56 protein-coding genes (2 of these 56 cut by a window edge) are annotated in these 57671 nt (G+C 48.8%); 23 read left to right on the top strand and 33 right to left on the bottom strand.

Annotated elements, in window-relative coordinates; genetic code table 11:
* The 3 genes in view from DBK98_RS20095 to DBK98_RS20085 are tightly spaced (at most 18 nt apart) and all read left to right on the top strand, a layout consistent with a single transcriptional unit that may run on beyond the window.
* Positions 1 to 341, top strand: partial view of a glycine betaine/L-proline ABC transporter ATP-binding protein gene (locus DBK98_RS20095; RefSeq protein WP_005807723.1) — the 3' end only. Its footprint begins 886 nt before the window's first position; 341 of the gene's 1227 nt are visible here — the last part of the coding sequence; the start codon falls outside the window, past its left edge; the stop codon is at positions 339 to 341.
* On the top strand, positions 338 to 1162 hold the full coding sequence (locus DBK98_RS20090) for a proline/glycine betaine ABC transporter permease (RefSeq protein ID WP_005780712.1): 825 nt from the start codon (positions 338 to 340) through the stop codon (positions 1160 to 1162). The genes DBK98_RS20095 and DBK98_RS20090 overlap by 4 nt, the downstream gene beginning before the upstream one ends.
* An 18-nt stretch (positions 1163 to 1180) precedes the next feature.
* The gene (locus tag DBK98_RS20085) at positions 1181 to 2038 is read left to right on the top strand and encodes a glycine betaine ABC transporter substrate-binding protein (protein WP_032535692.1); all 858 of its coding nucleotides are present in this window, start codon (positions 1181 to 1183) and stop codon (positions 2036 to 2038) included.
* A gap of 41 nt (positions 2039 to 2079) precedes the next feature.
* Here DBK98_RS20085 and DBK98_RS20080 read toward each other — a convergent pair whose 3' ends face one another.
* From DBK98_RS20080 to DBK98_RS20055, 6 genes are all read right to left on the bottom strand, one after another.
* The gene (locus tag DBK98_RS20080; RefSeq protein ID WP_032535693.1) at positions 2080 to 2583 is read right to left on the bottom strand and encodes an acetyltransferase; all 504 of its coding nucleotides are present in this window, start codon (positions 2581 to 2583) and stop codon (positions 2080 to 2082) included.
* A gap of 201 nt (positions 2584 to 2784) precedes the next feature.
* Positions 2785 to 6339, bottom strand: coding sequence for a pyruvate:ferredoxin (flavodoxin) oxidoreductase (gene nifJ / locus DBK98_RS20075; RefSeq protein ID WP_005807720.1), 3555 nt, complete (start codon positions 6337 to 6339; stop codon positions 2785 to 2787).
* Positions 6340 to 6375: 36 nt separating this feature from the next.
* A complete protein-coding gene (locus tag DBK98_RS20070) occupies positions 6376 to 6948 on the bottom strand; it encodes a DUF4870 domain-containing protein (protein WP_005807719.1) in 573 nt (190 codons plus the stop codon).
* A gap of 13 nt (positions 6949 to 6961) precedes the next feature.
* Complete coding sequence (locus tag DBK98_RS20065; RefSeq protein WP_005807718.1) at positions 6962 to 7489, bottom strand: DUF4870 domain-containing protein; 528 nt, start codon at positions 7487 to 7489, stop codon at positions 6962 to 6964.
* Between the two features lie 14 nt (positions 7490 to 7503).
* Positions 7504 to 8082 (bottom strand): DUF4870 domain-containing protein, encoded by a 579-nt coding sequence (locus DBK98_RS20060; RefSeq protein ID WP_032535695.1) that lies wholly within the window; start codon positions 8080 to 8082, stop codon positions 7504 to 7506.
* An 18-nt stretch (positions 8083 to 8100) separates the two neighbouring features.
* The gene (locus DBK98_RS20055) at positions 8101 to 9279 is read right to left on the bottom strand and encodes an ATP-binding protein (RefSeq protein ID WP_005780701.1); all 1179 of its coding nucleotides are present in this window, start codon (positions 9277 to 9279) and stop codon (positions 8101 to 8103) included.
* A gap of 769 nt (positions 9280 to 10048) precedes the next feature.
* Between DBK98_RS20055 and DBK98_RS20050 the strand changes: the two genes are divergently transcribed.
* A complete protein-coding gene (locus DBK98_RS20050) occupies positions 10049 to 11230 on the top strand; it encodes a hypothetical protein (protein WP_032535696.1) in 1182 nt (393 codons plus the stop codon).
* A gap of 8 nt (positions 11231 to 11238) precedes the next feature.
* Here DBK98_RS20050 and DBK98_RS20045 read toward each other — a convergent pair whose 3' ends face one another.
* Together DBK98_RS20045 and DBK98_RS20040 are read right to left on the bottom strand one after the other, a co-directional pair.
* Positions 11239 to 13509 (bottom strand): ATP-binding protein, encoded by a 2271-nt coding sequence (locus tag DBK98_RS20045; protein ID WP_032535697.1) that lies wholly within the window; start codon positions 13507 to 13509, stop codon positions 11239 to 11241.
* A gap of 82 nt (positions 13510 to 13591) precedes the next feature.
* Complete coding sequence (locus tag DBK98_RS20040; RefSeq protein WP_032535698.1) at positions 13592 to 15109, bottom strand: glycoside hydrolase family 10 protein; 1518 nt, start codon at positions 15107 to 15109, stop codon at positions 13592 to 13594.
* A 250-nt stretch (positions 15110 to 15359) separates the two neighbouring features.
* Here DBK98_RS20040 and DBK98_RS20035 point away from each other — a divergent pair, with 250 nt between their 5' ends.
* Genes DBK98_RS20035 through DBK98_RS20025 form a run of 3 tightly spaced genes read left to right on the top strand, consistent with a single transcriptional unit; the run spans position 15360 to position 17533 of the window.
* Positions 15360 to 16805 (top strand): carbon starvation protein A, encoded by a 1446-nt coding sequence (locus tag DBK98_RS20035; protein ID WP_032535699.1) that lies wholly within the window; start codon positions 15360 to 15362, stop codon positions 16803 to 16805.
* A gap of 7 nt (positions 16806 to 16812) precedes the next feature.
* Entirely contained in the window at positions 16813 to 17043 is a 231-nt protein-coding gene (locus tag DBK98_RS20030) for a hypothetical protein (RefSeq protein ID WP_005807712.1), read from the top strand.
* A 7-nt stretch (positions 17044 to 17050) separates the two neighbouring features.
* Positions 17051 to 17533, top strand: coding sequence for an outer membrane beta-barrel protein (locus DBK98_RS20025; RefSeq protein ID WP_005807711.1), 483 nt, complete (start codon positions 17051 to 17053; stop codon positions 17531 to 17533).
* A gap of 167 nt (positions 17534 to 17700) precedes the next feature.
* On the opposite strand, the gene uvrA is transcribed toward DBK98_RS20025, so the two are convergent.
* A complete protein-coding gene (gene uvrA / locus DBK98_RS20020) occupies positions 17701 to 20478 on the bottom strand; it encodes an excinuclease ABC subunit UvrA (RefSeq protein ID WP_032535701.1) in 2778 nt (925 codons plus the stop codon).
* Positions 20479 to 20647: 169 nt separating this feature from the next.
* On the opposite strand from uvrA, the gene DBK98_RS20015 reads away from it, so the two are divergent.
* Positions 20648 to 22156, top strand: a complete 1509-nt coding sequence (locus tag DBK98_RS20015) for a glycoside hydrolase family 10 protein (RefSeq protein ID WP_005807709.1) — start codon at positions 20648 to 20650, stop codon at positions 22154 to 22156.
* Between the two features lie 143 nt (positions 22157 to 22299).
* Here DBK98_RS20015 and DBK98_RS20010 read toward each other — a convergent pair whose 3' ends face one another.
* From DBK98_RS20010 to DBK98_RS19985, 6 genes are all read right to left on the bottom strand, one after another.
* Positions 22300 to 22848 carry a chromate transporter gene (locus DBK98_RS20010; RefSeq protein WP_005780686.1) on the bottom strand — a complete coding sequence of 183 codons (549 nt, stop codon included), beginning with the start codon at positions 22846 to 22848 and terminating at the stop codon, positions 22300 to 22302.
* Between the two features lie 25 nt (positions 22849 to 22873).
* Positions 22874 to 23416 carry a chromate transporter gene (locus DBK98_RS20005; RefSeq protein ID WP_032535702.1) on the bottom strand — a complete coding sequence of 181 codons (543 nt, stop codon included), beginning with the start codon at positions 23414 to 23416 and terminating at the stop codon, positions 22874 to 22876.
* Between the two features lie 29 nt (positions 23417 to 23445).
* Complete coding sequence (locus tag DBK98_RS20000) at positions 23446 to 27441, bottom strand: two-component regulator propeller domain-containing protein (RefSeq protein WP_033572581.1); 3996 nt, start codon at positions 27439 to 27441, stop codon at positions 23446 to 23448.
* Positions 27442 to 27613: 172 nt separating this feature from the next.
* A complete protein-coding gene (gene purL / locus DBK98_RS19995; RefSeq protein ID WP_032535705.1) occupies positions 27614 to 31318 on the bottom strand; it encodes a phosphoribosylformylglycinamidine synthase in 3705 nt (1234 codons plus the stop codon).
* Positions 31319 to 31556: 238 nt separating this feature from the next.
* Entirely contained in the window at positions 31557 to 32873 is a 1317-nt protein-coding gene (locus tag DBK98_RS19990) for an LruC domain-containing protein (protein ID WP_239650955.1), read from the bottom strand.
* A 274-nt stretch (positions 32874 to 33147) separates the two neighbouring features.
* Positions 33148 to 34437: an LruC domain-containing protein gene (locus tag DBK98_RS19985; protein ID WP_032535707.1), complete on the bottom strand. Its 1290-nt coding sequence runs from the start codon at positions 34435 to 34437 to the stop codon at positions 33148 to 33150.
* A gap of 567 nt (positions 34438 to 35004) precedes the next feature.
* Between DBK98_RS19985 and DBK98_RS19980 the strand changes: the two genes are divergently transcribed.
* The 11 genes from DBK98_RS19980 (at position 35005) to DBK98_RS19930 (ending at position 39913) form a co-directional block, all read left to right on the top strand.
* Positions 35005 to 35415 (top strand): hypothetical protein, encoded by a 411-nt coding sequence (locus DBK98_RS19980; protein ID WP_032588465.1) that lies wholly within the window; start codon positions 35005 to 35007, stop codon positions 35413 to 35415.
* Between the two features lie 62 nt (positions 35416 to 35477).
* Positions 35478 to 35813, top strand: coding sequence for a hypothetical protein (locus DBK98_RS19975; RefSeq protein WP_004310306.1), 336 nt, complete (start codon positions 35478 to 35480; stop codon positions 35811 to 35813).
* Between the two features lie 7 nt (positions 35814 to 35820).
* Positions 35821 to 36036 (top strand): hypothetical protein, encoded by a 216-nt coding sequence (locus tag DBK98_RS19970; protein ID WP_005643957.1) that lies wholly within the window; start codon positions 35821 to 35823, stop codon positions 36034 to 36036.
* A gap of 11 nt (positions 36037 to 36047) precedes the next feature.
* Positions 36048 to 36269 (top strand): hypothetical protein, encoded by a 222-nt coding sequence (locus DBK98_RS19965; RefSeq protein ID WP_008019901.1) that lies wholly within the window; start codon positions 36048 to 36050, stop codon positions 36267 to 36269.
* A 23-nt stretch (positions 36270 to 36292) separates the two neighbouring features.
* The gene (locus DBK98_RS19960) at positions 36293 to 36712 is read left to right on the top strand and encodes a PcfK-like family protein (protein ID WP_004310304.1); all 420 of its coding nucleotides are present in this window, start codon (positions 36293 to 36295) and stop codon (positions 36710 to 36712) included.
* Complete coding sequence (locus tag DBK98_RS19955) at positions 36709 to 37974, top strand: PcfJ domain-containing protein (protein ID WP_008645912.1); 1266 nt, start codon at positions 36709 to 36711, stop codon at positions 37972 to 37974. Before DBK98_RS19960 ends, DBK98_RS19955 begins: the two co-directional genes overlap by 4 nt.
* Before the next feature lie 24 nt (positions 37975 to 37998).
* Positions 37999 to 38256 carry a hypothetical protein gene (locus DBK98_RS19950; protein WP_008645913.1) on the top strand — a complete coding sequence of 86 codons (258 nt, stop codon included), beginning with the start codon at positions 37999 to 38001 and terminating at the stop codon, positions 38254 to 38256.
* A 19-nt stretch (positions 38257 to 38275) separates the two neighbouring features.
* Positions 38276 to 38506: a DUF3873 domain-containing protein gene (locus tag DBK98_RS19945; RefSeq protein ID WP_008645914.1), complete on the top strand. Its 231-nt coding sequence runs from the start codon at positions 38276 to 38278 to the stop codon at positions 38504 to 38506.
* A complete protein-coding gene (locus DBK98_RS19940; RefSeq protein WP_032567514.1) occupies positions 38446 to 38751 on the top strand; it encodes a hypothetical protein in 306 nt (101 codons plus the stop codon). The genes DBK98_RS19945 and DBK98_RS19940 overlap by 61 nt, the downstream gene beginning before the upstream one ends.
* 53 nt (positions 38752 to 38804) lie before the next feature.
* Complete coding sequence (locus DBK98_RS19935; RefSeq protein WP_008645916.1) at positions 38805 to 39113, top strand: hypothetical protein; 309 nt, start codon at positions 38805 to 38807, stop codon at positions 39111 to 39113.
* A 164-nt stretch (positions 39114 to 39277) separates the two neighbouring features.
* Positions 39278 to 39913, top strand: coding sequence for a hypothetical protein (locus tag DBK98_RS19930; protein WP_008645925.1), 636 nt, complete (start codon positions 39278 to 39280; stop codon positions 39911 to 39913).
* 72 nt (positions 39914 to 39985) lie between these two features.
* Here DBK98_RS19930 and DBK98_RS19925 read toward each other — a convergent pair whose 3' ends face one another.
* The 18 genes from DBK98_RS19925 to DBK98_RS19840 form a co-directional block, all read right to left on the bottom strand.
* The gene (locus DBK98_RS19925; RefSeq protein ID WP_008645928.1) at positions 39986 to 40513 is read right to left on the bottom strand and encodes a glycoside hydrolase family protein; all 528 of its coding nucleotides are present in this window, start codon (positions 40511 to 40513) and stop codon (positions 39986 to 39988) included.
* The gene (locus tag DBK98_RS19920) at positions 40510 to 41016 is read right to left on the bottom strand and encodes a DUF3872 domain-containing protein (protein ID WP_008645930.1); all 507 of its coding nucleotides are present in this window, start codon (positions 41014 to 41016) and stop codon (positions 40510 to 40512) included. Before DBK98_RS19920 ends, DBK98_RS19925 begins: the two co-directional genes overlap by 4 nt.
* An 18-nt stretch (positions 41017 to 41034) precedes the next feature.
* Positions 41035 to 41907 (bottom strand): toprim domain-containing protein, encoded by an 873-nt coding sequence (locus DBK98_RS19915; RefSeq protein ID WP_008645933.1) that lies wholly within the window; start codon positions 41905 to 41907, stop codon positions 41035 to 41037.
* A gap of 7 nt (positions 41908 to 41914) precedes the next feature.
* A complete protein-coding gene (locus tag DBK98_RS19910) occupies positions 41915 to 42490 on the bottom strand; it encodes a conjugal transfer protein TraO (protein WP_008645934.1) in 576 nt (191 codons plus the stop codon).
* A gap of 2 nt (positions 42491 to 42492) precedes the next feature.
* On the bottom strand, positions 42493 to 43479 hold the full coding sequence (gene traN / locus DBK98_RS19905; protein ID WP_008645936.1) for a conjugative transposon protein TraN: 987 nt from the start codon (positions 43477 to 43479) through the stop codon (positions 42493 to 42495).
* A gap of 54 nt (positions 43480 to 43533) precedes the next feature.
* Entirely contained in the window at positions 43534 to 44958 is a 1425-nt protein-coding gene (gene traM, locus DBK98_RS19900) for a conjugative transposon protein TraM (protein ID WP_128900028.1), read from the bottom strand.
* Entirely contained in the window at positions 44939 to 45247 is a 309-nt protein-coding gene (locus DBK98_RS19895; RefSeq protein WP_032567516.1) for a TraL conjugative transposon family protein, read from the bottom strand. Before DBK98_RS19895 ends, traM begins: the two co-directional genes overlap by 20 nt.
* 5 nt (positions 45248 to 45252) lie before the next feature.
* Positions 45253 to 45876 (bottom strand): conjugative transposon protein TraK, encoded by a 624-nt coding sequence (gene traK / locus DBK98_RS19890; RefSeq protein ID WP_128900027.1) that lies wholly within the window; start codon positions 45874 to 45876, stop codon positions 45253 to 45255.
* Positions 45877 to 45907: 31 nt separating this feature from the next.
* Complete coding sequence (gene traJ, locus DBK98_RS19885) at positions 45908 to 46912, bottom strand: conjugative transposon protein TraJ (protein WP_005643924.1); 1005 nt, start codon at positions 46910 to 46912, stop codon at positions 45908 to 45910.
* 3 nt (positions 46913 to 46915) lie between these two features.
* Positions 46916 to 47545 (bottom strand): DUF4141 domain-containing protein, encoded by a 630-nt coding sequence (locus DBK98_RS19880; RefSeq protein ID WP_004308927.1) that lies wholly within the window; start codon positions 47543 to 47545, stop codon positions 46916 to 46918.
* A gap of 30 nt (positions 47546 to 47575) precedes the next feature.
* Complete coding sequence (locus DBK98_RS19875) at positions 47576 to 47959, bottom strand: DUF3876 domain-containing protein (RefSeq protein WP_008645944.1); 384 nt, start codon at positions 47957 to 47959, stop codon at positions 47576 to 47578.
* A 44-nt stretch (positions 47960 to 48003) separates the two neighbouring features.
* A complete protein-coding gene (locus DBK98_RS19870) occupies positions 48004 to 50508 on the bottom strand; it encodes a TraG family conjugative transposon ATPase (RefSeq protein ID WP_032567519.1) in 2505 nt (834 codons plus the stop codon).
* On the bottom strand, positions 50505 to 50837 hold the full coding sequence (locus DBK98_RS19865) for a DUF4133 domain-containing protein (RefSeq protein WP_007749041.1): 333 nt from the start codon (positions 50835 to 50837) through the stop codon (positions 50505 to 50507). The genes DBK98_RS19870 and DBK98_RS19865 overlap by 4 nt, the downstream gene beginning before the upstream one ends.
* Before the next feature lie 10 nt (positions 50838 to 50847).
* Complete coding sequence (locus DBK98_RS19860; RefSeq protein WP_008645856.1) at positions 50848 to 51159, bottom strand: DUF4134 domain-containing protein; 312 nt, start codon at positions 51157 to 51159, stop codon at positions 50848 to 50850.
* 201 nt (positions 51160 to 51360) lie between these two features.
* A complete protein-coding gene (locus tag DBK98_RS19855) occupies positions 51361 to 52101 on the bottom strand; it encodes a conjugal transfer protein TraD (RefSeq protein WP_128900026.1) in 741 nt (246 codons plus the stop codon).
* Positions 52098 to 52460, bottom strand: a complete 363-nt coding sequence (locus DBK98_RS19850; protein ID WP_008781208.1) for a DUF3408 domain-containing protein — start codon at positions 52458 to 52460, stop codon at positions 52098 to 52100. The genes DBK98_RS19855 and DBK98_RS19850 overlap by 4 nt, the downstream gene beginning before the upstream one ends.
* A gap of 24 nt (positions 52461 to 52484) precedes the next feature.
* The gene (locus DBK98_RS19845) at positions 52485 to 52934 is read right to left on the bottom strand and encodes a DUF3408 domain-containing protein (protein WP_008646091.1); all 450 of its coding nucleotides are present in this window, start codon (positions 52932 to 52934) and stop codon (positions 52485 to 52487) included.
* Positions 52935 to 52939: 5 nt separating this feature from the next.
* Entirely contained in the window at positions 52940 to 53695 is a 756-nt protein-coding gene (locus DBK98_RS19840; protein ID WP_008646093.1) for a ParA family protein, read from the bottom strand.
* A 232-nt stretch (positions 53696 to 53927) separates the two neighbouring features.
* On the opposite strand from DBK98_RS19840, the gene DBK98_RS23415 reads away from it, so the two are divergent.
* From DBK98_RS23415 to mobC, 4 genes are all read left to right on the top strand, one after another.
* Positions 53928 to 54107 carry a hypothetical protein gene (locus tag DBK98_RS23415; RefSeq protein ID WP_080728637.1) on the top strand — a complete coding sequence of 60 codons (180 nt, stop codon included), beginning with the start codon at positions 53928 to 53930 and terminating at the stop codon, positions 54105 to 54107.
* 270 nt (positions 54108 to 54377) lie between these two features.
* Entirely contained in the window at positions 54378 to 54803 is a 426-nt protein-coding gene (gene mobA / locus DBK98_RS19830) for a conjugal transfer protein MobA (RefSeq protein ID WP_005944180.1), read from the top strand.
* The gene (mobB, locus tag DBK98_RS19825; protein ID WP_128900025.1) at positions 54782 to 56032 is read left to right on the top strand and encodes a conjugal transfer protein MobB; all 1251 of its coding nucleotides are present in this window, start codon (positions 54782 to 54784) and stop codon (positions 56030 to 56032) included. The genes mobA and mobB overlap by 22 nt, the downstream gene beginning before the upstream one ends.
* Before the next feature lie 32 nt (positions 56033 to 56064).
* On the top strand, positions 56065 to 57671 hold the 5' portion of the coding sequence (mobC, locus tag DBK98_RS19820) for a conjugal transfer protein MobC (RefSeq protein WP_128900024.1). It continues 403 nt past the right edge of the window; 1607 of the gene's 2010 nt are visible here — the first part of the coding sequence; it begins with the start codon at positions 56065 to 56067; the stop codon falls past the right edge of the window.

Here is a 57671-nt window from a genome sequence, read left to right as displayed (position 1 = left end):
TGATCCGTAAAATGTTCGAACATAATCTGACCGTGTTACCTGTGGTAGATGCAAACAATGTGTTGGTGGGAGAGGTGCGTTTGAAGGATTTGCTCCGGTTGCGTAAAGAGCAGGTGAAGTCAATCGAGTCGGTCGTTCGCGAAGAAGTGCATTCGGTGCTGGGAGATACGATATTGGAAGACATCCTGCCGCTGATGACCAAAACCAATTCTCCTATCTGGGTGGTGAACGAAGGCCGTGAATTTCAGGGAGTCGTCCCCTTGTCATCGCTCATTTTCGAAGTGACCGGAAAGAACAAACAGGAAATCAATGAAATCATTCAAAATGCAATAGAATTATGATCAACATAGGACAATATATTGAAGAACTCATCAACTGGATGATGATACACTTCTCCGCTTTTTTCGATGCGCTGAATCTGGGCATCGGCAGTTTTATCAATGGGTTTCAGCATATCTTGTTTGGTATCCCCTTTTATCTGACCATTGCTGCAATGGTGTTGCTGGCATGGATGAAAGCCGGGCGCGGGGTGGCGGTTTTCACCCTTTTAGGGTTGCTGCTTATCTACGGTATGGGCTTTTGGGAGGCCACCATGCAGACATTGGCACTGGTGCTGTCATCTACCTGTCTCGCCCTTATCGTGGGGGTGCCCATCGGGGTGTGGACGGCAAACAGTAACCGTGCGGAGAAAGTGATACACCCCATACTGGACCTGATGCAGACCATGCCTGCCTTTGTCTACCTGATACCTGCCGTCCTGTTTTTCGGGCTGGGGGTGGTGCCGGGAGTGTTTGCCACCATCATCTTTGCAATGCCTCCGGTGATTCGGCTGACGGGACTTGGCATTCGCCAGGTACCGAAGAACGTGGTAGAGGCTTCGCGTTCGTTCGGGGCCACCCGGTGGCAGCTGCTTTATAAAGTGCAGTTGCCTCTGGCCTTGCCCACTATCCTGACCGGAGTGAACCAGACGATTATGATGTCTCTTTCCATGGTTGTCATTGCAGCTATGATTGCGGCAGGCGGCTTGGGTGAAATCGTTCTGAAGGGTATTACCCAGATGAAAATCGGTTTGGGCTTTGAAGGAGGTATAGCGGTTGTGATACTGGCAATTATTTTGGACCGGATTACCCAAGGGATGGTTCGTCGTAAGAACAAAAAATAGAAAGGAGAAAGAATCGATATGCGGAAATATAGGATAATAGGAAGTTTGTTGTTGTTACTGGCCGTGATGTGTACGGCCTGTAACCCGGATACCGGGAAAAAGAAGATAAGCATCGCCTATGCCAACTGGCTGGAGGGCATTGCCATGAGTCATCTGGCCAAAGTGGTGCTGGAAGAGCAGGGGTATGAGGTAGAACTGCTCAATGCGGATGTGGCCCCCATCTTTGCGTCGGTTTCGCGTCGGAAAGCGGATGTGTTTATGGATGCCTGGCTGCCTGTGACGATGAAAGACTACATGGATCAGTATGGCGATCAGATCGAGTTTATCGGTGAGGTATATGACAGTGCAAGGGTCGGGCTGGTAGTGCCTCAGTACGTCAGTATCGACTCAATCGGAGAACTTGCTTCCCATAAAGGGCAATTCTCTTCCGAGATTGTCGGGATCGATGCCGGAGCGGGCATTATGAAAACTACGGATAAGGCTATTGCGGACTATGGGCTCGATGGATATAAGTTGCTTACTTCCAGTAGCTCTACCATGTTGGCTTCCTTGCAGAAAGCCATGGATAAAGAATCGTGGATCGTCATCACCGGATGGACACCGCATTGGATGTTCGATCGCTATCCCCTGAAGTTCCTGCATGACCCGAAAGGTACTTATGGGAATGTGGAATCTATCTATGTCGTCGGATGGAAAGGATTTACGGAGAAAGATCCTTTTGCGGCAAAGTTTTTCAGCAATATTAAATTCACTACAGAAGAGATCAGTTCGTTGATGAAAGCATTGAAAGATGCACGGATGGACGAAGAAGACCTTGTCCGAAAATGGCGTGACGAACACCGGGAACTGATAGAAAGCTGGATTCCTGAATCATAAGCGGTATATGTGTGTCCGGGAATCCAACTTCTGAGTTCTGTCTATCGGGTAACGGAGGTGCGTTGGTAGGCAAGCCGTTCCGTACCGTTCTTCACATAAATGATGCCACAATAGGTGAAACCGTTCTTTAAGAGAATGTTTTGGAGAACTTTATTGTCACGGTGAGTGTCTACACGCAGGTTCGGACAGTGGGACGAACACCATTCCAGGCATAAGTCCATCAATCCCTTTACCCGTCCGCCGGATGCGATGCGATGGATTACCCCGTAAGGGGCATCGTTGAGCCAAGCGCCGTCTTTGATTACCCTGTAGTTGGGATCTTCTCCCTGGATGAAAGCAAAGCAACCTTCCAACTCCCCGTTTTCATTTACAAATACATAACTGTCCCCGTTTTCGATGTCCTGCCGGATGTCGTCGGAAGCGGGGTATCCGTTGATCCACTGGTTGGCATTGCCATTGGCAGCCATAAAGCGGCGGGCACGTTCGTAGAATGGCATCACTTGGTCGAGTTCTTCAAGTCGGGTTGGTCGTATGGTTATGTTCATAATTATTCCGTTTGGGGGTCACCACAGATTACACGGATTAACACAGATTGATAATTTATCTCGTCAATATATCGAATTAAGAGTTCTGTGTTAATCTGTGTAATCTGTGGTGAAACCTATTCATTTCTATTTGGCAAAAAAGGGGAAAAGAACCTATTTTAGTCCCTTCCCCCTTTGAGAGTTATATTATCCGATCAAAGATCATTCAGCAACACCCCAAGCCTGGTTGGCCAGACGCTTGTAGTTGTTGTAACGCCACTTAGCGTTGTCCTCGGCAGCCTGGAACAGTTCTTCTGCTTCTGCAGGATACTGTTTCATAACCGATGCGTAACGAACTTCGCCTTTCAGGAAGCCTTTGAAGTCATCCCAGTTCGGTTCTTTGCTATCCAGCGTGAACGGATTCTTGCCTTCAGCCTCCAGAGCCGGGTTGTAACGCCACAAGTGCCAGTAACCGCACTTAACAGCCTTGTCTTCTTCTTCCTGGCTCTTACCCATACCGGCTTTCAGACCGTGGTTGATACACGGAGCGTAAGCGATGATGAGTGACGGTCCGGGATATGCTTCAGCTTCGCGGATAGCTTTCAGAGTCTGAGCCTGGTCAGCACCCATAGCGATCTGTGCAACATATACATAACCGTATGTAGTAGCCATCAGACCGAGGTCTTTCTTACGTACGCGTTTACCGGAAGCGGCAAATTTAGCGATGGCGCCCACCGGAGTGGCTTTAGAAGACTGACCACCTGTGTTAGAGTAAACCTCTGTATCCAGAACCAGAATGTTAACGTCCTTACCCGAAGCGATAACGTGGTCGAGACCACCGTAACCGATATCGTAAGAAGCACCGTCACCACCGATGATCCACTGGCTGCGTTTAACCAAGTATTGAGTCAGACCTTTCAGCTCTTTGCTGATCGGGCAACCTGCCGCAATACCTTGTTCGATGATTGCTTCGATCTGCGGAGCCAGTTCTTTGGTCTTGTCTGCATCGTACATGTTTTCAATCCATGCTTTCAATACTTCCTTAGCTTCAGCCGGAGCATTGTCGGCTGCCAGGATTTCGTTGAATAACTTCACGATACGTGCACGCATCTTTTCGTTAGCCAGTTCCATCCCCAAACCAAATTCGCAGAAGTCTTCGAACAGTGAGTTAGCCCAAGCCGGACCGTGTCCTTTTGCGTTTGTTGTATATGGAGTTGAAGGTACTGAACCTGAGTAGATAGAAGAACATCCGGTAGCGTTGGCAACCATTTCGCGATCACCGTACAACTGAGAAATCAGTTTCACATACGGAGTTTCACCGCAACCTGAGCAAGCTCCCGAGAATTCGAACAATGGAGTAGCGAACTGAGAGTTCTTCACGTTAGCCTTGATGTCTACCAAGTGTTGTTTGCTCTTCACGTTGTCTGCACAGTAAGTCCAGTTATCAGCCTGAGCCAACTGGCTTTCAAGGTGTTTCATAGTCAGAGCCTTGCCACCCTTCTTCGGGTTGCCTGGACAGATGTCGGCACAGTTACCGCAACCCAGACAGTCGAGAACGTCAACCTGGATACGGAATGTCATGCCGTCGAATGCTTTGCCTACAGCTTTCAGTTGTTCGAAGCTTGCACCTTTCTGCTCTTCTGCGTCGAGTACAAACGGACGGATAGAAGCGTGAGGACAAACGTAAGCACACTTGTTACACTGGATACAGTTTTCTGCGTTCCATTCCGGTACGAAAGCAGCTACACCGCGTTTTTCGTATTTCGAAGTACCCTGATACCAGGTTCCGTCTTCGATACCCTTGAATGCAGATACAGGCAGCAGGTCTCCGTCCTGAGCGTTGATCGGACGAACCACTTCGTTGATGAATGCCGGGTCGTTGTTTTCAACTTTAGCATCATCCGGCAGGTTAGCCCAAGCCGGGTCAACAGCCAAAGTCTTGTATTCGCCACCGCGGTCAACAGCTGCGTAGTTCTTGTTCACAACGTCTTCACCCTTCTTACCGTAAGATTTCACGATGAATTTCTTCATCTGTTCTACAGCCTGGTCTACGGGGATCACGCCTGTGATACGGAAGAAAGCAGACTGGAGGATGGTGTTGGTGCGGTTGCCCAAACCGATTTCCTGTGCAATCTGGGTTGCGTTGATATAATATACAGAGATGTTGTTCTGTGCAAAGTATTTCTTCACTTTGTTAGGCAGGTTCTTTGCCAGTTCTTCGCCTTCCCAGATGGTGTTCAGCAAGAACGAACCGTTCTTACGTAAACCACGGGTTACGTCATACATATGCAGGTAAGCCTGCACGTGGCAAGCCACAAAGTTCGGAGTGTTTACCAGATAAGTAGAACGGATAGGGTCGTCACCGAAGCGCAGGTGAGAGCAAGTGAAACCTCCTGACTTCTTAGAGTCATAAGAGAAGTAGGCCTGACAGTGTTTATCAGTGTTGTCACCGATAATCTTCACTGAGTTTTTGTTGGCACCTACCGTACCGTCAGCACCCAAACCGTAGAATTTAGCTTCGAACATGCTGTCGCCGCCCAAAGCGATTTCTGCTTCCTGAGGAAGAGATGTGAAAGTTACGTCGTCTACGATACCGATAGTAAAGTGGTTTTTCGGCATCGGCATAGCCAGATTCTTGAATACGGCGATGATCTGGGCAGGAGTAGTGTCTTTAGAACCCAGACCGTAACGACCACCTACGATAACCGGAGCATTTTCTGTGCCATAGAAGCAGTCTTTAACATCCAGATACAGAGGTTCGCCGTTAGCACCCGGTTCTTTTGTACGATCGAGTACTGCGATTGTTTTGGCAGTCTTAGGTACGGCAGCCATGAAATGTTTGGCAGAGAACGGACGGTACAGGTGAACTGCAACCAAACCTACTTTCTCGCCCTGGCTGGTCAGGTAGTCGATAGCTTCGCGGGCAGCTTCGGTTACAGAACCCATGGCGATGATTACGCGTTCTGCATCTTCGGCTCCGTAGTAGTCGAACAAACCGTATTTGCGTCCTGTGATCTTGGAAATCTCGTTCATGTATTCCTCAACGATGGCAGGAACAGCGTCATAGTAGTTGTTGCATGATTCGCGGTGCTGGAAGAAGTGGTCAGGGTTTTCGGCCATACCACGGGCAACCGGATTCATCGGGTTCAGCGCACGGGCACGGAATTCAGCAAGAGCTTCCTGGTCAACCAGCGGAGCGAGGTCCTCGTTTTCCAGCATTTCGATCTTCTGGATTTCGTGTGAAGTACGGAAACCGTCGAAGAAGTTCATGAAAGGAACGCGGGCTTTGATTGTGGCAAGGTGTGCAACACCGGCCAAGTCCATCACTTCCTGTACAGAGCCTTCAGCCAACATGGCGAAACCTGTCTGGCGTGCAGACATTACGTCCTGATGGTCACCGAAGATACACAGTGCGTGAGAAGCCAGTGTACGGGCCGATACGTGGAATACGCAAGGCAGGAACTCACCGGCAATCTTATACATGTTCGGGATCATCAAAAGAAGACCCTGAGAAGCAGTGTAAGTAGTAGTCAGTGCACCGGCCTGAAGAGAACCGTGAACAGCACCTGCCGCACCACCTTCAGATTGCATTTCCTGTACCAATACTGTTTCGCCGAAGATGTTCTTACGTCCTGCGGCAGCCCATTCGTCTACGTATTCAGCCATCGTAGAAGAAGGAGTGATGGGGTAAATGGCAGCTACTTCTGAAAACATATACGAGATATGTGCAGCAGCCTGATTACCATCACATGTGATGAATTTCTTCTGTTTAGTCATAACTAAAAATAATATTTAAGTAAGTAATTTATTTGTTTATTTCAAAAACGGTATGGAAAGCGGATACTTCCATGTATGTTTATTCCATCCTTTGATTCCCCCGATGATGGGGAACAAAATGGACAGTGCGAACATTATACAACCAATTATAATCAAAATTCCCCCGATAGCAATTGAGGGACTTTCAAAGAACTTCTCAAAATACATAGGATAGAGATTGACATCATATCCTTCCGCTGTCATGGTATATTCTCTGATGAAGTTCATATTAGCATTCATGTTGAATCGCATACAGATATTGAACACTATGAAATACAGAATGCCACTGATGTACCAGTTCAGTATGTATTTTCCCTGTCTGTTAATTTTGGCTGATATGCTTTTGGCATTCATCCAAAAAAGAACTGGAGCGAGCCATCCAATCAAAGGAACCAGTATCAGGAAATTCATCAGTACCAGACACCAATGCTCTTCTACCCCAAGAGGAAGGGATAGCCTGGACGGGGCTTTTTCTCCGTCAGAAAACTTCAGCTTTTCGCGGTCGATCCCTACGGTCAGTGTATCCGATTGGCGTATCTGGTTTAATTCTTCTAATTTCTTGTTGTCCATATCCGGTATGGTTTTAGTTGTCAGAAACTGAGCTTTTCAAAAACGGTATGGAAAGCGGATACTTCCATGTTTTTCCGTTCAGTCCTTTGATGCCTCCGATGATGGGGAACACAAAAAAAACAGCTGATAAAAGGATAATAGGTAATGCCCTTAGCGTAAAGAAAGAACCGCTTAACAGTCCTAAAGGGGAACTCAACGAGCCGATAAGGGCTCCAAAAAGGTTTCCCGCAAGGGTAATTCCTACTATTATCATGTAAATGGCCCAACTGATCAGCCAGTTGATGATGTATCTTCCTTGTATGGCGATGGCTTCCGATTTATCTCTGCCGATGATCCATGCGACGATAGAAACAATCCATCCCCATGTCGGTATCAGGAGCAGAAGGTTTATCAACCCCAGATAGCTGCTGTCCGAAATGCCAAATGTATCTTTACGGGATTCACCATTCAGTATCTTTTGTTTTTCCTGTTCAAACTCCTCGTCGGTCAATGCGCCTGATTGGCGCAACCGGTTTAATTCTTCCAATTTCTTGTAATCCATAATCTGTCCTTGTTTTAGTTGCCAGAAGCTGAGACTTTCAAAAACGGTATGGAAAGCGGATACTTCCATGTTTTTCCGTTCAGCCCTTTGATGCCTCCGATGATAGGGAACAGCAGACACAGGAAACAGCCTACTCCGAGTATCAGGAGAAGCAGAATTCCGACTCCTCCGCCGAATATGCCCAAGAGGACCGCCAATGGAGAACTCTGGTCGTTTTCATAATTCATATCGCTTATGGATACTATGCCGCTGAACATGAATATGATGAAGAGTACCGTCAGCACGATGCCGTACAGAAACCAACTGATGTACCAGTTCAGGATGTATTTACCTTGGCGGTTGACGGGTGCGGAACTTTCTTTGCCCATGATCCAAAGCACAATGGGGGCAATCCAGCCTACATACGGTATGAACATGGCGAAGTTCATCAGTGCCAGATAAGTATTTTCTGTCAGTCCCATGGGGAGTACGGTTGTGGGTTTACCCGCATCTTCTTCATCCAATATCTTTTTCTTTTCTTTTTCAAATTCTTCATCGTTCAACGCTCCGCTGTCGTGGAGGCGTTTCAGTTGTTCAAGCTTTTCGTAATCCATAATGATTGAGATTAGATGTTAATATAAAAAACCGAACATCCAGAGAGGTATCTGGTTGCCACGGCCAATTTCAGCCTTATGCAAAGCATACGTCACTCCGGGGTTGTTCTTGATCTTCGCCCCTTCGCAGCATATCTTGAAAGGCATCACTTCGTCTACCATGAACGAGGTGTTTTTGTCACCTTTGTGCACTTTATGGTCTTTCCACATCGTGTTTACAAAGAAAGTGTCCAGCACATCTTGTTCTTCCACCTTTACAGGGTAGATGGAATACATCAGATTGGGGTTGTGCAGCATAATCTTCGATGGTTTCTTGGGGAATTCTTCCCCTTTGGGATAGACCAGGTTGATCAGTCGTGCGTCGGCCAGATATTTGATGTAATTCATCACCGTGGCGCGTGATGTTTGTATGTCGCTTGCCAATTGGCTTACGTTTGGGGCCTTCGGCCCGTCTACAGCCAACAAATATAATAATTTTTTTATCTTTGAGAGATATTTTAGCTCGATTTGTTTAATAAGCAGGATATCTACTTCTACCATCATGTTCATGGTTTTGAGCAGATTCTCCGAGAAATTGCGTTTCTCAAGGAAGAAGGGGTAGAAACCGTGGTGGAGGTAGTCTTGAAAATAATCCAAGGGGCGGACCTTTGAAAGTACTCCCTTGGCTATCTGTTCGTGGCTGCTTAATATCTCTTCGAGTGTATAATGGCGGAATTTCATGCCTGTTTGCAGGTTCAGAAATTCGCGGAACGAAAAGCCCCGGAGGTTGTAGCTCTTCACAATGTCGCGCAACTCCAGATTCTCTTCTTTGAGGCGCATGACGGATGAACCGGTAAATACAATTTTCAGATTGGGGAAACGGTCGTAGCACATACGCAATTCGCGGCTCCAGTCGGGATGCTTGAATACTTGGTCGATCAGCAATACCTTTCCGCCCCGTTTCTGGAATTCATTGGCGAAGTCGACGATACTGTGTCCGGAGAAATAGAAATTGTTCATGTTGATAAAGAGGCATGAACGGTCGGTTCCGAATTTCTCTTTGGCGTATTGAAGCAGGAAAGTGGTTTTTCCCACGCCACGTGTTCCTTTGATACCAATCAGTCGGTCACTCCAGTTTATTTCGTCCATCAAGTCGCGGCGGACCGGGGCATTGGTGTGCTCAACAAGGTAGGCATGTGTGCGGTAGAATGTTTCCATCTCTTTTCTTGGGTTTTTCGGGGGGCAAATATAAGCCTTTTTTTAGAAATTGCAAAGTAGAGATAGCAAAATTGTAGTTTCGTTTAGCAAGTTTATCTTTTGCTTCATTTTGTCAAAACGGTATTCCTGATAGGTGGTAGAGGCGTTATTTCGGGTCAACGGCAAGCTGCTTCTGAAAAAACGCAGCCAGTTCAATCGGGCAATTATGCTTTTGCTTGTCTACTTCAGTGTTTGCTTGCAAATATAAATATAGTTTTTCATTTTCGGTAGTTTATGCCGGTATTTCTTTGAAAAAGGGTTTCTTTTGTTAGTTTGAAATGTTTCGTCGGGAGAGAGGAAATAGAGTTGGGGAAGGGGAGAAGAGCCTTTGTTGATGGGCTGTCAATCGTCACTCCGGGAGATGTGAAGGCTTTGCTTCGGAGAAGTGAAGTCTTTTCCCGGGGGAAGTGAAGTCTTTGCCCGGCGGAAAGTGACGGTTTGCCCCGCAGAAAATGACTTGTTTCTCGGTTTTATATGCGTTTTTGTGCATATATTTGCAGGAAATTTCCCGGTTTTAATGTTAGTTGCTTCTTGGAGAACAAAGGGTTTGTAAGTGAAAAACCGGAAATGGCAACAAAAGGACAGGGGACGATACGTTTAAGGAATTAAATGATAGTTTCTATCCCCGGGTATGGATGTATCTTAGGGTGAAAAAACACGTAACTGTTTGTTGCTGTCACTCTTACAAGTCTCTGCATCCGGATGAATTCTGTTTAATTAATTGATGCTAATGTCGAATCTGCTTTACTTGTTTAATCCCGATCAGGATCTGGCTCTTGCCAGTGGCGAAGTCAATTATATGCCGCCTGCCTCCGCCCGCCGGATGGCGGAAGAGTTGGCGTTGCTCCCCGTATGGTTTACGGACGGGCCGTGCGGTGTGCTTGCTCCGTCTGCCTATAATCAGTCTTTTCTGGAAGAGATGCTCGACTTATTTCCGCTTCCCGCATCTTTGAGAACCCAGGCCGAAGATTTTTCGGAAGTACGTTCGGTGGTTCCCTGGGGATGGAATCCGGCACTCCGGAAACGTCTGCTTTCATTGGGAGTACCTGATGCTGCGGTACCTTCGGTGGAGGATATAGGGCGGTTGCGCAATCTGTCCCATCGTTTGCAAGCCGTGAAGTTGTTGTCCGGTCTGCAAGTGGATGAAGCGTTTTGTGGAGAGTCTTGTTACCTAACCGCTTTGTCCGATTGCCGAGCATTTGTAGAGAGTCTGGAACGCTGTCTGCTCAAAGCCCCCTTGTCCGGAAGCGGTAAAGGGCTGAACTGGTGCAAGGGAGTGTTCACTCCTCTGATAGAGCGTTGGTGTGCCCGGGTTATAGAGCAGCAGGGAGGAGTTGTCGGTGAACCTGTATATAATAAGGTAGAAGATTTTGCCATGGAGTTTTATTCGGACGGAAAGGGGCGGATTACTTTTGCCGGATACTCTTTGTTCCGTACCAACGCTGGTGGAGCTTACGAAGGAAACCGGTTGCTGTCCGATGTGGAGATTGAACGAAGATTGTCGGCTTATGTGCCTGTGGCGGCTTTACGTCGGCTTCGGGAAGAGCTGCAAAGACGATTGTCCGTCTCTTTAGGAACGGAGTATGCCGGTTATCTGGGAGTAGATATGATGATTTGCCGGTGCGGGGCTCTTCCGGCGTTTCGCATCCATCCTTGTGTGGAAATCAATTTGCGCATGAATATGGGGCTTGTGTCCCGCCTGATATACGACCGTTATGTACAATCCGGGGCTTCGGGGGTGTTTCGTGTCTCTTATTATCCATCCGACGGGCAGGCATTGCAGGAACACAATGCGATGAAGGCCGGGCACCCGCTGCATACGGAAGAAGGCAGGGTGGTGAAGGGGTATCTGCCATTGGTCCCCGTCCTGAAGACGAGCCGTTACCGGGCATATATCCTTGTGGAGGACTGAGACGGAGTTTATAAGGATTGCTTTTTGCAGGAAAAGAAAATGGAGAAGCGGCTTCCCACACCTGCTGTCGACTGTAATGACAGTCTTCCCTGAAGTTTTTCTACTATAACTTTGCAGATGGAGAGTCCCAGTCCTGTTCCTTGCGCGAATTCGTTCTGTTTGTAGAAGCGGTTGAATATCATTTTCTGTTCGGACTGCGGAATGCCTATTCCGCTATCTTCAACATAAATTTCAACTTCTTCATTCTGCGAAAGGTACTTCCAACCCAGTTTTATATAGCCTTCCTGAGTGAATTTTACAGCATTGTTTAAGAGGTTGGTGATAACCTGAATCAATCGATCTTTGTCAAGATGCACGATAATGTCTTCGCCACTTTCTTCCAGTATGAAATTGATATTTTGAGAAATTAGAACCTTATGGGTCTGGTAAGTATCGTTGATAAGAGTAGCCAGCGGATAATCGTCGTATTTGAATGACATGTAGCCGGATTCAATCCGGGATATTTCCAATATATCATTGACAAGTTTCAGCAGCAGTTCGTTGTTGCGGTGGATGGTTTCCACATACAGGTCTTTTTCTTCTTGCGAGATGTCTGTATCATCAGGAGAAGCAAGCAGGGTGGAAAATCCGACGATAGCGTTTAATGGTGTACGTATTTCATGGCTCATGTTGGCCAGGAAAGACTCTTTGAGCTCTGCTTTCTCCGCCATCTTACGTGCTTCTATCAGTTCTTGTTCCCGTTTTTTATAATCTTCTATGTTCAATAAAAGTCCCGTGGTCTTCTGCCCTCCCAAAGCGCTTTCCATGGTACTGCATCGAAGTTCCCACCATTGATACCCCTTCCCGTTGAAATCACATTTCAGCTTTATGAAGTGTTTGCTGCTGATGGCGTTCTTTGCCAAAAGGAATTGTGCTGCGGACAGATATTCGGCATCTACAAAAGAGAGGAACTCCTGAATCGTCAATGGGCGGGGAGTTATGTCTAAGTTTTTCCAGAATGCATTTTCAAATACCATCATGTTGTTTTTTAACCGCCACGCATAAGTGTCGCTTCCTTCCACTGCCAGTGCCAATGATTCTTTTTCATCTTCCAATTCATAGAGGATGGAACGCTTCTTTTGGGTTTCACGCCAATACAAGTAGGTGATGCCTGACAGTAGGCCGAGAATAAAAAAGATACTACCCAATAAACCGGACCACCAAAGGACGGGATGCAAGGCTTTAAAGGGAATATTGATGATGGTATATTCATTGGGGATGTCTGCAATGGTCATACCCTCTTTTTGCATGACATTCCAGTCGATAAAATATCCTTTGGAGCTTTCTTGGATAGACATGTCAGTGATGTTTTTCCCTCTAAGGATCTGCACTGCTGCATGGACAGATTCTTGTGCCTGAATGTGGCTCGGAGTCATGTATCCGCCCAGAAAATTATATCCGCAGTCAAAAAGCTCATTGATGGCTGTAAAGCGCATCTGGGTAGAAAAAGATGCCATCGTGAGCGTCGTATAGTCTAATTTGGTTTGTAGATAAGGCATTTTGCTGTATTTACCGATAGCCCATAAAAAGTCTGCACCGTTTGTTGGGTCTTCAGTTTGTTCCTCGGATATTTTGCGTGCAGATAGGGCGGTAAATACTATGTTACCTTTGTGAGTTTCTTTCCATGATGCCTGTTTGTCCAGATGCCAGTCTAAGTTGGATATGATATCAGTTGACTCTAATTGACAGTTGATGTGGTTTCTGATTTTCCGGTCTAAAAAAGTATAATCCAATATCGTGTAAATATTAGTTATACCGGTTAGCCTTTTTATCATTTTCAGGTTTTTGCTAAAATCTATCTTGTCTTCAAATCCGGTCACATTATCATACTGCTTTATCAGTTCCCAATTGGGATAGTTGACTCCGGAAAACACGATGGGTATTTCTTTTAATATGGGATTGTGGCTTTTCAGTAACGAATAAGTGGCTTGATCATCATTCACAAGAATGATTTCGGGTTTCCATTTGGCAATAGAATCCATGAAAAGGTTGATTCGTTTTATTTCTTGTGGTTCGTTATAGCGTTCACAATTTAGATAAAAGAAAGAGAGTTTCACCGGTATACGGGCTTTTGAGAACTCCTTTTTTATCAGTTTATTGTATTCTGCGTATCCTTGATAATCGTTTTCATAAGAGTGGATTACCAATATCCGTCGTTCTTCTTCGAAAGAGCATGCTGTGAGTAAAAATATGGTGATATAGCAACTTATAAATAATAGGATGAACCGCATACTTTTAATTCAATGTTTTGATGGTTTGTTTGTTTGATTCGTTGTTTGTTTTGCAAAGATAGTGTATTAAATTGTATCATTAAAAAAAATGTCATTTTTCTCCTTGTGTCGCCTCACTTTCATTCCCGCAGCGGTCCACTGCCGTGACGGCAAAATACTTCCGGGCCATCCACGGACGGATGGGAGCATAGGTGTAGTGCGTGTCCCGCAGGTTTTGTACGAGAATGTTTTCCGGGTTCGTAATGTCCACCGGATAGGTGTCCGAGGCGTAAATTATGTACATCGGTGCATTCTGCCTGTCATTATCTGTGGCAGCTTTCCAGCTGAGCCGGGTATATCCGTCGCCGGTGGAAACTACACTTAGCTCCGACGGTGCGGTAGGAGCCGCGTTGTCGATCCACGGCATGGGCGGTTGCAGTGCCGGATATTGATAGAACTGCTCCCGGAGGATGTCGTATACTTCCTGGGTATTGTCCATCAGGTACTTTACCCGATAATGCGCTTCGCCTGCCAAGTGGTTGGCGCGGATGAAATGTATCTGGCGTTCCACTTCTTCGGAGGTCCAGTTACCCTCGTCGGGATGAAGGAAGTAGATTCCCAGTCCGGGCACGATGTGGCGTCCGTTGCTTTGCTCCTGCCAGTCGAGCGCAAAGGGGTAGAAGCCGTTGCCGCGGAAATACATCATCGGGTAGATCTGGTCTTGAATGCCCTCGCCCAGCCATCCCTGAGGATCTTGGTAGACGGTGAAAAAAGCATTCCAGCCTTTGGAGGAGTATCGTGACGTGTCGCGGTATTTCCCTACCGGACAGGTGCTCACCTTCACCCAGGGCTTCATGGCTTTCACTCCGTTATAGATGTAACGCACAATGTCCGTCAGGTTGTCACGGCGCCATTGTGCCAGCGAACGTCCTTTACCGTAGCGGCGGAAGTCGTAACTGTCCGGGAAGCGGGGCGCGTTTTCGGGATAGCGGAGGTAGTCGAAGTGAACTCCGTCCACGTCGTAGCGGCTGACCACTTCACGTACCAACTTCATCAGATACTCTTTGGTGGCGGGATGTCCGGGGTTGAGGAAATATTCGTTTTTATAAGGCACGCAGATGTCCCGCTGGCGTTTGGTTACCGATTGTTTGCCGAGTGAGGCTACGTGTCTCTTGCCTCCAAGTGGGATGGTCACCATCCAGGCATGACACTCCATACCCCGTTTGTGGCACTCTTCGATGGCGAAGGCCAAAGGGTCGTATCCGGGACCGCCGCCGACCTTGCCGGTCAGTATGGAGTTAAAAGGTTCAATGTCCGAACGGTAGAGTACATCTCCACGGGTACGTGTCTGGAAAAGGACTGTATTGAAGTTGGCTTCTTTCAGGCGGTCGAGGATGTCGATCAGCTCCTCCTTCTGCCGCCGGATGCCTGCGGGAGTGGTTGCTTTGGTGCGTGGCCAGTCCAGTCCGTAGACGGCAGTGATCCAGGCAGCCCGTACCTCGTGTTTCGGGGAGGCCTGCGCATGGAGCGGAAGTAAGGAGAGGAGAAAAAGAAAGAGGAGGGATGTTCCTCTTCCGGCTCTCTTTTTCACTGAGAAAGAGTCGTTATGGCTTTTATAGATGGTGTTCATAAATATAATGGTTTTGATGTTCACCACAGAATTCTAAACTGGGGCTGTCAAAACTCACCACAGAGGACACAGAGTAACACAGAGACGATTTTAAGTTGTTGATTATTAGTGAAAACTCTGTGATACTCTGTGCTACTCCGTGGTGAAAGAGTTCCGACACAACTTCCGCAAAGTTAGCAAAACCCTTTGTAAAGTTGTGTAGTTTCCACAGATTATGTTACATTTGCGCTGATTAACAATTCAACACGCCATGATTACATTTACAATTTGCCTGCTGGCATTGGTTGCAGGTTACTTCATTTACGGACGATTGGTGGAGCGTGTCTTTGGCCCCGACGACCGAAAGACCCCGGCACTGACACATGCCGACGGAGTGGATTATATCCCTCTCCCCACCTGGAAGATTTTTATGATTCAATTTCTGAATATAGCCGGTCTCGGCCCCATCTTCGGAGCTATTATGGGCGCAAAGTTCGGTACGGCTTCTTACCTGTGGATTGTGCTGGGAAGCATCTTTGCCGGTGCCACGCACGACTACTTTGCCGGTATGCTTTCACTTCGCAACGGGGGTGAGAGCTTACCCGAAATTGTCGGCCGCTACCTGGGGCTGACCACCAAGCAGGTGATGCGCGGTTTCACCGTCATCCTGATGATTCTGGTAGGTGCCGTCTTTGTGGCAGGTCCGGCCGGACTGCTGGCAAAGCTCACTCCCGACAGCCTCGATACCACCTTCTGGATCATTGTCGTATTCATCTATTATATTCTCGCCACATTGCTGCCGGTCGATAAAATCATCGGAAAGATATATCCCCTGTTTGCCGTAGCTTTGCTGTTTATGGCAGTGGGCATCCTTGTGATGCTCTATGTCCATCATCCGGCGCTCCCCGAGTTGTGGGACGGATTGCAGAATACCCATCTGGATGCAGCCGCATTGCCTATCTTTCCAATCATGTTTGTCAGTATCGCCTGTGGGGCCATCTCCGGATTTCATGCCACACAAAGCCCGTTGATGGCCCGTTGCATGACTTCCGAGCGTCATGGCCGTCCCGTATTCTACGGTGCCATGATTACCGAGGGAATCGTCGCCTTGATCTGGGCCGCTGCCGCCACTTATTTTTATCGTGAGCATGGTATGGAGGAAAACAACGCTTCTGTCATTGTGGATGCCATCACGAAAGGGTGGCTCGGCGCAGTGGGTGGCGTACTTGCCATTCTGGGGGTGATTGCTGCTCCTATTACGTCGGGCGACACCGCATTTCGTTCGGCACGTCTGATTGTTGCCGATTTCCTGAAACTGGAACAAAAAAGCATTCGCCGCCGTTTGTATATTTGTGTCCCGATGTTTGTTGCCGCCATCGGGCTGCTGCTTTATAGTTTGCGTGATAAGGACGGATTCGACATGATCTGGCGCTACTTTGCCTGGGCCAACCAGACCTTGTCGGTATTTACCCTCTGGGCCATTACGGTCTATCTGGCGTGTGCCCGTAAGATGTATGGATTGACGCTGGTTCCGGCCCTGTTCATGACAGCTGTCTGCTCCACTTATATTTGCATTGCTCCCGAAGGATTGGGATTGTCACACGCCGTTTCGTATGCGATAGGAGGTATTTGCACGCTGGGGGCGGCCGTTTGGTTTGCTGTTTGGAAAAATAGATTTAACTCGAATCAGGAGTTAAAGAAGTTATTACATAATTAACACTCGTATGAAAAAAGTAAAGAAATCAACCTGGGTTACTGTCGCCCTACTGATCTACGTGTCTGTGACAGCAGCTTATCTGCTGCCTCGCAATAATGAAGTAAGCGATACAGAGAAGTATCTCACCCTGGCTGCTTCGTATGTCATTGTTCTCGTTCTTTGGCTGGTGCTGAGGAAAAAGGAACAGATGCAGCAACGCCGCCGGGAGGAAGAACATATGAACAACCTGAAAAAATAGAAATGTTATGAAGAAATTAATGTGGATGGTATGTCTGCTTGTTGTTTCAGTGACGGCACAGGCACAGTTTGAGAAAGGAAAGTGGATTGTGAATCCTTCGGTGACGGGGCTGGGACTCTCTTACAGCAAGTCGGAGAAAACACAGTTCGGATTGCAGGCGCAAGGCGGAGCCTTTCTGGTGGACAATGTGGCGTTGATGGTTACAGCCGGTGCCAACTGGAGCAAACCTGAGGATAAATACACGCTGGGTGTCGGAGGAAGATATTACTTTGATAAGTGTGGCATTTATTTAGGTGCCGGATTGAAGATGAACCGCTATAACTGGAAGGTGGGAGACACCACCGACTTTGCGCTTGGTGCAGAGGCCGGTTATGCTTTTTTCCTGACACGGACAGTGACCATAGAGCCGGCTGTTTACTATGATTTGAGTTTTAAAGACAGCGATTGGTCGAAGTTCGGACTGAAAGTCGGCTTCGGCTTCTACTTCTGATTTTTCCTTTAAAAGGAACTCACCACAGAGGGCACAGAGTAACACAGGGTGAATTTTAAGTCATTGATTATCCATATTGATAATCTGCGTATTCTGTGGTGGAAAGACTTTTGACAGCCCCTTTGTGGTGAGTTCCCGATAAAATTGATTGAGAACCCTTGCTTGTTTTACAAGTGGTTCAGCTTCTCCTGCAGGAATTGTCCCGTATAACTTGTCGCACAGGCAGCCACCTCTTCCGGTGTCCCGACTGCCACAATATTACCGCCTTTGTCTCCGCCCTCCGGTCCGAGGTCTATCACGTAATCGGCACATTTTATGACATCCATGTTGTGCTCGATGATCACGATGGAGTGTCCGCGACGGATCAGCGCATCAAATGCGTCGAGTAGCTTGCGTATATCGTGGAAGTGCAGTCCGGTGGTCGGTTCGTCGAAGATGAACAAAGTCGGATCCGCTTTCTCCTGACTCAGGTAATAAGCCAGTTTCACGCGTTGGTTCTCTCCTCCCGAGAGGGTGGACGATGATTGTCCCAGCTTGATATATCCCAAACCGACATCCTGCAGGGGGATCAGCTTCTTTACGATCTTCTTTTGCCCGTGTTCCGTGAAGAACTCGATGGCTTGGTTGACCGTCATCTCCAGTACGTCATAAATGTTTTTATCCTGGAACTTCACTTCCAGCGTATCGGCTTTGAAGCGTTTGCCGTGGCACGATTCACACTCCAGCACCAAGTCGGCCATGAACTGCATCTCCACTGTGATGGTTCCGTCGCCTTTGCACTCTTCGCAGCGTCCGCCCTCGTTGTTAAAGCTGAAATAGCCTGCCGTATAGCCCATCTGCTTGGCCAGTGGCTGATCTGCCCAGAGCTTACGGATTTCGTCGTATGCTTTGATGTAGGTTACCGGGTTCGAACGGGAGGACTTACCGATGGGGTTCTGATCGACAAACTCCACGTTGCGCAGGTTGCGCAGGTCGCCTCCGATGGATGCAAACTCACCCGGGCGTTCAGTGCATTCGTCCAGTTCACGCTTCAGCGCCCGGTAGAAGATGTCACGTACCAGTGTGCTCTTTCCCGATCCGCTGACTCCTGTTACGACGGTCATCACATTGAGCGGGAAGCGTACGTCTACTCCTTTCAGGTTGTTTTCGCGGGCACCTTTTATCTTGATATAGTTGTTCCACGGGCGGCGGTGTTCCGGTACGGGAATGTTTTCCTCGCCCAGCAGGTATTTCACAGTGTAACTGTTGCTGCCTTTCTGCAAATCTTTCATATCCCCCTGGTAGACTACCTGTCCGCCCAGCCGGCCGGCATTCGGGCCGATGTCGATGATGTAGTCCGCTGCACGTATGATCTCTTCGTCATGTTCCACCACCACTACCGTATTGCCCAACTGTTGGAGTTGGCGGAGTACGTGGATCAGGCGGTCCGTATCCCGGCTGTGAAGCCCGATACTGGGTTCGTCGAGGATGTAGAGACTGCCCACCAGACTGCTTCCCAGCGAAGTGGCCAGGTTGATGCGCTGGCTTTCGCCGCCCGAGAGCGAATTACTGAGCCGGTTCAGGGTGAGATACCCCAATCCCACATCGATCAGGAAACGGATGCGGCTGTTGATCTCTGTCAGGATGCGGCGTGCCACGGCTTGGTCGTGTTCGTTCAGTTCAAGCGAATCGAAGAACTTCTGCAATTCGGTGATGGGCAGGTCCACCAGTTCCGAGATGTTTTTTCCACCTACGCGCACGTATCCCGCTTCGGGTTTCAGGCGGGTACCGTGGCATTTCGGACAAAGCGTCTTTCCACGATAGCGTGCCAGCATCACACGATATTGAATCTTGTACTGGTTCTCTTCAAGCATCTTGAAAAAGTCGTTGATGCCGTGGAAATATTGGTTTCCTTCCCACAACACCCGGCGCTGTTCATCGGTCAGCTCGTAGTAAGGGGTGAAAATCGGGAAGTTGAATTTTTCTGCATTGTGAATCAGTTCTTCGCGCCATTCACCCATCTTCTCGCCCCGCCAGCAGACGATGGCTCCGTCGTAGACCGACAACGAACGGTTGGGCACTACCAGATGTTCGTCGATGCCGATCACCTTGCCGAATCCTTCGCATACCGGACAGGCACCGATCGGTGAGTTGAACGAAAACATCTGGTCGTTCGGTTCTTCAAATATGATGCCGTCGGCCTCGAACTTGGTGCTGAAGGTGTGAAGCCGGGTCGATCCGTCCGGTTGATAAAAGCGAAGCATACACATGCCATTGCCTTCGTACATGGCTGTTTCGGCCGAGTCGGTCAGGCGGCTGACGGCATCCTTGGTTGTTGCCACCGTCATTCGGTCGACGAGAAGGTACACCACGTCGTCTTTGCCGGCAGCGTATTCGTCGATACGCACCATCTCACCGTTCACTTCAAGACGGTTGAAACCTTGTTTCTGGTCGATCTCCAATTGCTGTTCAAGTGTGCGTCCGTCGTGCAGGAAAATCTGCGTCAACACCGTGTAGCGGGTTCCTTCGGGATATGAGAGCATGCAGTTTACAATGTCCTCGATGGAGTGTTTTTTCACTTCTTCACCGCTGACAGGGCTGTAGGTTTTGCCCACACGGGCATAAAGCAGGCGCAGGTACTCGTAGATTTCGGTCGAAGTACCCACCGTGGAGCGCGGGTTGCGGCTGTTTACCTTCTGTTCGATGGCGATGGCAGGCGGAATCCCTTTGATAAAGTCACATTCCGGTTTGCTCATTCGGCCCAGGAACTGGCGGGCATAACTGCTGAGGCTTTCTACATAGCGGCGCTGTCCCTCGGCATAGAGGGTGTCGAAAGCAAGCGATGATTTTCCGGAACCGGAAAGGCCGGTTATCACCACCAGTTTATTGCGGGGAATGTTTACGTCAATATTCTTCAGATTGTTGACTCTGGCCCCCTTTATGGAGATGTATTTACTGTCAGTCATAAGCGTTTTCGTTACTTGGACTGCAAAGATAACGAGTCGGAAACGTTTAACCTAACAGAGAAAGGAACTTTTATCTTAAAAACACCTTGCGAATAGTGAATTGCTCGCTTAGCCGTTGCAAATGAGGAGCAAAATTGTATCTTTGCACCACATTTTTATGAAACCGATTATGAACCTGAGAAAATTGATTCTTCTTTTAGCTCTCTTCCTTGCAACAGGAGTGGGGGCACAAATCCAACAACAAAGCCCTTATCCGAAGAGAGAATTCCGCGGAGCGTGGATACAGGCAGTGAATGGTCAGTTCCGTGGCATACCTACCGAGAAGCTGAAACAGACACTCATTGATCAGCTCAACTCTTTGCAGGGAGCAGGTATCAATGCAATCATATTTCAGGTGCGCCCCGAAGCGGATGCTTTGTATGCTTCGCAATTGGAGCCGTGGAGCCGTTTCCTGACCGGTGTGCAGGGACAGGCACCTTCGCCTTATTGGGACCCGATGCAGTTTATGATTGACGAATGCCATAAACGGGGAATGGAGTTCCATGCGTGGATCAACCCTTACCGGGTAAAGACATCGCTCAAGAGTGAACTGGCAGCCAATCACCTGTACAATATCCATCCTGAATGGTTTGTCACCTACAATAATCAATTGTATTTTGATCCGGCATTGCCCGAGAGCCGCCGTCACATCTGTATGGTGGTGGCAGACATTGTTTCGCGTTACGATGTGGATGCCATCCATATGGACGACTACTTTTATCCTTATCCGGCAAAGGGTGTCGATTTCCCCGATGATGCGAGCTTTGCCCGTTACGGCGGAGGATTCACCAACCGTGCCGACTGGCGCCGAAGCAACGTGAACATACTGATCCAGAAGATTCATGAAACCATCCGTGGCTTGAAACCCTGGGTGAAGTTCGGTATCAGTCCGTTCGGTATTTACCGTAACGAGAAGAATGATCCGTTGGGTAGTAAAACAAATGGTTTGCAGAATTACGATGACCTGTATGCCGATGTATTGCTCTGGGCGCGTAATGGCTGGGTGGATTATAACATCCCGCAGATATACTGGCAGATAGGTCACCCCGCTGCCGATTATGAAACCCTGGTGAAGTGGTGGGCAAAGAATACGGAGAACCGTCCTTTGTTCATCGGCCAATCCGTAATGAATACGGTTCAGAATGCCGATCCGAAAAATCCGTCCATCAATCAGTTGCCTCGCAAGATGGCTCTGGAAAGAGCTTATCAGACTATCGGCGGAAGTTGCCAATGGCCGGCAAGCGCTGTGGTGGAAAACGCCGGGAAGTATCGGGACGCACTTGTGCAAGAGTATCATAAGTATCCTGCTCTGGTTCCTGTCTTCGATTTTATGGACGATAAGGCTCCGGGCAAGGTGCGTAAAGTGAAAAAAGTGTGGACGGAAGATGGCTATATGCTTTTCTGGACTGCTCCGAAAGCAAAAGACGAGATGGACCGTGCCGTGCAATATGTGGTTTACCGTTTTGATGGAAAAGAGAAAGTGAACATTGATGACGCTTCGCATATCGTTGCCATTACCCGAAACAATTTCTATAAACTTCCCTACGATGACGGAAAGACCAAATACCGTTATGTTGTGACAGCACTCGACCGCTTGCACAATGAATCGAAATCGGTAAGTAAGAAGGTGAAATTATAAAGTAGTTCACCACAGAGTAACACAGAGCTTTTTTTTAGACATAAGAACAAAAGAACAGGCTATTCTTTATTTGTTCTTATGTTCTTTTGTCTGAAAACTCTGTGGTTCATCAATGTGTCATCCTGTGGTTCATCAATCCTCTCCTAATATAATATCAGTCCTGCTATTCCGCAGGCAATAATCATCAGAATCGGGTTGGCATTGTACTTTTTCGTTCCGATAAAGGCCACTAAGAAGATGATAATGCTGATTACAAATGTATAAGTATCCCCTGTCGGTGAACCGAAATTCTCCGTATTCATCAAGACCAGTGCTGCCGACGCCAGCAGTCCTACTACGGCAGGGCGGAGTCCGCTGAAAACAGCTTCTACGGCAGGATGTTTTTGGTATTTCAGAAAAAACTTACTGATGGTGAGCATCAGGATAAAAGAGGGGAGCACTACTGCAAACGTGGCGATGACAGATCCCCAGACACTGCCCGTAGCCGTAAAACCCACATAAGTGGCGGCATTGATACCAATAGGTCCGGGAGTGGATTGACTGATGGCTACAATGTCGGTAAACTCCTGAGTGCTAACCCAGTCATAGCGTGTCACGACTTCACCCTGAATCATCGAGAGCATGGCATATCCGCCTCCGAAGCCAAATAGTCCGATCTTGAAGAATGTATAAAAGAGTTGCAGGTAGATCATAATGTTTAAATGTCAAAGTGGATGATTAGCGATGTGACTGTTTCCATTTTCCCCAGCAAAAGCCACCTACGCCTGCCGCGATAATAATCCAGATAGGAGAGAAGCCCAGTAACCAGATAAGCAGGGCAGAAACAACCGGAATCCAGATTGTATACCGGTTGACTTTGGCAGATTTCGCCATACTGAAAGTGGGTGCCGCAATCAGTGCGACCACTGCCGGGCGGATACCCTTGAAGATACGTTCTACGATGAGGTTATCTTTGAAGTTATGGAAAAACATGGCAATGGCCAGTATGATGATAAACGACGGGAGCACCGTTCCAAGGGCAGTTACAAGGCTTCCGCGTATACCGCGCAGTTTATATCCGATAAAGATGGAAATGTTTACCGCCAGGATGCCCGGTGCCGACTGGGATATGGCAAGCAGATCAACGAAGTCATCCTTGGAAATCCAGTTCCGTTTGGTTACGATTTCGTTTTCTATCAGAGGTACCATGGCATAGCCACCTCCGATAGTAAAGGCACCAATCTTGAAAAAGATGCCGAACGCTTCAAGATAAATATTCATTTGATATGTTACTCTTATTCTCTTTTTTCTTACTCTTGTGGGTCTTCTTCCTTATCCTCTTTGCCGCCCTCTTTAGAGTACTTGCTGGGACTCACATTGAAATGTTTCTTAAATACTTCACGGAAATACTTGACGTCACTGAATCCCGTCATCTCGGATATTTCGGTGATGGAGTGTTGTCCGGTCTTTAATAATGTTGCAGCCCGTTTCAGGCGGATCAGTCTGATATAATCTCCGGGAGCCTGATCGGTCAATGCCTTTAGCTTATTATAGAAGCTCGTGCGGCTCATATTCAAAAGGTTGCAGAGTACATCTACATTGAAGGCGGGATTGTCTATGTTTTCTTCGACACTCTTCTTGACCGTAGCAATGAATTTCCAGTCGAGATCTGTTGCACAATTAGGAGAGGCCTCTTCCTCTTCGCTGACTTCAAGGTTGGCATATTTGCTTTTCAGCAGTGCGCGGTTTGTCAGCAAGTTGGCAACGGTTGCTTTCAGAATGCCGATGTTGAACGGCTTGACTATGTATTCGTCTGCTCCTATTTTCAGTCCTTCCAGGATATTCTTCTCATCATTCAGCGCCGTAAGCAGGATGATGGGAATGTGTGACGTTTCAATGTCATTTTTTATGGCGGCGCAAAGTTCGTCTCCCCGCATTTCCGGCATCATGATATCCGAAATGATCAATTCCGGCATATACTCTTTTACGATAGTCAGTGCCTCTTTACCATTGGAACAAGTTTGGATGGTGTAATTATCCGATAACGTGTGGGTGAGGTAATTACGCAATTCATCATTGTCTTCAACGATCAGTAAACGTTGCAGGTTCTGGTCATGCTGTTTTTTCGCCTTTTCGTAAATGTCGGCGGGAGAAACAGGAGGTACTTGCTCCGTGCTGAGTTCGCGTGCGCGGGTAGCCAGATGTGCTTTATGGAAATGCTTGTTATCCTTCGGGAAAGTCACTTTGATAGACGAACCCTGATGTTCTACACTGTTAAGGTTGATTTTTCCTTTGTGCAGATGAACCAGTTTCCATACAAGCATCAGCCCGATGCCGCTTCCGGTCACTTTGGAGTTGATTGCGTTGCCTCCCCGGAAATGTATCTTGAATAGCTTCTTTTGTTCATTGGCAGGGATTCCGATACCAGTATCATTCACCTCAACGCTCCACGTATCGTTCGTTTCGGAAGCGTAAATGTGTACGCTGCCGTTTTCGGGAGTATATTTCAAGGCATTCGAGATGATGTTTTTCAGGATTGAATCCATCTTTTCTTTGTCGATCCATACATTCAGGTAACGGAAATTGCTTTCATAAGTGAAGTTGATGTGTTTCACGGTAGCGTATGGACGGAACGCATTGAAGGTCTCCGTCAGGTAAGTATTCAGTTCATATTCCGAAATATAAAGTTCCGACGAGTATACGTCTGCCCGTTCAAAGTTGATAAGATTAGTGGTGAGGCGCAACAGTGCATTCACGTTTCGTAAAGCCGTGTTCATGTTGCTGATACCGTCTTTGGTCAATGCTTCCCGTTCGCGTATCTCTTCGAGCGGAGCTTTGATCAGTGTCAGCGGAGTACGGATGTCATGTGCCGTATTGATAAAGAAGTGAATCTTTTCATCCGATATTTTCCTTTGTTTCCGGAGGATGATCATACGTAGGGCAATGATGGCTATCACCGCCAGTACGACGGCATAAATCAGCATAGCCCAAAAACTGAGCCAGATGGGTTGGGCAATACTGATTTCCATGGTACGCTCTTCAAGTACGACGCGTTTGTCTTCATTGGATACCGCACGGATGTGGAGGGTGTACTCACCCGGGCTCAAGTTCGTAAAGCGAATGATGTTTTCATTTCCGGGACGGCTCCATTGGTCGTAGAACCCCTCCAGTTTCCACGAGTATAAAATGTTCGACGGATAGTCGTAGTTGATAGACGATACTTTGAGTGAGAATATATTCTGGCTATAGCTCAGTTTCAACTCCTTGGTGTCATCAATATCCATATTTAGCGGAGAACTTTCTTCGCCGGGATAAACAGTCTGGTAGAAAATCTTCAGATCGCTGAGTACCATTTTGGAATAATACTTTCTGGGTATCTTCATCGTTCGGTTAAATTCGATGGCACCGTCGGAACTGCCGAATATAAAGTTGCCGTTTTTACGCAACGTGCCTGCTCCGGCATTGAAATGACTGGCCATCAATCCCTGATCCTTGGTCCAGTTATGGAACAGCTTCTCTGCCGGATAATAACTGGTCAGCCCGTTTTCGGTACTCATGACGATGTCTTCATCCGCATCCGAGAGGATTGCATATATATTGTTGGAAATCAATGCACAGTTATCTTTGTGGTAATGGGTGAAGCTTCTCTTTTCCGGATCGTATATCAATAGCCCCGAACCACTTGTCCCGATATATAAAAGTCCATTCTTTGCTTGGTACAGCGAATAAATATACATAGACTCTACCGGCAGGTCGATGCGTTGATACTTACCGGATTCTTTCTCGAGTAAATAAAGCCCGGTTGCCGTACCTATCCACATCTGTTTGCTGTCTTTTTCGATAATGGAGGTGATGGAGTTGAGTCTTGGGTACAGGCGGAGAGTTCTGTTTTTAAAGTTGATGCGCTTCAAGTTGTAATAACCTCCCGACCATATATCGCCATTGGCTGTTTTCATGATAGAACGGATATATTTGTCCGGCTGGATATTGATTCCATACAGTGAAGACGGAGTAACATACTCCACAGACAGGGTCCGTTTGTTTATCTGGTAAATCCCCGAACTATAGCCGGCAGCCCAGATGATCCCCGGTTCTACCTCACATACAGTGAGGAAGATATGATTCTTATTACGTTCGTCCTTTTCGAAGGAACTCATGAACGAATGCCATGTCCCGTTGGCGGAGTTGTAGTAACTGATTCCATTGTTGGTACCATACCATAAATCTCCGTCACTATCTTCAATGATTGAGTTTACTTGGTCATTGATTAGTGATTGTTTGTTGCCAATGGAATGCTTTATCCAGTTATAGCCCGAATAGCGGTTGTTGCGTACCGTGATGCCGATTGGATAGTTTGCAAGCCAGATGCGCTGTTCGTCATCCACATAAAAGTCGGGGATGTTGTTGCCGTTCATTTCGTTGTGTTGGTTGTAGTCGGCTACGATGTATGGAGTGGTCTGATAAGAGTTTACATTTATCTTATATACTCCTGCATCGTCTGTTGCAACAAGCAGTTCCTTATTGTTCAGTGGCTTTATGCGTGTGATGCTGACGTCTGTCAGGCTCATTCGGGGTTGGGTACTTCGTTTGGTGTTCATGTCATAGACATATATGCCGCGTTCGAAAGTACCGATGAATAATTTGCGTGAAGGGCGGTGGAAATAAAGTTCGTTGATCTGTATCGGGAGATTGTCCAGTTTGTCACACGGAAGCAGATGCAATGCCCGATTTTTTAGTTCGGCGTGATGAATGCCTTGTTCCGTACCGATAAAGAAATGTGTTTCGTCTATTTGTTCGATATCAGTGATATCTTCTTCAATTTCATTTCTGATCTGCAGGGTTTGCTGCGTATGGGTGTTGTATAGATAAAGATATTCATCGTTGCACAGCCAGATGTTGTTATTCTTGTCGATGAAGCTGTAGCTGATGGGAGCGGGGCGGTCTTTGACCACGTCTTCCGGTAGCTTGTAGACAAGTGTGAATTCATCCCGTAACGGGTCGTAACGGAACACCTTTCCTTTCTTTCCTATTTCCCATAAGGTATTTTCGTGGTCCAGATATAGCCAATTCAGGTTAAGCAGTGAATTCAGTTCTTCACCGTTATCCATCAATTTATATCGTTTGAACTCTTTGCCATCATATCTGTCCACACCTTCATGGGTAAGGAACCACATATATCCCTTTTTATCTTTTTGGATGTAATATACCCTCCGGTTGCTTAACCCATCCTCTACACCGATATATTTGTAGGTTTGTGCAGAGACCATAAGAGGCAATAAGAGCAGAAGAAAAAGAATTTTTTTCATACAAGCTGGAATCCTTTAATGATTATTCTTTCGGGGGGCGAATGATTTTACAAAATTAATAAAAAGAGTGGAGAAGTGCAAACTTTACGAAAGGATTTGTTACGGACGCTGAATGACGAAAAAGGGCGGACCTCACTTTGAGACCCGCCCTTCTTTATTGTTGCATATCCTGTTATTTAGTCTTTTCTTCGATCCACTTACGTGCATTTACGAAAGCTTCAATCCATGGAGTTACCTGATCGCTGTGTACGCGGTCGGCAGGATAATTGGCGTTTTGCCATGGGAAGATGGCACGCTCCAGGTGAGGCATCATTGCCAGATGGCGGCCGTCTGTGCTGGCCAAGGCAGCTATCGAATAATCGGAACCGTTCGGGTTGCCCGGATATTCGTCGTAGGAGTATTTGGCTACTACGTTGTATTGGTCTTCATCGTATGGCAGAGAGAATTTTCCTTCTCCATGTGCTACCCAGATACCCAGTTTGCTGCCGCTCAGTGAGCCGAACATAACGCTGCGGTTGGTAGGGATAGTGACGCCGATGAAGGTCGATTCGAACTTATGTGATTCATTGTGCAGCATTTTTCCTTTCTTCTCGTGTTCCGGATTTACCAATCCCAGCTCCATCATCAACTGACAACCGTTGCAAATACCCAATGACAGTGTGTCTTCACGTGCGTAGAACTTATCGAGCGCCTCTTTTGCTCTTGGATTGAACAAGAAACCTCCGGCCCATCCCTTGGCAGAACCCAATACATCTGAGTTAGAGAACCCTCCGCAGTAAACGATCATATTTACATCTTCCAGTGTTTCGCGTCCGCTGATAAGGTCGGTCATGGTGACATCCTTCACGTCGAAACCTGCCAGATAGAGCGAGTATGCCATTTCACGTTCGCCATTCGTACCTTTTTCACGGATGATGGCGGCACGTATACCGCTCGGAGTACGACGTTCCGGAGTGATGCCGTATTGAGACAGTTTGCCTTTGAAGCCCGGCATGAATGCGAATTCAAGCGGTTGCATCTTGTAGTTCTCAAAACGTTTCTTGGCGCATCCGTTCATTGACTGTTTGCGGTCGAGCAGGTAAGAAGAAGAATACCACACATCACGCATATAGTCTATACCGAATTGGTAAGTAGCACCGTCCTTGTTTACCAGAATATGACGTTCGTCCGTCGGTTTACCCAACTTGATGAAGCCTACGCCGGCATCTTCGAGGATTTTCTTCACTTCGTCTTTGTGCTTGTCGCTGATCTGGATAACGATACCCGGGTTTTCGGCAAACAGAATCTTCACGATATCCGTTTCCTTCATCTTGTCAAGTTCGATTTCCAGGCCACCTTCTACGTTGGCAAAGCACATTTCAAGCAGCGTAGTGATCAGACCACCTGCCGAAATGTCGTGTCCGGCAAGAATCAGTCCTTTGTTCACCAACTCCTGTACTGCCAGGAAAGCGTCGCGGAAGTATTCGGCATCCTGTACATAAGGCACTTCGTCACCTACCTTACCCAATGACTGCGCAAATGCCGAGCCACCCAGTTTCAGGCTGTCGAAACTGAAGTCGATATGGTAGAGTGTAGTTTTGGCATTGTTGACAAGGACGGGAGAAACCACTTTCTTCACGTCCGAAACCTCACCGCCGGCTGATACGATTACCGTTCCCGGAGAAACTACTTTCTCTCCATTCGGATACTTCTGAGTCATAGACAAAGAATCCTTTCCGGTCGGAACATTGATCTGCAATGCACAGCAGAAATCGCTCAGTGCTTTAACGGCTGTATACAAACGGGCGTCTTCCCCTTCCTGAGAGCGGCAAGGCCACATCCAGTTGGCGGAAAGTGATACGCTGTCCAAACCTTCGGCCAGCGGAGCCCATACCAGATTGGTCAGCGCTTCGGATACGGAAAGGATGGAACCTGCTGCCGGATCGGCCAGTGCGGCCTGCGGAGCATGTCCGATAGAAGTAGCGATACCTTTCTCGCCACGATAGTCGAGTGCAACGACACCACAGTCGCTCAAAGGCAACTGGATTTCTCCCTGGCACTGCTGGCGGGCTACTTTACCCGTAACCGAACGGTCCACCTTATTAGTCAGCCAGTCTTTACAAGCCACGGCTTCCAGCTGCAACACCCGGGTCAGATATTCGTGAAGTTTGGATGTTTCATATTCCGGCATTGTATAGTGACGTTCTACGGTCTTGTCTATCATGTAAGTTTTGGGAGAAGAACCGAACATCTGGTCTACGGCCAGGTCGAACGGACGGACGCCGTCGGCTTGCTGGAAAGCAAAACGATGATCTCCGGTCGTTTCACCTACCACGTACATCGGAGCGCGTTCACGTTCGGCAATTTGGCGTACGTGTTCGATGGCCTCTTCTTTAATAAGGAGTCCCATGCGTTCCTGGCTTTCGTTTGCTATAATTTCTTTGGCCGACAACGTTTTGTCACCGATAGGCAGCTTACTCATGTCAATAAGTCCGCCGCACTCTTCCACCAGTTCGGAGAGGCAGTTTACGTGTCCGGCCGAACCGTGGTCATGGATAGATACTACCGGGTTTTCGTCCTCTTCGCAAAGGGCACGAACCACATTGTTGGCGCGTTTCTGCATTTCCGCATTGGCGCGCTGTACGGCATTCAGTTCGATACCGCTGCTGTAACGGCCTGTATCTACCGACGAAACCGAACCGCCGCCCAATCCGATACGGTAATTGTCACCGCCGATCACTACTACTTTGTTTCCGGCTTCCGGCTGTCCTTTCAGGCAGTCGCGTTGTGTGCCGTAACCTACGCCTCCGGCAAGCATGATTACTTTGTCGTAACCATAAGTTTCATTGTTTTCCGTATGTTCAAAAGTCAGTACCGAACCGCAGATCAATGGTTGGCCGAACTTGTTGCCAAAATCACTCGCTCCGTTGGAAGCTTTGATCAGGATCTGTTCCGGAGTCTGGTATAACCATTTGCGTACCGGCAGGATTTCTTCCCATTCGCGTCCTTCTTCCGTGCGTGGATAAGAAGTCATGTAGACGGCTGTTCCGGCAATCGGCCATGAACCTTTACCTCCGCCCATACGGTCACGGATCTCTCCTCCTGTGCCTGTCGATGCACCGTTGAAAGGTTCTACTGTGGTGGGGAAGTTATGGGTTTCCGCTTTCAGCGAAATGACGCTTTTGATATCTTTTATCCGGAAGAAATCGGGTTTGGAGTGGTCTGCCGGGGCAAATTGTTCAATTACCGGACCTTCGGCAAAAGCCACGTTGTCTTTGTAAGCTGAGATGATTTTGTTCGGATTCTCCTGAGTAGTCTTTTTAATCATCTGGAAGAGGGACGATTCCTGCTCTACGCCGTCGATGATAAATGTTCCGCCAAAGATTTTGTGACGGCAGTGTTCCGAGTTGATTTGTGCGAATCCGAAAACTTCCGAGTCAGTCAGGCGGCGTCCAAGATCCGATTCTACCTTTTTCAGGTAGTCCATTTCTTCTTTTGACAGGGCGAGACCTTCTTTTTCATTGTAGGCTTCCAGATCGTCGATATAGATAATGGCTTCCGGTTGGCAGTTGGTCGTGAATACGTTTTGGTCGAGACCTTTGTACATGCGTTGCAGCATTGGGTCATAGTCGGCATTTTCATCTTTTACAGGGAAATACTCCTCGATACGGCTGATACCTTCGAGTCCCATGTTCTGGGTGATTTCTACTGCGTTGGTACTCCATGGAGTAATCATCTCACGTCGTGGCCCAACAAAGCAGCCTTGCAGGTTTTCTTCACTTTCCGGCACGGCTTCACCAAAAAGCCAGCAGAGTTTGTTGTTGTCGTTCGCGTTAAGTTCGTGGTTGCTCTCTACGGCAATCACGCTCTTGGAAGGGGTTCTGAAAAAAAGAATCATGTGTGTATATACGATTTTGTTTTCTTTGCGTGCAAAGATAAGCAAATTCGTTGGTGGTGAGAAAGAAATGCAATAAAAAAACTTCAGCCTGCCGTGGAATGAGACAACGGGCAGGCTGAAGGCAAAAACTAATCTGATTTGTGATTCTGAAAGTTGCCGGCTTGAGGGCGAATTTTGCCAACAACTTTCGCACAATCCTTAGAAAACCGATACTAATTTTTACTATTGAGATGAAGGATTAGTGTTTTTGGGGATCGATGTATAAACTACTAATTTGGGGGTAATTATACCATTTAGATTCTTCTACATTATTTTCCAACTCATATCCTCCGGTCACCAACCAGCTCTTAAATTTCGGATAAACTTTCAGTAAATCTTGTTTCTCTATTGCCCATCCCATTTCAACAGGTGCTTTCAGTGCCCATACAAAACCGTCTTTATTGCAATAATAGTTCTTTCCAGCCTCTTTCCGGTCAGTTTCATAACCTTTGTATAATTCAGTAGGCTTGAATCCGACGAAGTGTATTTCACGTCCGTTCTCGGTGTTTTGGAGGAAATAGTCAAAGTCGTATGCGGTAGAGAAATTGTTGAATATGAAATTAGAATCATCTAACGTCACTTTCAATTTGAATGAAAAAATGATAGTCGGTGTTTCCGCACTGGAGGAGATCAATTTACCTGCTTGTGTGTTGTAGAATTGGGTTCCGTCTGAGCCTTTTAGGTTATCAAGTCCTGTCAAGGCAAATATGGGACTTGAAGCATTTGCGAGAAACTCTACACCAATACCTTTAGTAGCCGATTCAATTTTAAAATCTGTGATCTTATCTTTGGTTATTGTGGGGGAATCAATGAGATCTCCATTCATGTCCGTTGCTTTACCCGGCAACTGGATGCAGAAACGATAAGGCAGACTTCCTCCCATTGCACGTAGCTTCAGGCTGATGGTAATATCCAAATAGTCATTTTTTCTGTCAGAGGATCCGCTCCAAGTCGTTTGTGCCCGATAGTTTATCACGAAGTCGTTGAAATCATAGTCTCCCAATTCAGGCCACATGTCTTCAAACATAAGTGTACCATATTTATTTTTAGCGGGTTTATATATAGTGGAAGTAGGCCAGCCACCTTCTGATACTCCTCTATCCGGAAACAAGCAGTCGGCTTCCCAACGGTTCGCTAAACTTCGTGTGAGGGTTTTCGACTTGATGCTTATCTTTTGAGTTTCGTATCCCCCGTTGGTTACCGGATATTTGATCCAGATGGCATTATTGGCGCTCGGCACTTCCAAAGAAGTGTTCTTGTCTCCTTCCGGGATCGCAAGGTCTGCTATCTGTTCGGAACATGCTTCGTCCAGATAGATGGAAGCGGAAACGGCATGCGGCGCATTAGTCGCAAGGGTGACGGTGCGTGTTGTAGACCAGTCGAAACCATCCGGTATAACCAGGTCAGTGGTGTTTCCGGTGGGTGGTACCGAAAGGTCTTTGTCGTCGTCTACACAAGATGTCAAAAGACACATTAGTCCTGCTAATGTGTACATTGCGGTTTTCATTCTTTTCATAATTTTATTGTATATTCATGTAAGTTTGCTGTGTGTTCTGTTTGAATCCTGATACAAACTTATTGTATATATTGTCAAATCACGCAAAGAATGTGGCAAAAGTGGTTGAAATGTTCAACTTTTAAGGGTCTGATAGTCTATTCGTGCGAAGAGAATCAATAAAGAAAAACTTCAGCCTGCCACAGTCAAGGGGGGAATGACCGGACAGGCTGAAAAATAAATCAAACAAATACCTATTTGAATAATAGGATTAGGGTATGAAATGTTTGATGGCTTATTTTATTGCTTGAGATGAATCGAGATATTTGAACCAGTTTTCGTTGAAGTCCGGACTGTCCGGTGAGAGATTCGGATTAGTGATCCAGCTTCTGAACTTGCCGTAAACCTCCATGATATCTTTCTTTTCGCGTGGATGTGCAAGCTTAACAGGCACTTTGATACCCCACACGAAATTGTCGGTACTGCAATATTTGATGTCACTGCGCATATTGTTTCCGGCTTCACCGGCGTATGAATCGCTGTAGTAAGCAGTCGGTTCGTAACCTCTCAGGTGAATTTCACGTCCTCCGTTCTTTTCTTTCTGGAGGAAGAAGTTCTGATTTTCTGAGATTGCCGCCGCCCATAATGCCTTTGTTCTTTCTAAGCTGTTGAAACAGTTGATCTTTAATCTGTATTTAATCGTTACCAGGTCATTGGCTGCTATCTGATGGTCAGCTTCGGTATTATAGAATGTTCCGCCGTTATTCTGTTTCCGTAATTGATCGGTGCCGGTGAATATGAAGATAGCAGGAGCGTCTTCTCCGGGATTCTGAAGTTCCATCTTAACAAGGTCGTTCCCGTTTATTTCGATCACTTCGTCGATATATTTGGCAGATGTTTGGTCTAATTGCAGTCCCAGGCGATAAGGCAGATAGCCTCCCATTGCACGGAAAGTGATTTCAAATTCAATTCCGTCTGCCTCATAAGAATCTTTGCTTCCGTTGCCGCCGTCAAAGAAGATCGCTTGCGCGTGATACCAGATAACGAAATCGTTGAAATCATAATCTCCCATTTCGGGCCAGTTATCTTCCATCATCAGGGTTGCCGTTTCTCCTTTTGCGGGATACCATTGATATCTGTATGCACCCTCTCCTCCGTTTGTGTCAAATCCACTCACGTTTTCCGGCAGTTTGACCAGCGTCTCTGCACGTGTAGAAGCCGTATTGAGGGGGATGTTCATCATTTCTTTCCCTTTGCTTGTAGCATACTGTACGTATAATGCCCGGTCTGCCTTGGCTACATCCAGCCGGATGTTTTTGGCAACTTCGGATACAGGCAGTTCTGTCAGTAAACTTGCGTCGGTGCATGATTCGTCGGTATAAATCGCCACTCGTGTTGCCACGGGCGAAGTAATGGAGAGATTGACACTCCTTGTAGTGGTCCAGTCCGCATCATCCGGTATGACCAGGTCTGTCGTTTTTTCCGGTTCTTTGGGTTGTGAGAGGTCTTTGTCATCCTCAACACATGCTGTTAAAGCAAGTGTTGCTCCCAGTAGGGTGTACATCATCCAATGCGTTGTTTTCATTATTTTTGTGATTAGGATTATTTACTTGTTCGTTTGTATAAGGAAGTTACGAAAAGAGTGTAATTTATTGGAAATGAGCATTGGGTAATCGCTCATAATAGTAATAGGTTACGAATTAGTTAGTTATCTACTGCATTATTCTTCTGTGCGTTGCGTAACCTTCAAAGAACTCTTCGTATGCAAAAGTAACAATAAAACGGGAGATTTAGAAATGAATCTCCTGATTTTTCTTCTCACACAAGTTTTTCCGTAAAAGCGATTTTATCCGTCAGCACACCATCGCCCAAAAAGATTTTGAACGAACGTGTGCCGACTGCCGCATAAGCGGAGAAAAGGGCTTTGCCTCATGCCTAAACAATAGTTTAGACTGATGAGACAAGGCCCCTTTCTTTTGTGCTTATGCCAAAGAGGTGCTTTTACGGGGTTTTGACGATTTTTCTTTTTTCGTTGTCCTTTTGAGCCGGAAGCGGAAAGCCGTGTATGACCGCACATTCCATAAATGGAACAAGCCGTCACTCACGGCAGACAAACCGGGAAGAATGATTTTATCCATCCGACCAAACACGTTTGGCCAAACAGATAAAAACATACTTCCTTGCCGATGGTTTGCTCGGTTTCACGCTACCGGCTATGTTCTTTTCTGTTGGGGATGTCTTTTTCACGGATTTCTCTTTTGAAGTTTTCCTGTCTAATCTGCCTCCACTTCCGTTTACCTCCATTTTCGCGCCTTTCAGTGAGCCGCATCAGGCAGTCATTTTCGTGCTGGGTGCAAAGGTAACTCCGGGATTGTACGGGAAAGCAAGGTCAAGCCTCCTGTTTTCTGGAAAAATCTCCAGCCTTTCGGGTAGTATTTTTCCGAAAAACCTTGCATTCCCTAATCCCTACCTTTTTAAGCACCCGAAACGAAAACGACCGATGCGACAGAAAGACGCATTAAAAAAAATGTCGGATAAACGAGAGGCAGATAAGATAGTTTGAAACTCAACTCCCTCAGCTCTTGAATCCGCATTAAAAAACAAAAAATCAAAAACAAAACGGATATGAGAACGGCAATAGCAACAAAATTCGTGGCATGGGAAGTACCAAGTTTGGAGAACCTGCAAGGCAGCAAGGTGTACGGACTTCGCACCAAACTGAACAATGGTGAGAAATTGAGCCGAGAGGAAAAGGATTGGCTTACACGCAACGTGAACAGCAACACCTATTTCAAGAGCGCAGTACCCTTGCAAGGTTGGATGTTTGACTTTTCCGACATTCTCCGAACCTACATTGTAAAGCAGTATGGACATTGGGCGGAATACAAGGCTACCGACAAGACCGCACTCCGCAGTTTCCTATACGGCAGGATAGACAGCATCGTGGAACTTAACAAATGATACGGCTATGACAGCAACGGTAAATTTCAGACAAATGGCGCAATACATAGGGCTTGCGATATGCACCCTAATCATGCGCACCGCCTTTTGGGTGTCCGGCATCCTTTGGTACATCGTCAGAGAGATAATAAACGGAGTGTTCCGAGTGGCAATAGGGGTAATCGTGGCTATTCTTTCCGTTATCCTGTTCTTCGGCTTCATTCTTTGGTTATTCACCCTTTAATCCCTACCGACATGGCAAAGAGAAGAAGCAAGACAGTGGAGCAACAATGCAGATACTACGAGGTGGGCAACATCTTCGAGTACATGGTGGAAACATACCTCAACGGCAATATGTCCGTGTTCCGTGGACTCTACCACGAACTGAACAAGGACGCACGGAAGGACTTTATAGACTTCCTATTGAGCGAGGTTGAGCCGATTTATTGGAGGGAGATTTTGAAACATACTATTTGACAACTCATAAAAACGACAGCGATATGAAAGGAACAGACCATTTCAAGAGAACGATACAGATGTATTTGGAACAACGTGCGGAGGAAGACACGCTCTTTGCGAAGAACTACCGCAATCCAGCCAAGAACATTGACGATTGCGTAACCTACATTCTGAACTATGTGCAGAAAAGCGGTTGTAACGGCTTCACGGACGGAGAGATATACGGACAAGCAGTACACTACTATGACGAGAACGAGATTGAGGTGGGCAAGCCTATCCAATGCCAAGTGGCGGTGAACCACATTGTGGAACTCACGGCAGAGGAAAAAGCAGAAGCACGTCAGCAGGCAGTCCGCAGATACCAAGACGAGGAACTCCGCAAGTTGCAGAACCGCACCAAGCCGACAAAGGCGAAAACAGAAACCCAAGTTCAACCCTCATTATTTGATTTTGGCTTATGAAACCGAGAAACAAATTTGAAAAAGCAGTTCTTGCCCAAAGCAAGAAACTACGCCCGATAACCCCGATACAGATAAATTGGGCATTCCGTAATTGCGTGGAGCATTATGCACACCGCTTGCCGAAAGGTCGTACCACTTGTATGGATTGCGGTCATAGTTGGGTAATGACGGAGCAGACCGAGCATTGTACGTGTCCCGAATGTGGAGCAAGTTTGAAAGTCTGCCTCACCTATCAGCGCAAGGTAAGACAAAAGCAGTATTTCACAACCCTTACCACAAGCGGAGAATACCAAGTGCTACGAATGTTCTTGCTTGTCGTGGGTATGGAGAAAGGGGTTAATGCCAAGTCCTATGCCCTTGAAATCGGGCAGTATTGGTGGAATGAACAAGGGCGTAAGGCTGTTGTTGCCATTCCACGCACATTGGGATGCTACATCGACACGTTCTCATTCGCTTCTCCTTTTGCTATCCGCAATGACAATGAAGCGTACCGCCATATCTCATATTCCCCGATATATCCAAGATATAAGGTGTTGCCGACGCTCCGCAGAAACGGCTTTAACGGCAATTTCCACGACATTGTACCCACCAAACTAATACCGGCATTATTGTCGGACAGCCGTGCGGAAACGTTGTTGAAGGCAGGGCAATATCCCATGTTGCGCTACTATCTGTACCACTCTTTCAATATTGGAGAGTATTGGGCTTCAATCAAGATATGTATCCGCAACGGCTATACCATTGAGGACGGCTCAATGTGGCGTGACACCATAGACCTCCTGCGTCATTTCGGCAAGGACACAAACAGCCCGAAATACGTTTGCCCTGCCGACCTCAAAGTTGAACACGACAAGTTGGTGGCAAAGCGCAACCTGCAAAGGAAACATGAGTGGACTGAACAGCAACGCAGGAAAGCGATTGAGGACGAGAAACAATATCTGAAAGCTAAGGGCATATTCTTCGGACTTGCCTTTACCGACAGCCTTATTTGCGTCAAAGTCATAGAGAGCGTGGAAGAAATGGCAGAGGAAGGAAGGACGATGCACCATTGTGTGGGCGGTTACCACAAACGAAAAGACTCCCTTATCCTATCCGCCACCATTGACGGAAAACGAATTGAAACGATAGAGGTGTCACTAAAAACTTTTGAGGTGGTGCAGTGTCGTGGCGTATGCAACGAGAACTCCGAATACCACGACCGCATCATCGCCCTTGTGAACAAGAACGCCAACCTTATCCGCCAGCGGATGAAAGCGGCATAATATCGACATCTAACAACTAACATTATGGAAGTAAGATTTGAAAGCATGGTTTTCCTATGGGATGATAAAATCCCCACGATGTTCCTTGAATTTATGAACCTCCTCACTCTTTGTCAGAGTGAGGAGCAATTAAGGGCGAGCGTCAAGGACTTTGCCGAGAAACACGAACTTGACAAGTTCTTTTATTACGGCTTCGGCTCACATCATTTCTACCTGCACCAACGCTATACGAGTAACCCCGAAATAGTGATGCAGAACAGAGTGTTGTCAGTACATTTCTAACCATCTAAAAATAACGATTATGAGTACACGGATGACCATCAACGGAGTAAGCACCTGCACGCAAGCAGGGACAGAGAAATACGAGAAGTCCCAAACGGGTATCGGCAGACGTAAGCGGACACTTATGCAATACGACTACCGCCACACGGACGGGGAATTGTTCTCTTGTGTGAAACCCACGTTAGACGAGTGCCGAGCCGCACGGGACAAGTGGCTGACGGCAAAGGAAAGAAAGGAGGACAAGCGATGAACGAAGTTGCCTACCAAACGCTGATAGTCAAGTTCAGCGAGCCAATCAAGGCATTGGACGGAATGTTTGATGATGCCGAAGCATGGGGAGTTGATACCCTGAAGGGGTGGATAGACAACTATGAAAGTAGCAGGTTTACTGCCATTGACAGCCATACGGCAGTCATAACGAGCGAGTATAACATGGAGTGGCTGAAAGAGTGGCTGGAAAGATGCACACCCATAGCCGAGAAAACTGAATTTTGAACGTTGTGGCGGTGTCCGCACCGCCACAACATAACGCCTAAAATACAACGAATATGATAGCGAAGACAATTTTGGAGCAGATAGGTGGCAGACGCTTTGCCACCATGACGGGAAGCAAAGACTTCATAGACATGGGCAACGGCTTACGCATGAGCCTTGCGAGGAACAAGACGAGTGCCAACCGCCTTGACATCATCTATGATGCAGGGGCAGACCTCTACAATATGCGCTTCTACCGCAGGACGTTCAGCAAAAAGACATTCGAGTGCAAGACGAAAGACATAGAAACGCACGAGGGGATATATTGCGATATGCTGGAGGAAATGTTCACGATGGTGACGGGGCTTTACACCCGTTTTTGAACGATGGGCGGCGAAAGCCGCCTACTTTCTTTCAGTGAGCATGATGGCGGACAAAGAAAGTAGCAAAGAAACCTTTGTTCCAATCTTCGATAAAATTCTTATTTGAATATGTAAAATTAGCCATAAAAGGCTAATTTTGCATTGTTATTTTTTTGTATATTAATATGAATATAGAAGATTTACAACTAATTGTAGAAACAATATATCAGCACAATCCATCTGCATATAAACGAGGAGGAGATGTTGAGTTGTTGAATTCTCATATAAAAGCGATGCAACATCTGAAAGAGGTCAATAAAATACATTATAAAGAATATAATTTGACTGATTTAGAAGCATTAAGTATCGTCATCCTTGAAGGCTTTGGTAGTTCTCGGTTCATACAAGAACCTCTGTATAATAGGCGTAAATTGAATGCCTTAACAGAAGTTTTAATCCAAAACTTAGATAGTGCATTAAGAAAAGCTCCTAAAAATACTCACCCTGTGTTATATGCCAATGATGGTTTTATGCGTGGTAATAATAGGATTGGAGATATTTTTACCGTAAATGGCTTTTTTACGACATCAATAGATGATTTTGATAATGCTCATTCTATAAAATGGATAATTGAGCCTTTACCGGAAGGTCAAACAAAAGCTTATGAAATATATAAAATATATAATCATGGAGAGGATTGTCCGTATCCTGAATATCAAGTGGAATTTGAAAGAGGAACAAAATTTGAGATAACTGACATAAAGAAAGGCAAAGAATATAATGTAGTTCATATAAAAGAACTGCCATCTCAAACTATCTGATAGCAGCAATATATTAGAAAATCCGATGAAGTTGCGGCTTCATCGGATTTTCTTTTGTCAGGTACTTATTATTTATGGTACATACAACAGTGCAAACTCCGCCTTTCTCCGTTTGAGCAGCATGGCGTGCCGTTTCCCCTTGTAGTTGCAGAAAGCGATATACTCCCGATAGATGTTCCTGTCGCCCGCCTCCAACTTTCGGATCAGCGTGCTTTTGGGAATCTTTCCGCTACCCAAAAGTCGATATGGACCGACATTGTAGGCGAGCGTGGCAAGCAGAAGCGAATCCTTCCCGAACTGCTGGAACATCGCGCAGAACTTCCGCAGGTCTTTTCGCAGAAGCGCGTCCGCCTGCCGCTTCGTCATGGTGCGTGCCGAATACCTTTCCCCCGGCTGCAACCGATGTCCATATCCTACATACGGGTGATGTTTTTCCGAATGCCAGCCCTCAAAATACTTCGTGCATCGCACCGCCCTCTCGAAAAGCGGCAGCCGGTAGATAGCCGCCTGCCCGTCCGTTCCCTCATGGCGTCTGTTCCGTGCGGACACGGAACAGACCGCCAGAAGCGAACAGAGGATAGCCATGAATACACGCATCATCGTGTAAGGGGCTTGAAGTTCCCGATGGGGACAACAGTGATAACCCCGTCATCCTTCACGTTTCGGTTGTTGAAGTCAAATTCCAACTCGTAGGAGTTGCTGAAATTGTCCTCCACTACCACGATGAAGTTGTGCGCTTCCTCACCCGCCGCCGTGTAGTACAGCCGGAACTTCTCGTTTTCGAGCAGGTAGCGGTCATTGGGCAGGAACGTGATTCCGTTGTCCATTTTCAGCGTGCCTTCCCCCTCGAACTGGAAATACCGGATGGTGTAGAGGGTGTTGGCGAAGTCGCCCGTCTTTTTCAGCTCACAGCGGATTTCAACCGTCTGCCCCTTCGTCACCTTGTTCGGCACGGGCATGGTTTCCACCGTGAAGGGATAGGATTGCTGTATGTCCATGTCGTCGTCACACGATACGAGCGTGAGCGACACGGCAGCGAACAGGCAGAGTGCCAACGTCTTGAAGATTGATATTCTCTTGTTTTTGTTGTTCAGTATGTTCATTGTCATTTGATTTTTAAGTTATTGTTCTTTTTTGGTTGTCAGTTGCAGATACTCGTTCAAGTCCTTGCAACCGTCATAGAGAGCGGAACGGTCATAGACACGTTCTCCATAATGTCCTTTCAGCGTTTTCAACGTGCGCCGTCCGGCTGCGTCATGGTCGAGATAACAGTCTATGCACCCGCAGCCGTCCAGATACCTCATTGCCTTTTCCACGTTGGCAACAGAGTTCAATACGAGGCACTCACCCTTTTCCAATCCGAACGTGGCAGCAGAAAGAAAGTCCATGAAGCCTTCAAAAACGCTGCACACGTCAGCCGGAGAGCCTTCCGCCTTGACCAGCGACACATCTTTCGGAGGCACGCATCCTTTGAAGAAGCGGCTGCGGATCTCATATCCACCCGCCACGTTCGGGAAACCGACGGCAAAATATCGTTTGCCACGCACACAGTAATTCAGTCGGCAGCAGTAGCGTGATGCGACAACGTAAGGAATGCTCCGTTCCGCCAGATAGTCTGTCAGTGGAGAACGAAGCAGAGGGACGGCTTCCACTCCCTCAAAGGCAGGTTCTGTCTGCTTCGGAATGTAGGTCGGTTTGTCAAACTCTGCAATCTGCATATTAGAGGTTCCCGCTATAAACTTCACTTGTTCCATGAAGTCGCCACTTCCGATAAACTCCCCGGCAAGCGTGAAGATGTCACCACCTTTGCCCAGACCGAAGTCGTACCAGAGCTGTTTCGCCACGTTCACACGGAAAGAGGGCGTGCGCTCGCCCCTATACGGGGCGATATACCACAGCTCGTTACCGCTCCTTCTGACAGGCTCATGCCCCAGCCGTGCGAGAAAAACCGCAATGGGCATTTGTCTGATGATGTCTATTTCCGTCCGTTCCATGTCCGTGTCAGTTGATGATGAACTTGATTCCGACCCCGAACTGCGTATGAAACTTCCTCGTGTCGCCACCCCACAGGCAACGCTCCCGGAGGTTGGCGAGCAGGGCGATACGGTCTGCCACGTAAAACTCCACATCGAGCGTCAGCGCACCGCCGTAGATGAAGGCGTCCCGGTCATGGAGCGTGGAGCCGTCATGCAGTACCTTTTCGCCCCAGTTCACCGATTCATATCCGGCAAGAGCCGAAGCACCTGCATAGACGAACACGATTTTACGGGCATCGGAAAGTATCTTGAAGTCGTATCCGCCCTCCGCCGTGAACTGTGCCACGGGTATCTTTCCGTCCTTGTAAGGGTTGTTCTTCAACAGATATTCGCCGCCGAACACCCATTTGTTCCCCTTTTTCGTGTAGGTGGAGAGAGCCGCCCCGAAACTGTACCCGCCGTCGTTGCCGCCGGGATTGAAGCGGTCCGCCATGTTCGCCCTGACCTCGATGCCCTGCATCTTCGGCAGGCATCGCTGGGCGTGCGCCTGCCCCGTAAACAGGGCAAGCGACGCGATGATTATTGCGATGTACTTTCTCATGGTCAGCGCACTTGAAGTTCGTTGATGGTATTGGCACGTACCAAGTCCTCGTTCTCAATCACGAAAGACTGGTGACGCCCCCCGTTCTTCTCGTTGAGTTCCACCACGAGGCATTTATCGTCGGGGATAGTGAACTTCGCCATCGTGAACACCGTGCGCTCGCTCTTCTTGCCCGGCACGAGTGTGGCGTAATTCTGCGCACGGAGCGGCAGGATGATCTGCTCCTGCACGGCGGTACGCTTCGCCACCTTCTTGTCCACGATTTTCCATGTGATGTAGTCCACATCGAAAGGCACATTGCTCTGGTTCTTTATCTCCGTGTGGAAATAGAGCAAACCATTATGCGTGTAGATACCTTTCAGCAGATACTGGATACCGAATCGCTTGCAGCCAATGTGCTTCACCTCGCGCTTGTTCTGCTTGTGGATGGACTTCATGATAAGGCGTACCAGCATCGGGCTTTCGCTGCCCAGTTCCTTCAGATAGATTTCCTGCGCATTGTTCGGGCGGTTCACCTTCTCGCCGTCATGGATGAAGTCGCACATCTCCACATTGAGCAGCAACGGTTCGGAGGCATATTTCACGTTGAAGGTATAGAAACTCCCGTCCTCCGTTATCACGGACATATTGGTTTCGTTCGGGAAGTTCCTCACGGTAGCCTTCACGCGGATGACGTTCTCCGCTCCGTCGGCTTTGCCCGCAATCAGGTCGGGCGAACCTAAATCGACGTAACGAACCTCCGAGGGGAAAATGACGTGGACGGTCTTGTCGTAGGTCACTTCCAAGCCGTGCGGAGGGACCATGCGGTCAAAGGTCAGCTTCTTTGTCAGCCCGTGATACAGGTCGCCGTCCGCCTCCTTCTGCGGATAGACCTCCTTTGTCAAGGTCGGTTGTTCACTTCCGTTGTCCTTTCCAACGGTTACGTTCTCCTGCGCGTTGGCAGTTACGATGCCCATAGCGAGGGCAAACATGATGATTACTTTTCTCATTACTTTGGATTTTAGTGGTAAATAAAAATTGGATTGTTGTTACTTTTTCTGTTTTCAATTCCTGTCCTGATAGAGCATTACCTTATACCCGGCTTTCAGATGCACCTTGACGGTACGCATCTTCTTGGCGATATACTGGCTTGTGCCTTGTATCAGCCCCTTGCCCAAATCGGAGGCAAGCTGCGCCCCTGCGTTGGTGGAGATATTGATGCTGCTGCCCAGCGAGCCGCCCATGTTGGTGGCAACCTCCCTGACGGCATTCATTTCCATCGAGTTGGGAATAAAGATACCGGGTTGCCCGTCCGTGTCATACACCGCCAGCTCCACCGGAATGATAGTGCCGTCATATTCCAACGACGTGATTCCTATGTCAAGCCGTTCGCCCTGAATCTTTGCTGTGCCTACCACCACCGCATTGCGGGGGATGATTTTGTCCGCTACCTCCATCGGCTCCAGCAGCCGGAGTTTGACAGCTTGCCCGTCGGTCACGCTCTGCGCCCCATAGACACACGCCGATATGGTGTTCTTGTCTGATACGGTCGTGACGCCCACCGCCGTATTGAAACTGCGGTTACGCTCCTGCGAGAAGGAGGCGACAAACTCGGCGTTGCTCATCGGCTGTGAGAGCGAGGATACCACCTGATGCGTCACCTGCCTGACAGGTGCAGCCGTGTTCTTTCCGGTTTTCTGCACAGGGTAAGGTTCCGCCGCCTGTCCGACAGGTGGCTGTGTGCCGTTCTGACCGCCCATGTACTTCGCCGCCAGTTCGTAGGACTTCTCCATAAGTGCCACTTGGTCATCCATAGCGGACGCCTTGCCTTTCTCGCTCTCCAGTTCCGATTCCAGCGAGGCGATACGCTCCAACAATTCGTCCATTTCCGCGTTGTCGTTCTTTGGCTGCTCATAGAAGTTGCCGAGCGTGGTATTGAGGTCGCGGTAGGCGGCTGCGGAGGATTGGATGGTTTTCGGAGCGGATGATTTTGCTGTTGCATCTTCCGCATTTCCGGGATTAGCAAGGTCGAAGTCCCTGCCGCCGTCCGTTTCCGCCACCTCGCGGTCGAACATATCGCCCAGTTCCTGCATGGCACGGCTGCGGTTCTCCTGCCGTTCTTCCATCGCCCCCTGCTCGTAGGCTTTCGCCTTGTCGCCGATGATCTGGCGGTTCGCCTTGTCCGCGTCGGGCATTTCGATGTTGTAACCTCCCGTCCCCGGTTGCTGCTCCTTGTCGGAAGACGGGGCGAATATCAGCCACATCGCCCCGATGAATACCAGCACCATAGCGGGCAACACTATCATTTTCTGACGTTTCAGCCTTTGGGCTTCGGTCAGCGGCTTGCGCTCCTTGGCTTTGCCTTCCTCCTTCGCGCCTTGGCCATTCAAGCAGGCTTGATGGCTCTCGGCTTGGCGTTGGTTCTTCGGTTTCCCGTTGTCGGGAGCCGCCTTGTTCTCGTTTTTAGGTTCATTCTTCGTCTGTTCCATATAAATAAGGTATTACATTATGATTGTTGTCCGGCTTTACGGACAGTTCCACTTGTCCGGCATGGTCTGTCACCATACGGCTGCCGTCATTCCTGCCGATGTCATAGACGGCTTTTCCGAAGGTGTAGAGGGCAAGCACCGTGAAGGCGGCGAGCATCGTCAGCACGATGCGTTTGCGTGTCTTCGGAGGCAAACCGTCCAGATAGCCTTTGAGCCTTGCCACCAGCATTTTCTTTTTGTCGTGGAGTTTCCAGTACGCACGCCAAAATGATTTCCTGATTTTCTTCATGTCCGTTACCTTTTGATGGTTTGTAAATCCTTGTTCTCGATGATGGTGAATCCCTCGATGGTGAAACCGTTGGGATTGTCGTCCGAACGGGACGAGTTCAAGAGGCGGCACGTCGTCACGAGGCTGCGCTCGGTGACGTTGCTTTGTCTGATGATCTTCTGCGTGGCGTAGGTCACGGCACGGTAGGGATAGCCGTTGAAATCGCATACCACGCTGTCCACCTTCAGCACTTGGTTGATATTCCCGGCGATGATACGGTTGTAGTACCCCTTCTCGGCGAAGTCCGAATAGTAGTTGTACACGCTTTTGTCCGCTAATAGCAGGGCGCGTTTCACATTATGCTCTATCGCGCTCTTTTCGGGCGAGAGCGTGAAGAACAGCTCGTGGAAGCGGCGCACGTGTTCCCTTGCCTCCGCCGGACGGTTCTGCGACAAGTCCTGCGAGAGAGCCAGCATCAGCGACTTGCCGTTGTCCAGCACGTAAATCTTTTCCCGTTGTCGCTCAGCGAAGCGGTAGGAACTCCACACGCTCCATACCGTTATCACGGCGCACAGCGAGAGGAAGACGATACTGAACAGGCGTATCTGCCTGAACGATGATTCGATGTTTTTGAGTGACTTAAATTCCATTGTTGTTTATTCGTTTTTAATTGTCAGTTGATTATTTCAGCAGTTTCCCGGCACGTCCGACCACGTTTCCTGCGGCTGCACCCGCCACGCTGCCCGCCATGCTTCCGGCTCGTCCTGCCGTCTGGTTCACGTTGCGACCGTAGCTTCCCATGCCTCCGGCTTGGATAATCCAGCCTGCCACCGTCGGGATGGTGAAGTAACCGATGATGCCGATTATCATGAAGACGATATACACCCCGTCGCTCGAATCCAGCGAAAAGTTCGGGTCAGCCTGCATCCGTTCGATGTCGCTTTGCAGCATCAGCACTTGGATTTTCGCCAGTATGGTGCTGAACATATCCGACACGGGCAGCCACAGATAGACCTGTATGTAGCGGCATATCCATTGCGTGAGCGTGCTTTGGAAGCCGTCCCATACCGATATGGCGAAGGCTATCGGACCGAGTATCGCCAGCACCACGAGGAAGAACGTGCGGATGGTGTCTATCACGAGTGCGGCGGCTTGGAACATCAGTTCCAATATCTCGCGGAAGAAGTCGCGGATGCCCTTCTTCATGTTGTACATCCCGCGCTCGATATACATCCCCGCCATCGTCACCATGTCGCCGGGCGACCAGCCCAGTTCCTCCAACTGTTTGTCAAACTCCTCGTTCGACACGAGGTAGGCGGTTTCGGGATTACGCATCATCGCCTCGTATTCCAGTTTATCCTTCTGCTCACGGTATCGGTTCATGTCCAGCGTTTCCGCCTCCAGCATCTTTGCCGTACCCTGCACGACGGGCGACATGATGCTGTTTATCGTACCTAATACCACCGTCGGAAAGAACATGATGCACAAGCCTATCGCAAAGGGGCGGAGCATAGGGAACACGTCTATCGGTTCGGCTCTCGCCAGCGACTGCCACACCCGGTAGGCGACGTAGAACAGCGCGCCCAGCCCGGCAATGCCTTTCGCCACACCCGCCATGTCCCCACATAGCGGCATCATCTGCTCATAGAGCGAGCGCAGAATCTGGTGAAGGTTGTCGAAATTCATAGGCTACCAGTATCTTTCGTTCATGTTCCCGTACAGCCCCATGATGCGGTCGAGGTCGTTCTTCTTTTTTGCCCGCAGGTAGCTCACGCTGATGTTCTTGTTGGTGTAGTAGCTCACGAGGTTGCGGTAACGCTTCATCTTGGAGTAACAGCGTTCCACCACATCCATGCGCTCCTTGTCCGTCATGGAGAGCGTGGTGATGTTCACCACGTTCTTCAGTTCCGTCAGCACGTCGTTGGATTCCTCCAACAGCTTGGTGTAGCCAAAGGCGATGGCTCCCAGTTCCTCCACCGTGAAGTTGTCGTCACGCATCATCTTCTGGAAGCTGGTCACATAGGTGTCGGTGATGTCACCCACCATCAGGATGGTCTGCTGCACCTTCCGGGCGTCCTTTACCAGATTGTTCACGGATTTGAGCGCGTCGTAATACTTCTTGCCCTGCTCGTAAATCTTCACCGTCTCTTGAAAATTTTTTATCATATTCTGGGCGGTCGTGGAAGTGTGTACCACGTTCTTCGAGGTGTTCACGATGCTCTGCGCGATGTTGGACGGGTCTATCACCGCCCACTGTGCGCTTGCCCTGCCGACTGCAAACAGGCACAGGCAGATAATAAGTGTTATTCTTGTTCTCATGTTACTTTGGATTTTAGTGGATTTCATTATTTATTGCTTGCCTATCGGATGGTCCGGTTTCGGGTTCACGCGCACATAGTCCCCGTTGGGCGAGAAGGTCAGGATGTCCGTTGCTTCGTTGTAGGACACGTCGATACGGAAGCCGGTGTTCATGAACAGGTTGCCGTTCTCTTCCTGCAAGAGATAGGTTTCCGGCTTCAGTTTGCGGCGCAGCCCGCTACGCTTGAACACCGTCACCTTATAGGCTTCGCCCTCCTTGTAGATAAGCACGTCGGGCTTGCCCTCTACGCTTTCCCAGTTTCCGCAAAGCAGGTCACGGCGGTTGTCCGCTACATCGCAGGATTGCAACACCATGACCGCCAGCCCGATTAAACACTTGCTGACTTGCAGCATTTTCGTTCTTGATATACTCATACGCATTTTCTTTTTTAGTTGATGAATCTGTTTTTACTTATTGCCTATTCCTTGTTTCTCCGTCTTTCGGCAAGCTGCCGGATGGCGGCTTCAATGTCGCCGCCCAGCTGCTCCGCCAGACGGTACACCTCTACTTTTTCCGTTTCTTCGGTGGTGTACGCCAGATACTCTTCAGCACTAACTTCGGTGGCATAGACCGCCGACTGCGTGCCGCCCAGTCCTATCCACACTTCCTTGTAGAGCCTTGACGGGTTGTTCGCCATGTTGATGGAGAGTATCTGCGACTTCTCCTTCTCCGTCAGACCCAACAGGGACTGTATGGCATCAAACTTGTTCATGTACTTCCGCTGGTCGAGAAGGATTTTGCAATCGGAGTTGTTGATGATGCTTTCCTTGACCACGGGCGAGGAAATGATGTCGTCCACCTCCTGCGTCACCACGATTGCCTCCCCGTAATACTTGCGCACGGTCTTGTACATATAGCGCAGGTATTCAGCCATGTTCGCCGAAGACAACGCCTTCCAAGCCTCTTCCACAATCAGTTGTTTCCTTACGCCTTTCAGACGGCGCATCTTGTTGATGAAGGCTTCCATGATGATGATGGTCACGACCGGGAAAAGCTCGCGATTCTCCTTAATACTGTCAATCTCGAAGACGATGAACCGCTTGCCGAGCAGGTCGATGTTCTCCGTGGAGTTGAGCAGGAAGTCGTAGCGTCCGCCCCGGTAATACTGCCGCATGGTGGTGAGCATATTGTCGATGTTGAAGTCTGACTTCTCCACCTTTATCTCACGTTCCGCCAGTTCGCGGCGGTAGTCGTCGCGCATATACTCGTAGAAGGTGTTGAACGAGGGAACGATGCTCCGGTCAGCCCTGATACGCTCGATGTAGGCGTTCACCGCACTGCCCAGTTCGCCGCTTTCCGTCTTCGTCACTTTGTCATCCTCCGACTTCCAGAGCGTCAGCAGCAATGTCTTGATGCTGTCCTTCTTCTCCACGTCGAACACGTAATCATCGGTGTAGAACGGGTTGAACGAAATCGGTTTCTCCTCCGTGTAGGTGAAATACACGCCATCCGCCCCGTTTGTCTTGCGCCGGATCATCTCGCACAAGCCCTGATAGGAGTTTCCCGTGTCCACTAATACCACGTGCGTACCTTGCTCGTAGTATTGCCTCACGAGGTGGTTCATGAAAAACGACTTGCCACTGCCCGAAGGACCCAACACGAACTTGTTGCGGTTGGTCGTGATGCCCCGCTTCATCGGCAGGTCGCTGATGTCGAGGTGCAACGGTTTTCCCGTAAGCCTGTCCACCATCTTGATGCCGAAGGGCGATAATGAGCTGCGGTAGTTGGTTTCCTCCGTGAAGAGACACACCGCCTGCTCAATGAAGGTGTGGAAACTCTCTTCCGCCGGGAAGTCCGCCGCGTTGCCGGGCATCGCCGCCCAGTAGAGCGTCGGGCAGTCGATAGTGTTGTGGCGGGGGACGCACTCCATGCTGGCAAGCTGGCTGCCTACGTCGTTCTTGATATGCTTCAGTTCCTCCGCGTCATCGCTCCATGCCATGACATTGAAGTGAGCCCGTACCGAGGTCAGCCCGTAGGAATGGGCTTCGTTCAGGTACTGGTCTATCCACTCGCGGTTGATGCTGTTGCTCCGGCTGTATCGGGAGAGCGACTGCATATTCCTCGCGGACTTCTCGAATTTCTGCAAATTTTCCTCGCTGTTGTCGATAATCACATACTGGTTGTAGATGTGGTTACAGGAAAGCAGCAGCCCCACGGGGGAGGCGAAGGAGAGGCGGCAGTCCGAACGGTCGGTGGAGAGTTTCTCGTAGCGGATGTCGGTAGCCACCTTTCCGGGCATATCCTCCGCGTTGGAGAGGGTGTGCAGGCACAGGCGGTTGTCACCGATGCGCATTTCCCTTGCCGAGAGGTCGATGTCCTGCAAGGCCGTGTCGCCTTCGGGCATGAGCGAGAAGTAACGCTCTATCAGCCCAGCGGACTTCTCCGTCCCGACAAGCTCGTCGGTGGAGAGGCGGCGCAGCCTGACAAAGCCGCTGTCGTTCATGATGCGCTCGAACTGTTCGGCGGCTTCCATGAACTTCCCGGCGGTTTCCCTGTCCAGCTCCTTCGGGATGATATGTCCCCGGCACAGCGTACTGAAGTTGCTCTGCATCCGGTTACGTTCCTTCGTCGTCTTGGTCAGGTAGAGATAGCAGGAGTGTTTCAGGTACGGACGCTCGTTGAAGTGTCGTTCAAAGGAGCGGCTCAAAAAGCTCATGTCATCCTTTTGCAGTTCCGGCTTGTAGCGTTCCTTGATGAACCAGTCCTGCTTATGCACGACGCAGAAGTCCGGCAGCACCTTGATAGCCTTGCACCAGCAGCCGTGTATTGCCTCGTACTCCGCGCCTGTCACGGTATAAAGCTCCGGCAGTTCCACCTCGAAAGCCACCGTGATGTCGGCGTCTTTGGAAATGATGCAGCCATGCTCCACCGACAGCAGCGGGAACTTGTTTTCCAGTGTTGTCATTTTGGATGTATTTCTCATGTCGTTTCTTCCTTTCGTTGCCGTTTGAATAATCGGGTGATCCGCCGCCGGTTGATAAGGTATCGGGGATGGCTCCTTGCCGCTCCCAATTTCATCAGCCCGTGTTCGCCGTACCGGGCGTTCAGCGCGAAGGTCTGCCATACGAGGACGGAAGACGATGCCGCGCCGAAGCCGATACATATCCACTGGTCGATGCCGACCATGTAGAGGATGACGAACAGGACGAAGAGAGCCAGCAGACCTCCGCAGAAGATGAAGAGGTACTGAGCCTTTAGACCCTTGAACTCAACCGGACGGCCGATACCCTTGTTTATCGGGTATTCAGCCATACATTGTTTATTAAAGGAAGAATGAGCGCAGGATAGTCGCAGCGACAATCAGGAAGATACAAGCCCCGAACCATGAGGCGGCTGTCTTGCTCGTGTCGGGGTCGCCGGACGAGAACTTGCCATAGACTTTCACGCCTCCGATAAGACCGACCACCGCGCCGATGGCGTAGATTAATTTCGTGCCGGGGTCGAAATACGAACTCACCATAGAGGTGGCTTCGTTAATACCTGCCAGACCGTTTCCTTGCGCAAATACGGAGGCGGTTGCGGCAATCATGAGTGCCGCAGAGATGATGAACTTTTGTCTGATGTTCTTGTTCATAAACAGTTCTTGTTTTGTGCCGTCCAAAGGGTGGATAGTCCTTTTTCGGGCGGTTGATACTTGATTACTTTACTTTGGTTTAGTGGTTGCCCGTTTGTTTCTACGGACTTGGGTGTGTCCGTTGCGGATTGGCTGTACCTTGTACCGCCGTGCGCATGGGTGTCGTCATTTTACGTTTTCATTTCCATTCTTTTTTAGCTGTTATACATAGTTTCGGAAGTCGAACTCCTCGATGTTGTCGGGAATCACGAACACCTTTTCCTTTTGTTGTGTCACGGTCATGTTCACCGTGTCCACGAAAACTGCCATCGCCTTTGCAAGCCTCTCGCTCATTGTATCATCGGTCAGGCGTTCCGTTATTCTTGTGAAAAGCTCTGTCCCGTCCAGTTCCGTCATGACCTTTCCGGCGTGTCGCATTTCCTCATCGGATGGTGATTCCTTCCGTATGGTGCGTACTGCCATGTCAATATCCTCGAAGCTGCTTCCCGAAGCCTGCTTTTTGTCTGGTTCTTCATCCTCCGGTTCATCTTCTCCGTACTCCGGTTCCGAGGGCGGGATGCTCGTGAAGGTTTCATCGAGTTTGTCCTCCGGTACTTGTGTCGGGCGTGAGACGGTTTCCGTGTTTCCGTCGTCAAAAGTAGCCTCTTCCTCCGACAGCTCAATGCCTTTTTCCGAAGTGGCGGCTTCTTGCGCCAGTATGGCAGCGGTTGTCCGGGTCGATGCCATCTTGAAACGGCTCTTGCCAATGATGTCCGAGGTGTCTGCGTGAGGTATTTCCTTATCCTTTCCTTGCTCTGCCACTGTACTGTCCAATGATCGCCACAACCCGGCAATATGTCTGAAGAAACGGATGAGCTTCGTGTCCATGATGCGGTCATAAAACAGCAGGAACAGGAACCACACGTTGCAAGCAACCGATACGATTAAAAACGCCTTTGTCATAATCTTACTTTTTGGGCGTTTTCAATCTGTTCCATGTACTGCTGCCCGTATTGCCGGAAATGGTCGCGGAGGATGTTGTCCACGAACTTGCCGATGCTCAAACCGTTTCCCATCCGACTGGCAACGATAGCGACTTTCTCATGAATTTCTCGGCTGATGTATATACATTGCCGCGTTTTGATTTCCGATGCTTCCAAGAAAACAGAGAGCGGCTTGCCCCTGCCTTCATCCTTGCGGAAGTCGCTGCCGGTCTTTTCCTGACCGTATCCGTTTGCACACTTTGCTGCATTGGCAGCGGTTCTTTCACTCTTTCCTGTTTGCAGGCACTCAGCCTGACGGTTCTTCTTTGTTCTTTTCATACTTCTTTGTTGTTTTTGGGGTATTTATAAATTATAGGATTCCATGTGCCGTTTGAACGATTCGGCTATCTCGTCTTGGAACAGCGTGAAATGGTGTGTCAGCACGTTGTCAAGAAAAGCCGCGATAGTCACCTCGTTGCCACCGATTACATGAAGCATCTTCTGTATGCGGTCGTGGTACTCCTTGCGGATATAGACCTGCTTGCCGAGTCTTGCCGTGACGTTGGACCCGCATATGAATACGGTGTCATAATCCAATTTTTCCGGCTTGCTGTTCCTGCGCCTGCGTTCCGGCTCCTCTTTGGAGTGCGAGGCAGGTGGAGAAACGGCTTCCTGTATCGCTTCTTTCGGAGGTGGAGAAGTAGCGTTTCCGTCCGTGCTTCTCGCTTCCGGCGGAATGCTTGTATCGTCCAGTCGAAACGAGTTGATTACGGCTTCACTGTCGATGTCCTCGATTCTTGTTTTCTTTGCCATGCCATTCAGTTTTTGATGATGCCGAGAATCTCATCGACGAGTTTGTCGAGGTTGCTGCCGCGTACCAGTATTTTGTCCGCCGGAAACGCCGTGGAGCGGAATACTGCCTTGCGTTCTGCCGCCGTCTCCTTGCGGAAACGCTTGCTGTCCGGCAGATGTGTTTCCAGAATGGACAGGGCGAACTCGGCACAGACCTTGTCGTATGCTTTGTAAAGTTCCGTCTTTTCGCGCCCGTCCACCATGTTCCACACGAGGTAAATCCCTTTGATACCGGACTTGCCCGTGCTTATCATCTGTTCGTTGATAACGGTGGCGAACTTAATGGAACTCTCCATCACCACACGGTCGGCGATGATGGGCGTGAAGATGTAGTCCATTTTGGAAATGGTCTGCACCACATCGGCATTGTTGATGGTTCCCGGCAAGTCGAAGAACACGAAATCAAGGTCAGGCTGCGCTGCCACCAGATTTTCGGCAGTCTTTACCGCATCTTCCGCACGGCTGCATCTGATGGTGTACGGGTTCTTCTTCAGCCGTTTGAGCTGCTCATACGCCATCACCTTGTAATGCCCGTCCTCCATGACAGCTTTCATGTCGCGCTTGCGCATGTCATGGATACTGTACTGTGGAAAATCGCAGTCCACCACGGCTACGTTGTAGCCTTTCACATAGTGCAGGTAGCTTGCTACAAGCACCGTCAGGGTTGTCTTACCCGCTCCACCTTTCTGCGTGGAGATTGCCACATAAGTTGCTTCTTTCATTTGTTTGATAATTTATTTGGTTATACATCTGTCCGGTGGCGGTAGCGTATTGCCATTAGTACGTACGCACGCGCTCCCATTCATTTATTTATTCACTCCTTAATCCGGCTGTGCCTATGGGTAATCATCGGTTTGTCCAACCGCCCATGCTTTTATCCGTCCGCATGGACGTGTGCTTGGAAAACTGTCTGAATACATACACCTGTTTTCAACCGTTTGGATTGATGCCCGGATTGGTGTCCGAACATCCGGCGGAAGGAGTGTATTTTCAGTCCCACATCCGAATCACGCTGCAAATAAACAAGGATATTTTGGAACTTGTATTACTTCTCCGGCAAGTGGCAGCACGTTGCGCCGGTTGGCACTGATTGTCCGGGTCAAGCCTCTGTCCGATACCGCGTTAAGGGCGTAACTTTGCACCCGAACGGCAGGGTTCGCCGCAGGTGGCGCAGCCCGGAGTTTGAAAGGCATTTCCCCAATCCGTCCCCGACGGATTTTTATGTTCGCCTGAACATAGCAAGATGTCTTTTCAGCCGCTCAAAACGTTTTGAGCAGCCACGAAAAGCACTTGCCCTTGCAGGGGGCGGGCTTCCTCTCCGAAGTCGGGAAGCCTTTCAAACCTGCGGTGTCTGTGCCAAGAAGCGGCGGCTTATGCCGTCCATCCGCTAAATCCAAAGTTTATATGAAAGAGAAAAGAAACAAGACCGGGAGAAATCCCAAACTTGACCCGGCGGTGTTCCGCTACACCGTTCGTTTCAACGAAGAGGAACACAACCGTTTCCTCGCCATGTTCGAGAAGTCGGGCGTTTACGCCAAGTCTGTTTTCATCAAGGCGCACTTCTTCGGGCAGCCGTTCAGGGTACTGAAAGTGGACAGGACGCTGGTGGATTACTACACCAGACTGTCCGATTTCCATGCGCAGTTCCGCGCGGTAGGCACGAACTACAACCAAGTCGTGAAGGAACTGAGGCTGCATTTTTCCGAGAAAAAGGCGATGGCATTGCTCTACAAACTGGAGCAACAGACCGTCGAACTCGTGAAACTGAGCCGTCAGATTGTGGAATTGTCGAGAGAAATGGAGGCGAAATGGTCGCAAAAATCAGTGTAGGAAAGTCGCTGTACGGCGCGCTTGCCTACAACGGAGAAAAGATTAACGAGGCGAAAGGGCGGCTGCTCACCACCAACCGCATCTACAATGACGGCACGGGTACGGTGGACATACGCAAGGCGATGGAGGGCTTTCTCGCCTGTATGCCGGAGCATACGAGGGTGGAAAAACCGGTACTCCATATCTCGCTCAACCCGCATCCCGACGATGTGCTGACCGATACGGAATTGCAGGACATCGCACGCGAGTATCTGGAAAAACTCGGCTACGGGGACCAGCCATACCTTGTTGTCAAGCACGAGGACATAGACCGCCACCACCTGCATATCGTGACAATCAATGTGGACGAGAAAGGCAGGCGGCTCAATCAGGATTTCCTCTTCCGCCGCAGCGACCGCATCCGCAGGGAACTGGAACGGAAGTACGGGCTGCACCCGGCGGAGCGTAAGAACCTACGTCTGGAAAACCCGCTGCGCAAGGTGGATGCTTCGGCGGGAGACGTGAAGAGGCAGGTCGGAAATACCGTCAAGGCTCTGAGTGGACAGTACCGTTTCCAGACGATGGGCGAATACCGCGCCCTCCTTTCCTTCTATAATATGACGGTGGAGGAAGCGCATGGCAATGTGCGCGGACGTGAGTATCACGGGCTGGTCTATTCCGTTACGGACGATAAGGGCAACAAGGTCGGCAATCCTTTCAAATCCTCGCTTTTCGGGAAGTCCGCAGGCTATGAAGCCGTGCAGAAGAAGTTTGCACGTTCCAAGCAGGAGATTAAGGAGCGGAAACTCGCCGACATGACAAAACGCACCGTCCTTTCCGTGCTTGAAGGCACGTATGACAAGGAGAAGTTCGTTTCGAGGCTCAGGGAGAAGGGCATCGACACCGTGTTGCGCTACACGGAGGAAGGGCGCATCTACGGAGCCACGTTCATCGACCACCGCACGGGCTGCGTGCTGAACGGCTCGCGCATGGGCAAGGAACTTTCCGCCAACGTCTTGCAGGAACACTTTACGCTGCCTTATGCCGGACAACCGCCGATTACGCTGTCCGTTCCGGTGGAAACAGGAGAGGATATGCGTGGACAGACCGCATCCGACTACGAGAACACGGCGGGCGGTATCGGTCTGCTCACTCCCGAAGGTCCGGCAGTAGATGCCGAGGAGGAAGCCTTTATCCGGGCGATGCAGCGCAAGAGGAAAAAGAAAAGGCGCAAGGGCTTGGGAATGTAATCGAGGTATCAACAATCAATATTTTTTAATCTATGTCACAACAAGAAGACGATTTGAGGGCATTGGCGAAAATCATGGATTTTCTGCGTGCCGTGAGTATTATTTTAGTGGTCATGAACGTGTACTGGTTCTGCTATGAAGCCATACGGCTCTGGGGAGTGGACATCGGCGTGGTGGACAGAATCCTGATGAACTTCAACCGCACGGCGGGGCTGTTCCGCTCCATCCTCTACACGAAACTGTTTGCCGTCCTCCTCCTTGCCCTGTCCTGTCTGGGAACAAAAGGCGTCAAGGGGGAGAAAATCACTTGGGGACGGATCTGGACGGCTCTTGCCGCAGGGTTCGTGCTGTTCTTCCTGAACTGGTGGATACTGGCATTGCCGCTACCGGTTGAAGCGGTGACGGGGCTTTACGTGCTGACTGTAGGCACGGGCTATGTATGCCTGCTGATGGGCGGTCTGTGGATGAGCCGCCTGTTGAAGCACAACCTCATGGATGACGTGTTCAACAACGAGAACGAGAGCTTCATGCAGGAAACACGGCTCATCGAAAGCGAGTATTCGGTCAATCTGCCCACACGCTTTTATTACAGGAAACGTTGGAACAATGGCTGGATCAATGTCGTGAACCCGTTCCGTGCCTCCATCGTGTTGGGTACGCCGGGCAGCGGAAAGTCATACGCAGTGGTAAACAGTTTCATCAAGCAACAGATTGAGAAGGGCTTCTCGATGTATGTCTATGATTTCAAATTCAGCGACTTGTCCACGATTGCCTATAATTATCTGCTCAATCACCCGGAGGGCTACAAGGTGAAACCGAAGTTTTATGTGATAAACTTCGACGACCCGCGACGCTCGCACCGTTGCAATCCCATCCACCCGGATTTCATGGAGGATATTACGGACGCTTACGAGAGCGCGTACACCATCATGCTCAACTTAAATAAGAGTTGGGTGCAGAAGCAGGGCGACTTCTTTGTAGAATCGCCTATCATCCTTTTTGCGGCTATCATATGGTATCTTAAAATTTTTCAGAACGGCAAGTATTGCACGTTCCCCCATGCCATCGAGTTCCTGAACCGCAGGTACGAGGATATTTTCCCGATACTGACCTCTTACCCGGAATTAGAGAACTATCTCTCACCGTTCATGGACGCATGGCTCGGAGGGGCTGCCGAGCAGTTAATGGGGCAGATCGCTTCAGCGAAAATCCCACTGTCACGCATGATTTCCCCGCAGCTCTATTGGGTGATGTCGGACAGCGAGTTTACGCTGGACATCAACAATCCCGAAGAGCCGAAAATACTCTGCGTGGGCAACAATCCGGACCGTCAGAACATATACGGGGCGGCTCTCGGTCTGTATAACTCCCGTATCGTGAAGCTCATTAACAAGAAAGGGATGTTGAAGTCTTCGGTCATCATCGACGAGCTTCCGACGATATACTTCAAGGGGTTGGACAATCTTATCGCCACCGCGCGAAGCAACAAGGTTGCCGTGTGTCTGGGCTTTCAGGATTTCAGCCAGTTGGTGCGCGACTATGGCGATAAAGAAGCCAAAGTGGTGATGAACACGGTCGGCAATATCTTCTCCGGGCAGGTGGTGGGCGAAACAGCCAAGACGCTCTCGGAGCGGTTCGG

This window comes from Bacteroides sp. PHL 2737 (assembly GCF_004115325.2).
GTDB lineage: Bacteria > Bacteroidota > Bacteroidia > Bacteroidales > Bacteroidaceae > Bacteroides > Bacteroides hominis.
Note: the sequence above shows the minus strand (reverse complement) of the source record. Positions and strands in the feature narration are given on the sequence as shown.

What these genes read in the sequence shown, in the direction of transcription:
- DBK98_RS20080 (WP_032535693.1), bottom strand. Translation starts at nt 2,583, where the DNA reads ATGAACATAACCATACGACCAACCCGACTTGAAGAACTCGACCAAGTG.
- DBK98_RS19935 (WP_008645916.1), top strand. Translation starts at nt 38,805, where the DNA reads ATGATAGCGAAGACAATTTTGGAGCAGATAGGTGGCAGACGCTTTGCC.
- DBK98_RS19985 (WP_032535707.1), bottom strand. Translation starts at nt 34,437, where the DNA reads ATGAAAACAACGCATTGGATGATGTACACCCTACTGGGAGCAACACTT.
- DBK98_RS19910 (WP_008645934.1), bottom strand. Translation starts at nt 42,490, where the DNA reads ATGAGAAAGTACATCGCAATAATCATCGCGTCGCTTGCCCTGTTTACG.
- DBK98_RS19925 (WP_008645928.1), bottom strand. Translation starts at nt 40,513, where the DNA reads ATGATGCGTGTATTCATGGCTATCCTCTGTTCGCTTCTGGCGGTCTGT.
- DBK98_RS20050 (WP_032535696.1), top strand. Translation starts at nt 10,049, where the DNA reads ATGTCGAATCTGCTTTACTTGTTTAATCCCGATCAGGATCTGGCTCTT.
- DBK98_RS20055 (WP_005780701.1), bottom strand. Translation starts at nt 9,279, where the DNA reads ATGGAAACATTCTACCGCACACATGCCTACCTTGTTGAGCACACCAAT.
- DBK98_RS20015 (WP_005807709.1), top strand. Translation starts at nt 20,648, where the DNA reads ATGAACCTGAGAAAATTGATTCTTCTTTTAGCTCTCTTCCTTGCAACA.
- DBK98_RS19955 (WP_008645912.1), top strand. Translation starts at nt 36,709, where the DNA reads ATGAAACCGAGAAACAAATTTGAAAAAGCAGTTCTTGCCCAAAGCAAG.
- DBK98_RS19870 (WP_032567519.1), bottom strand. Translation starts at nt 50,508, where the DNA reads ATGAGAAATACATCCAAAATGACAACACTGGAAAACAAGTTCCCGCTG.
- nifJ (WP_005807720.1), bottom strand. Translation starts at nt 6,339, where the DNA reads ATGACTAAACAGAAGAAATTCATCACATGTGATGGTAATCAGGCTGCT.
- DBK98_RS19880 (WP_004308927.1), bottom strand. Translation starts at nt 47,545, where the DNA reads ATGAGAACAAGAATAACACTTATTATCTGCCTGTGCCTGTTTGCAGTC.
- DBK98_RS20085 (WP_032535692.1), top strand. Translation starts at nt 1,181, where the DNA reads ATGCGGAAATATAGGATAATAGGAAGTTTGTTGTTGTTACTGGCCGTG.
- DBK98_RS19915 (WP_008645933.1), bottom strand. Translation starts at nt 41,907, where the DNA reads ATGGAACGGACGGAAATAGACATCATCAGACAAATGCCCATTGCGGTT.
- DBK98_RS19960 (WP_004310304.1), top strand. Translation starts at nt 36,293, where the DNA reads ATGAAAGGAACAGACCATTTCAAGAGAACGATACAGATGTATTTGGAA.
- DBK98_RS20035 (WP_032535699.1), top strand. Translation starts at nt 15,360, where the DNA reads ATGATTACATTTACAATTTGCCTGCTGGCATTGGTTGCAGGTTACTTC.
- DBK98_RS20060 (WP_032535695.1), bottom strand. Translation starts at nt 8,082, where the DNA reads ATGGATTACGAAAAGCTTGAACAACTGAAACGCCTCCACGACAGCGGA.
- DBK98_RS19930 (WP_008645925.1), top strand. Translation starts at nt 39,278, where the DNA reads ATGAATATAGAAGATTTACAACTAATTGTAGAAACAATATATCAGCAC.
- DBK98_RS20040 (WP_032535698.1), bottom strand. Translation starts at nt 15,109, where the DNA reads ATGAACACCATCTATAAAAGCCATAACGACTCTTTCTCAGTGAAAAAG.
- DBK98_RS19990 (WP_239650955.1), bottom strand. Translation starts at nt 32,873, where the DNA reads ATGAAAAGAATGAAAACCGCAATGTACACATTAGCAGGACTAATGTGT.
- DBK98_RS20000 (WP_033572581.1), bottom strand. Translation starts at nt 27,441, where the DNA reads ATGAAAAAAATTCTTTTTCTTCTGCTCTTATTGCCTCTTATGGTCTCT.
- DBK98_RS19945 (WP_008645914.1), top strand. Translation starts at nt 38,276, where the DNA reads ATGAGTACACGGATGACCATCAACGGAGTAAGCACCTGCACGCAAGCA.
- DBK98_RS19850 (WP_008781208.1), bottom strand. Translation starts at nt 52,460, where the DNA reads ATGAAAAGAACAAAGAAGAACCGTCAGGCTGAGTGCCTGCAAACAGGA.
- DBK98_RS19975 (WP_004310306.1), top strand. Translation starts at nt 35,478, where the DNA reads ATGAGAACGGCAATAGCAACAAAATTCGTGGCATGGGAAGTACCAAGT.
- DBK98_RS20030 (WP_005807712.1), top strand. Translation starts at nt 16,813, where the DNA reads ATGAAAAAAGTAAAGAAATCAACCTGGGTTACTGTCGCCCTACTGATC.
- traM (WP_128900028.1), bottom strand. Translation starts at nt 44,958, where the DNA reads ATGGAACAGACGAAGAATGAACCTAAAAACGAGAACAAGGCGGCTCCC.
- DBK98_RS19860 (WP_008645856.1), bottom strand. Translation starts at nt 51,159, where the DNA reads ATGAACAAGAACATCAGACAAAAGTTCATCATCTCTGCGGCACTCATG.
- DBK98_RS19920 (WP_008645930.1), bottom strand. Translation starts at nt 41,016, where the DNA reads ATGAACATACTGAACAACAAAAACAAGAGAATATCAATCTTCAAGACG.
- DBK98_RS19970 (WP_005643957.1), top strand. Translation starts at nt 35,821, where the DNA reads ATGACAGCAACGGTAAATTTCAGACAAATGGCGCAATACATAGGGCTT.
- DBK98_RS20010 (WP_005780686.1), bottom strand. Translation starts at nt 22,848, where the DNA reads ATGATCTACCTGCAACTCTTTTATACATTCTTCAAGATCGGACTATTT.
- DBK98_RS19865 (WP_007749041.1), bottom strand. Translation starts at nt 50,837, where the DNA reads ATGGCTGAATACCCGATAAACAAGGGTATCGGCCGTCCGGTTGAGTTC.
- purL (WP_032535705.1), bottom strand. Translation starts at nt 31,318, where the DNA reads ATGATTCTTTTTTTCAGAACCCCTTCCAAGAGCGTGATTGCCGTAGAG.
- DBK98_RS19875 (WP_008645944.1), bottom strand. Translation starts at nt 47,959, where the DNA reads ATGAGTATATCAAGAACGAAAATGCTGCAAGTCAGCAAGTGTTTAATC.
- DBK98_RS19950 (WP_008645913.1), top strand. Translation starts at nt 37,999, where the DNA reads ATGGAAGTAAGATTTGAAAGCATGGTTTTCCTATGGGATGATAAAATC.
- DBK98_RS20090 (WP_005780712.1), top strand. Translation starts at nt 338, where the DNA reads ATGATCAACATAGGACAATATATTGAAGAACTCATCAACTGGATGATG.
- DBK98_RS19845 (WP_008646091.1), bottom strand. Translation starts at nt 52,934, where the DNA reads ATGGCAAAGAAAACAAGAATCGAGGACATCGACAGTGAAGCCGTAATC.
- DBK98_RS19895 (WP_032567516.1), bottom strand. Translation starts at nt 45,247, where the DNA reads ATGAAGAAAATCAGGAAATCATTTTGGCGTGCGTACTGGAAACTCCAC.
- DBK98_RS20005 (WP_032535702.1), bottom strand. Translation starts at nt 23,416, where the DNA reads ATGAATATTTATCTTGAAGCGTTCGGCATCTTTTTCAAGATTGGTGCC.
- DBK98_RS19840 (WP_008646093.1), bottom strand. Translation starts at nt 53,695, where the DNA reads ATGAAAGAAGCAACTTATGTGGCAATCTCCACGCAGAAAGGTGGAGCG.
- DBK98_RS20065 (WP_005807718.1), bottom strand. Translation starts at nt 7,489, where the DNA reads ATGGATTACAAGAAATTGGAAGAATTAAACCGGTTGCGCCAATCAGGC.
- DBK98_RS19965 (WP_008019901.1), top strand. Translation starts at nt 36,048, where the DNA reads ATGGCAAAGAGAAGAAGCAAGACAGTGGAGCAACAATGCAGATACTAC.
- traN (WP_008645936.1), bottom strand. Translation starts at nt 43,479, where the DNA reads ATGAGAAAAGTAATCATCATGTTTGCCCTCGCTATGGGCATCGTAACT.
- DBK98_RS19855 (WP_128900026.1), bottom strand. Translation starts at nt 52,101, where the DNA reads ATGACAAAGGCGTTTTTAATCGTATCGGTTGCTTGCAACGTGTGGTTC.
- DBK98_RS20025 (WP_005807711.1), top strand. Translation starts at nt 17,051, where the DNA reads ATGAAGAAATTAATGTGGATGGTATGTCTGCTTGTTGTTTCAGTGACG.
- mobB (WP_128900025.1), top strand. Translation starts at nt 54,782, where the DNA reads ATGGTCGCAAAAATCAGTGTAGGAAAGTCGCTGTACGGCGCGCTTGCC.
- uvrA (WP_032535701.1), bottom strand. Translation starts at nt 20,478, where the DNA reads ATGACTGACAGTAAATACATCTCCATAAAGGGGGCCAGAGTCAACAAT.
- DBK98_RS20070 (WP_005807719.1), bottom strand. Translation starts at nt 6,948, where the DNA reads ATGGACAACAAGAAATTAGAAGAATTAAACCAGATACGCCAATCGGAT.
- mobA (WP_005944180.1), top strand. Translation starts at nt 54,378, where the DNA reads ATGAAAGAGAAAAGAAACAAGACCGGGAGAAATCCCAAACTTGACCCG.
- traJ (WP_005643924.1), bottom strand. Translation starts at nt 46,912, where the DNA reads ATGAATTTCGACAACCTTCACCAGATTCTGCGCTCGCTCTATGAGCAG.
- traK (WP_128900027.1), bottom strand. Translation starts at nt 45,876, where the DNA reads ATGGAATTTAAGTCACTCAAAAACATCGAATCATCGTTCAGGCAGATA.